Source organism: Xanthomonas prunicola, from assembly GCF_002846205.1.
GTDB classification, from domain to species: Bacteria; Pseudomonadota; Gammaproteobacteria; order Xanthomonadales; family Xanthomonadaceae; genus Xanthomonas; species Xanthomonas prunicola.
Map to the genome: position 1 here is coordinate 110,700 of NZ_PHKV01000008.1, position 46,094 is coordinate 156,793.

General features: G+C 62.8%; 44 protein-coding genes, 3 other RNA genes and 1 pseudogene (1 of these 48 only partly in view). 16 read left to right on the forward strand and 32 right to left on the reverse strand.

The features are described from left to right. The 9 genes from gvpU to XpruCFBP8353_RS18925 form a co-directional block, all read right to left on the reverse strand. Nucleotides 1-396: the 5' portion of a gas vesicle accessory protein GvpU gene (gene gvpU, locus XpruCFBP8353_RS18885; protein WP_101364590.1), read on the reverse strand. It extends 63 nt beyond the left edge of the window; 396 of the gene's 459 nt are visible here — the first part of the coding sequence; the start codon lies at nt 394-396; its stop codon lies beyond the left edge, outside the window. A gap of 228 nt (nt 397-624) precedes the next feature. Then, nucleotides 625-2,205: a gamma-glutamyltransferase family protein gene (locus XpruCFBP8353_RS18890; protein ID WP_101364591.1), complete on the reverse strand. Its 1,581-nt coding sequence runs from the start codon at nt 2,203-2,205 to the stop codon at nt 625-627. Then, nucleotides 2,205-3,665, reverse strand: coding sequence for an AtzE family amidohydrolase (locus XpruCFBP8353_RS18895; RefSeq protein ID WP_101364592.1), 1,461 nt, complete (start codon nt 3,663-3,665; stop codon nt 2,205-2,207). The genes XpruCFBP8353_RS18890 and XpruCFBP8353_RS18895 overlap by 1 nt, the downstream gene beginning before the upstream one ends. A gap of 208 nt (nt 3,666-3,873) precedes the next feature. After that, nucleotides 3,874-3,949: non-coding RNA, sX9 sRNA (locus XpruCFBP8353_RS18900), on the reverse strand. Nucleotides 3,950-4,220: 271 nt separating this feature from the next. After that, the gene (locus XpruCFBP8353_RS18905) at nt 4,221-5,384 is read right to left on the reverse strand and encodes a nucleoside hydrolase (protein WP_101364593.1); all 1,164 of its coding nucleotides are present in this window, start codon (nt 5,382-5,384) and stop codon (nt 4,221-4,223) included. A 148-nt stretch (nt 5,385-5,532) separates the two neighbouring features. Next, a complete protein-coding gene (locus XpruCFBP8353_RS18910) occupies nt 5,533-7,077 on the reverse strand; it encodes an adenosine deaminase family protein (RefSeq protein ID WP_101364594.1) in 1,545 nt (514 codons plus the stop codon). A gap of 125 nt (nt 7,078-7,202) precedes the next feature. After that, entirely contained in the window at nt 7,203-8,516 is a 1,314-nt protein-coding gene (locus XpruCFBP8353_RS18915) for an NCS2 family permease (RefSeq protein ID WP_101364595.1), read from the reverse strand. 369 nt (nt 8,517-8,885) lie between these two features. Then, nucleotides 8,886-9,845, reverse strand: a complete 960-nt coding sequence (locus XpruCFBP8353_RS18920; RefSeq protein WP_162301116.1) for a PDR/VanB family oxidoreductase — start codon at nt 9,843-9,845, stop codon at nt 8,886-8,888. 17 nt (nt 9,846-9,862) lie between these two features. Then, nucleotides 9,863-10,915 (reverse strand): aromatic ring-hydroxylating oxygenase subunit alpha, encoded by a 1,053-nt coding sequence (locus XpruCFBP8353_RS18925; RefSeq protein ID WP_101364597.1) that lies wholly within the window; start codon nt 10,913-10,915, stop codon nt 9,863-9,865. 126 nt (nt 10,916-11,041) lie between these two features. On the opposite strand from XpruCFBP8353_RS18925, the gene XpruCFBP8353_RS18930 reads away from it, so the two are divergent. Together XpruCFBP8353_RS18930 and XpruCFBP8353_RS18935 are read left to right on the forward strand one after the other, a co-directional pair. After that, nucleotides 11,042-11,959: a LysR family transcriptional regulator gene (locus XpruCFBP8353_RS18930; protein ID WP_101364598.1), complete on the forward strand. Its 918-nt coding sequence runs from the start codon at nt 11,042-11,044 to the stop codon at nt 11,957-11,959. Nucleotides 11,960-12,331: 372 nt separating this feature from the next. Beyond that, on the forward strand, nt 12,332-13,144 hold the full coding sequence (locus XpruCFBP8353_RS18935; RefSeq protein WP_101364599.1) for a TatD family hydrolase: 813 nt from the start codon (nt 12,332-12,334) through the stop codon (nt 13,142-13,144). On the opposite strand, the gene XpruCFBP8353_RS18940 is transcribed toward XpruCFBP8353_RS18935, so the two are convergent. Further along, nucleotides 13,139-13,214, reverse strand: a non-coding RNA gene (locus XpruCFBP8353_RS18940) — sX9 sRNA. The genes XpruCFBP8353_RS18935 and XpruCFBP8353_RS18940 overlap by 6 nt on opposite strands. Nucleotides 13,215-13,264: 50 nt before the next feature. Beyond that, nucleotides 13,265-14,152, reverse strand: coding sequence for a LysR family transcriptional regulator (locus XpruCFBP8353_RS18945; RefSeq protein WP_101364600.1), 888 nt, complete (start codon nt 14,150-14,152; stop codon nt 13,265-13,267). A 96-nt stretch (nt 14,153-14,248) separates the two neighbouring features. Between XpruCFBP8353_RS18945 and XpruCFBP8353_RS18950 the strand changes: the two genes are divergently transcribed. Further along, on the forward strand, nt 14,249-15,529 hold the full coding sequence (locus XpruCFBP8353_RS18950; protein ID WP_162301117.1) for an MFS transporter: 1,281 nt from the start codon (nt 14,249-14,251) through the stop codon (nt 15,527-15,529). A gap of 20 nt (nt 15,530-15,549) precedes the next feature. Beyond that, nucleotides 15,550-15,680, forward strand: a pseudogene (locus tag XpruCFBP8353_RS18955) (VOC family protein); the annotation flags it as partial. 94 nt (nt 15,681-15,774) lie between these two features. Here XpruCFBP8353_RS18955 and XpruCFBP8353_RS18960 read toward each other — a convergent pair. After that, on the reverse strand, nt 15,775-16,203 hold the full coding sequence (locus XpruCFBP8353_RS18960; protein WP_101364602.1) for a MerR family transcriptional regulator: 429 nt from the start codon (nt 16,201-16,203) through the stop codon (nt 15,775-15,777). 89 nt (nt 16,204-16,292) lie between these two features. On the opposite strand from XpruCFBP8353_RS18960, the gene XpruCFBP8353_RS18965 reads away from it, so the two are divergent. From XpruCFBP8353_RS18965 to XpruCFBP8353_RS18985, 4 genes are all read left to right on the forward strand, one after another. After that, the gene (locus tag XpruCFBP8353_RS18965) at nt 16,293-17,216 is read left to right on the forward strand and encodes an alpha/beta fold hydrolase (RefSeq protein WP_101364603.1); all 924 of its coding nucleotides are present in this window, start codon (nt 16,293-16,295) and stop codon (nt 17,214-17,216) included. 265 nt (nt 17,217-17,481) lie between these two features. Next, nucleotides 17,482-18,363 (forward strand): NAD-dependent protein deacetylase, encoded by an 882-nt coding sequence (locus XpruCFBP8353_RS18975; RefSeq protein ID WP_101364605.1) that lies wholly within the window; start codon nt 17,482-17,484, stop codon nt 18,361-18,363. Between the two features lie 60 nt (nt 18,364-18,423). Further along, complete coding sequence (locus tag XpruCFBP8353_RS18980; RefSeq protein ID WP_162301118.1) at nt 18,424-19,542, forward strand: NADH:flavin oxidoreductase/NADH oxidase; 1,119 nt, start codon at nt 18,424-18,426, stop codon at nt 19,540-19,542. 37 nt (nt 19,543-19,579) lie between these two features. Continuing rightward, a complete protein-coding gene (locus tag XpruCFBP8353_RS18985) occupies nt 19,580-20,458 on the forward strand; it encodes an NAD(P)-dependent oxidoreductase (protein ID WP_101364606.1) in 879 nt (292 codons plus the stop codon). Nucleotides 20,459-20,486: 28 nt separating this feature from the next. Here XpruCFBP8353_RS18985 and XpruCFBP8353_RS18990 read toward each other — a convergent pair. Further along, nucleotides 20,487-20,563, reverse strand: a non-coding RNA gene (locus tag XpruCFBP8353_RS18990) — sX9 sRNA. Between the two features lie 253 nt (nt 20,564-20,816). Here XpruCFBP8353_RS18990 and XpruCFBP8353_RS18995 point away from each other — a divergent pair. The 3 genes from XpruCFBP8353_RS18995 (at nt 20,817) to XpruCFBP8353_RS23510 (ending at nt 23,646) form a co-directional block, all read left to right on the forward strand. Beyond that, complete coding sequence (locus XpruCFBP8353_RS18995) at nt 20,817-21,209, forward strand: XVIPCD domain-containing protein (RefSeq protein WP_101364607.1); 393 nt, start codon at nt 20,817-20,819, stop codon at nt 21,207-21,209. A gap of 220 nt (nt 21,210-21,429) precedes the next feature. Beyond that, nucleotides 21,430-22,281, forward strand: a complete 852-nt coding sequence (gene purU, locus XpruCFBP8353_RS19000) for a formyltetrahydrofolate deformylase (RefSeq protein WP_101364608.1) — start codon at nt 21,430-21,432, stop codon at nt 22,279-22,281. Nucleotides 22,282-23,283: 1,002 nt separating this feature from the next. Next, nucleotides 23,284-23,646 (forward strand): hypothetical protein, encoded by a 363-nt coding sequence (locus tag XpruCFBP8353_RS23510; RefSeq protein ID WP_133125672.1) that lies wholly within the window; start codon nt 23,284-23,286, stop codon nt 23,644-23,646. A 161-nt stretch (nt 23,647-23,807) separates the two neighbouring features. On the opposite strand, the gene XpruCFBP8353_RS19010 is transcribed toward XpruCFBP8353_RS23510, so the two are convergent. From XpruCFBP8353_RS19010 to XpruCFBP8353_RS19025, 4 genes are all read right to left on the reverse strand, one after another. Further along, nucleotides 23,808-25,769, reverse strand: a complete 1,962-nt coding sequence (locus XpruCFBP8353_RS19010; protein ID WP_101364610.1) for a choice-of-anchor X domain-containing protein — start codon at nt 25,767-25,769, stop codon at nt 23,808-23,810. Nucleotides 25,770-26,183: 414 nt separating this feature from the next. Further along, the gene (locus tag XpruCFBP8353_RS19015) at nt 26,184-27,095 is read right to left on the reverse strand and encodes a methylenetetrahydrofolate reductase (RefSeq protein ID WP_101364611.1); all 912 of its coding nucleotides are present in this window, start codon (nt 27,093-27,095) and stop codon (nt 26,184-26,186) included. A gap of 113 nt (nt 27,096-27,208) precedes the next feature. After that, nucleotides 27,209-27,874, reverse strand: coding sequence for an epoxyqueuosine reductase QueH (locus XpruCFBP8353_RS19020; RefSeq protein WP_101364612.1), 666 nt, complete (start codon nt 27,872-27,874; stop codon nt 27,209-27,211). Beyond that, a complete protein-coding gene (locus XpruCFBP8353_RS19025; RefSeq protein ID WP_101364613.1) occupies nt 27,874-28,788 on the reverse strand; it encodes a LysR family transcriptional regulator in 915 nt (304 codons plus the stop codon). The genes XpruCFBP8353_RS19020 and XpruCFBP8353_RS19025 overlap by 1 nt, the downstream gene beginning before the upstream one ends. 187 nt (nt 28,789-28,975) lie before the next feature. On the opposite strand from XpruCFBP8353_RS19025, the gene msuE reads away from it, so the two are divergent. The 3 genes from msuE (at nt 28,976) to XpruCFBP8353_RS19040 (ending at nt 31,752) form a co-directional block, all read left to right on the forward strand. Next, nucleotides 28,976-29,569 (forward strand): FMN reductase, encoded by a 594-nt coding sequence (msuE, locus tag XpruCFBP8353_RS19030; RefSeq protein WP_101364614.1) that lies wholly within the window; start codon nt 28,976-28,978, stop codon nt 29,567-29,569. Between the two features lie 142 nt (nt 29,570-29,711). Next, nucleotides 29,712-30,695 (forward strand): DUF1852 domain-containing protein, encoded by a 984-nt coding sequence (locus XpruCFBP8353_RS19035; RefSeq protein ID WP_101364615.1) that lies wholly within the window; start codon nt 29,712-29,714, stop codon nt 30,693-30,695. A 28-nt stretch (nt 30,696-30,723) separates the two neighbouring features. Continuing rightward, nucleotides 30,724-31,752, forward strand: a complete 1,029-nt coding sequence (locus tag XpruCFBP8353_RS19040; RefSeq protein ID WP_101364616.1) for a methionine synthase — start codon at nt 30,724-30,726, stop codon at nt 31,750-31,752. A 218-nt stretch (nt 31,753-31,970) separates the two neighbouring features. Here the strand turns inward: XpruCFBP8353_RS19040 and kdgT are convergent, their stop codons facing one another. The 3 genes from kdgT to XpruCFBP8353_RS19060 all read right to left on the reverse strand — a co-directional run bounded on the left by kdgT (nt 31,971) and on the right by XpruCFBP8353_RS19060 (nt 36,264). Beyond that, entirely contained in the window at nt 31,971-32,927 is a 957-nt protein-coding gene (kdgT, locus tag XpruCFBP8353_RS19045; protein ID WP_101364645.1) for a 2-keto-3-deoxygluconate transporter, read from the reverse strand. Between the two features lie 151 nt (nt 32,928-33,078). After that, the gene (locus XpruCFBP8353_RS19050; RefSeq protein WP_101364617.1) at nt 33,079-34,536 is read right to left on the reverse strand and encodes an OprO/OprP family phosphate-selective porin; all 1,458 of its coding nucleotides are present in this window, start codon (nt 34,534-34,536) and stop codon (nt 33,079-33,081) included. An 849-nt stretch (nt 34,537-35,385) separates the two neighbouring features. Continuing rightward, nucleotides 35,386-36,264, reverse strand: coding sequence for an SDR family oxidoreductase (locus tag XpruCFBP8353_RS19060; protein ID WP_101364619.1), 879 nt, complete (start codon nt 36,262-36,264; stop codon nt 35,386-35,388). A gap of 135 nt (nt 36,265-36,399) precedes the next feature. On the opposite strand from XpruCFBP8353_RS19060, the gene XpruCFBP8353_RS19065 reads away from it, so the two are divergent. Continuing rightward, the gene (locus tag XpruCFBP8353_RS19065) at nt 36,400-36,831 is read left to right on the forward strand and encodes a winged helix-turn-helix transcriptional regulator (protein ID WP_033003188.1); all 432 of its coding nucleotides are present in this window, start codon (nt 36,400-36,402) and stop codon (nt 36,829-36,831) included. A gap of 763 nt (nt 36,832-37,594) precedes the next feature. On the opposite strand, the gene XpruCFBP8353_RS24120 is transcribed toward XpruCFBP8353_RS19065, so the two are convergent. The 12 genes from XpruCFBP8353_RS24120 to XpruCFBP8353_RS24125 all read right to left on the reverse strand — a co-directional run bounded on the left by XpruCFBP8353_RS24120 (nt 37,595) and on the right by XpruCFBP8353_RS24125 (nt 45,174). Next, nucleotides 37,595-37,939 (reverse strand): hypothetical protein, encoded by a 345-nt coding sequence (locus tag XpruCFBP8353_RS24120; protein ID WP_207759687.1) that lies wholly within the window; start codon nt 37,937-37,939, stop codon nt 37,595-37,597. Nucleotides 37,940-38,488: 549 nt separating this feature from the next. Continuing rightward, nucleotides 38,489-38,737 (reverse strand): hypothetical protein, encoded by a 249-nt coding sequence (locus tag XpruCFBP8353_RS19085; protein WP_101364622.1) that lies wholly within the window; start codon nt 38,735-38,737, stop codon nt 38,489-38,491. Nucleotides 38,738-39,171: 434 nt separating this feature from the next. Continuing rightward, entirely contained in the window at nt 39,172-39,522 is a 351-nt protein-coding gene (locus tag XpruCFBP8353_RS19095) for a hypothetical protein (protein WP_133126083.1), read from the reverse strand. A 142-nt stretch (nt 39,523-39,664) separates the two neighbouring features. Next, nucleotides 39,665-39,910 carry a hypothetical protein gene (locus XpruCFBP8353_RS19100; protein ID WP_101364624.1) on the reverse strand — a complete coding sequence of 82 codons (246 nt, stop codon included), beginning with the start codon at nt 39,908-39,910 and terminating at the stop codon, nt 39,665-39,667. 82 nt (nt 39,911-39,992) lie between these two features. Continuing rightward, nucleotides 39,993-40,391: a hypothetical protein gene (locus XpruCFBP8353_RS23515; protein WP_133125675.1), complete on the reverse strand. Its 399-nt coding sequence runs from the start codon at nt 40,389-40,391 to the stop codon at nt 39,993-39,995. Between the two features lie 67 nt (nt 40,392-40,458). Next, complete coding sequence (locus tag XpruCFBP8353_RS19105) at nt 40,459-40,668, reverse strand: hypothetical protein (protein ID WP_133125676.1); 210 nt, start codon at nt 40,666-40,668, stop codon at nt 40,459-40,461. Between the two features lie 436 nt (nt 40,669-41,104). Continuing rightward, nucleotides 41,105-42,025 carry a CPBP family intramembrane glutamic endopeptidase gene (locus tag XpruCFBP8353_RS19115; RefSeq protein WP_101364626.1) on the reverse strand — a complete coding sequence of 307 codons (921 nt, stop codon included), beginning with the start codon at nt 42,023-42,025 and terminating at the stop codon, nt 41,105-41,107. Between the two features lie 126 nt (nt 42,026-42,151). After that, nucleotides 42,152-42,517: a bleomycin resistance protein gene (locus XpruCFBP8353_RS19120; protein ID WP_407071318.1), complete on the reverse strand. Its 366-nt coding sequence runs from the start codon at nt 42,515-42,517 to the stop codon at nt 42,152-42,154. A 532-nt stretch (nt 42,518-43,049) separates the two neighbouring features. Beyond that, on the reverse strand, nt 43,050-43,454 hold the full coding sequence (locus XpruCFBP8353_RS19130; protein WP_101364629.1) for a DUF6896 domain-containing protein: 405 nt from the start codon (nt 43,452-43,454) through the stop codon (nt 43,050-43,052). Between the two features lie 78 nt (nt 43,455-43,532). Beyond that, on the reverse strand, nt 43,533-43,979 hold the full coding sequence (locus XpruCFBP8353_RS19135) for a hypothetical protein (RefSeq protein WP_129588813.1): 447 nt from the start codon (nt 43,977-43,979) through the stop codon (nt 43,533-43,535). Beyond that, entirely contained in the window at nt 43,955-44,680 is a 726-nt protein-coding gene (locus XpruCFBP8353_RS19140; protein WP_101364630.1) for a hypothetical protein, read from the reverse strand. Before XpruCFBP8353_RS19140 ends, XpruCFBP8353_RS19135 begins: the two co-directional genes overlap by 25 nt. A 29-nt stretch (nt 44,681-44,709) precedes the next feature. After that, nucleotides 44,710-45,174, reverse strand: a complete 465-nt coding sequence (locus XpruCFBP8353_RS24125) for a hypothetical protein (RefSeq protein WP_207206369.1) — start codon at nt 45,172-45,174, stop codon at nt 44,710-44,712. A 369-nt stretch (nt 45,175-45,543) separates the two neighbouring features. Between XpruCFBP8353_RS24125 and XpruCFBP8353_RS19150 the strand changes: the two genes are divergently transcribed. After that, a complete protein-coding gene (locus tag XpruCFBP8353_RS19150) occupies nt 45,544-45,765 on the forward strand; it encodes a SymE family type I addiction module toxin (protein WP_101364631.1) in 222 nt (73 codons plus the stop codon). The last annotated feature ends 329 nt before the right edge of the window (nt 45,766-46,094 follow it).

The window sequence follows — 46,094 nt, forward strand, 5'->3', positions numbered from 1 at the left end:
CACGCCACGGTTGCTGGGCAGTGGCTGGCCGCCGGGTGAGAAGCAACGCGATTCGATCAGGTGGATGAACTGTGGCGGCGTGCTGCTCTGCTGCGCATCGTCTTCGGAGTCGTAGATGCTGGCGTGGCTGGCGAACGCGCGACGGATCTCCTCTTTTTCATCGGCACCGCCGGGGTAGGCAGCAGAGAATTCCTCCGCAAACGCCTCGAAATACCGCTTGCCGCTGACCATCTGGCCGGAAATCACGATGCCTTCGACAAACAGCGTGACGCCGAACTGCACGCCCGAGGTGTTGGCAATGCCGACCAGCTTTTGCAGATACCAATCCACGCTCTGGCCATCGAACGCCAGCTTGACGTCTTCCAGCGACGGCTGATTTTGATCTTGGTCTGTCATGTAGCTCTCCTTGAGTGGATTCAACGACGCGTTAGAAGTAACGCAAATGTGGATGGCTCGCCATTGGCGTGCTTAAGCATGGCACACGGATCGCCGAAGATGCCGCGGTTGGGTTCGCTACGGACTCTCCGGCACGGCCGTCTTGCGACACATCGACGATTTCCTCCCAATGCGCGCGCCATGGTGCGAGTGGCAGGAGCCGCCGCAGTCGCGAAACGACCGCCGTGGTCACCACGCCGCCACCGCCCCATCCGAGCGCGGGTCACTCGCGCCGCTGATCACGCCATCGGCCTCGCGCACCAACGCGCCGGCATGCCCCATCACCGAGGCATAGGCGGGCAATAGTTCCACTGCATGTCCGGCATCGCGCAGTGCCTGCACCACGGCCGGGTCGAAGCGGTCTTCCAGCTTCAACGAGGTGCTGTCTTCGCCCCAGGTACGGCCGAGCAGCCAACGTGGTGCGGTGATCGCTTGTTGCAGCGGCATGCCGAAGCGAGCGTAGCGGGAGAACACGGCGGCTTGAGTTTGCGGTTGGCCTTCGCCGCCCATGGTGCCGTAGGCCATGACGCGGCCGTCGTCGAAGGTGGCCAATGCCGGGTTGAGGGTGTGGAAGGGTTTGCGCCCGGGGGCGAGCGCGTTCCAGCCGTCGGTCGCGAGACGGAAGCTGCAACCGCGGTTTTGCCAGGTGATGCCGGTGCGCGGCAGGACCAGACCGGAGCCGAATTCGAAATAGGTGGACTGGATGCAGCTGACCGCGCGGCCGTGCGCATCGATGGCGCCGAACCAGACGGTGTCGCCGGCCTGCGAAGGCTGTGGCCACGGCAAGGCAATCGTCATGTCGATGCGTGCGGCGAGCGCGTCGAGTGCGGCGCTGTCGTCGAGCAAGGCCTGCGCGTCGAGCGTCATCCATGCAGGGTCGCCGATGTGGGCGTCGCGGATCAGAAACGCTTGCTTGGTGGCTTCGACCAGCCCGTGCAGATGCGCGTAGCTGTCTGCTTCTTCCACCCTCAACCGATCGAACAGCGCAAGGATCAACAGCGATGCCAGCCCCTGGGTGGGCGGTGCGTGGTTGTAGAGACGCGCGCCATGGATGGCGACCGATAACGGCACGCTGGCTTCGGCGTGATGGGCTGCGAGGTCGTCAGCGCTGAGCGGGCTGCCGAGTGCTTGCAGATCTGCTGCGATGTCGTGGGCCAGCGCGCCGCGATAGAAACTCTCTAGCCCTTCATCGGCGAGCCGCTGCAAGGTGTGCGCGAGCTGTGGTTGCTGCAGCAGCGCGCCCTCGCGCAGCGGGGTGCCGTGCGGCTCGAAAATCTCGGCATAGGCGCCTGGTTGTGGGCACAGTTCTGCGCGCTTGCTGGCGGCAATCTGCGCGCCACCCAGCGTGACCGGCGTGCCCGCGTCGGCGTGATGGATCGCATCGCTCAACACGCGTTGCAGCGGCAACGTGCCATTTGCGTGTTGCAGCGCCAGCGCCCAGCCAGAGACGGTGCCGGCCACGGTATTGGCAGCGCCGGGGCCGCGCCACGGGATGCTGGTGTGGCCGCGATAGAAGTCCAGTGTTGCGGCGCGTGCGGCGCGGCCACAGGCATCGATGGCGTGCACACGGCCATCGGGTTCGTGCATGAGCCAGAAGCCATCGCCGCCGATGCCGGTCATGTGGGGGTAGACCACGGCCAGACAGGCGGCGGTGGCGACGGCCGCTTCGATGGCATTGCCACCATCGCGCAGTACATCGCGCCCGGCCTGTGCAGCGAGATGGTGTGGAGCGACCACCATGCCGCGTCGCGCGCGCAGCGTCTGCAGCATCAGCGTGGCTCCGGCGGTGGGCTGAAGGCGAGCAGGCCATCGCGCTCGAGTTGCGCGGCGAGCGCAAACAGGCGGTCTTCGCGGCCGGGCGCTGCAATCAGTTGCACGCCCAGCGGCAGGCGTCCGGGACGCGGCAACGGTGCGGCAAGCACCGGGCAGGCGGCCAGTCCCAACGGTTGGGTAAAAATGCCGAGATTGGCGCGCGCCGACACCGGCAGGCCGCCGATCTGGATGGTGTCCTGGTCCAGGCGTGGTGCGACGCATGGGGTAGCCGGTGCAATGAGCACATCGACCTCGTCCCACAGCGCGTGCATGGCGTCGGCAAACCAATGCGCGAAGCGGTGCGCATCAGCCACCGCGCTGGCGGGCAGCTGCAAGCCGGCGAGCAGGCGGTCGCGGGTGGCCGGGTCGAATTGCGCGCCGTGCGTGCCGAGTGCGCTGCGGTGCCGATGTCCGCCCTCGGCAGCGGTGAGGACGAAGGCAGCTGCGCGCGCGCGCTCCGCTTCCGGCAGGTCGATCGTGGTCGTGCTGTTGCAGGCCGTGAGCAGTGCCTCCAGCCCGGCCTCGAGATCCGGATCGAGATTGCGTTGAAACCAGCCGCCCAGCCTTGCAATGCGCAGGTTGCCCGTCGTGCGCGAAAGCAGCACATGCCCGCACATCACCTCATAGACGCGGCGCAAATCGGCCACCGACGTGGCAAAGGGGCCCACCACATCCAGCGCATCGACAAACGGAAAGACGCCATCCAACGGCACTGCGCCATGCGTCGGGCGCAGGCCGTAGACACCGCACAGCGCAGCCGGCACGCGAATGGAGCCGTTGGTGTCCGAGCCGAGCGCGAACGGCACCCATCCGGCCGCTACCGCTGCCGCCGAGCCGCCCGATGAGCCACCGGCCAGGTGCTGATGGTCGTGCGGATTGACGGTTGCGCCGTAATGCGCGTTGACAGTGGCAAAGCCGTACGCGAATTCGTCCATGTTGGCGGTGCCGACCAATACCGCGCCTGCATCGCTGAGCCGCTGTACGACTGCCGCATCGCGGGTGGCAGGCGGGTCGTGCGCGCGCACCGCAGCACCGGCGGTGGTGACCTGCCCGGCGACATCGAACAGATCCTTGACCACGAATGGCACGCCGGCCAACGCGCCACCATCGCTGCCACCGGCAAGCGCGGCCTGCACGCGTGCGGCATCGGCTGCGGCACGCGCAGGCAGCAGGCGGGTGATGGCGCACAGGCGGTCGTTGGCCTGGTTGATGCGCGTCAGCGCTTGCGTGGCCAGCCGTGCGGCCAACGTGGGCTGGCTGCGCGTGGTGCTGACGATGGATGCGATCTGACCGCGTGCGCCGCCGCCATCACGTGCTGCTGCGGGTGGTGCCCTGAAGGCAGCCAGCAGCTGCGTGTGTCCGCGCAGCACCTCGGTATTGCGATCGACGCCGGCCTGCCACTGCGCTGGGAGTTGCATGGGTCACCTCTTGGAGAGCGGGGAGTCGGGATTCGATAGTGGTGATTCGTGGCTGCTCGGCATACAGGTTCTGCAAAGAACTGGCGGCTGATACGTTGGGAGCTGACGCAACGCTGATGGGATGCACGCGTGACACGTTGAAACATGCGCTTGCATTGCAAAGACAGCGCGTGCGCAGCTTCTATCATTCGATCTAAACACCAAGAGCGGCTACCAGATGTAGCGAGCAGTCGCCAGGTGGGCGTGGAAGGCACGCTCAGAACCGCAGTGTACGAGTGGTACATGCCGATTCCGAGCACCGGCCGCGCCTGCCTGGCGGTGAGCGTAGTCGTTTTTTTAGCTGCTCTTAGCAGTGGCATGAAGCGTCGTTCGGTCTCACGCTCCGATCGAGCCCCCTCCCGCCGGGGCGGGAAGGCCCGGCTTGCGCGCCACCGACGCGCGTGCCTTGGAGCGCACGCGCTGCTAGCACGGGCTGGGGTTAGCAACGCGGGGGTTGGGAGAGGGTGCCACGGGAGGTGGAGATGTGTCAGCTGTTCGCTCCGGCGTAGGTTGCACCTACTCAACAGGCGCAGCGGGGCCACCGGCTATCGCACCCTCATCCGCCCTTCGGGCCCCTTCTCCCGGCGGGAGAAGGGGCAATGGCAATCCCACCGCCGACGGCTGAGGCGCAGTGAGGCGATCGATCAACAGCTGCTCGAATGCCTGTACATCCACCGCATGCACCACTGTCTGCACCTGCTCGCCCAGCCCGGGCTGATACCCCGGCGCCCACGACAAAATATCGCCATACCCGGCATCGAAGGCGGTGTTGGTATCGACATACAGCGTTTCGGTTTGCGTCGCCACGTCCGGGCGCAGCCAGACGGCGGTGGCCAGTTCGTCCCACATCGGAAAGCCTGGCTCGCGGCGGCGCAGCGCGTGGCCAATCGTGGTGTCCGCAGCACTCATGCGCGCCAGCAAGCCGGGAGTGAGTTCGGTGGCGGTTGATGGGTCGACCGGCACCATGGTGATCTGGCGCCACGGAGCGCGCATGACGATGCTGGCCGCTTCCGGGTCCCAGCGGATATTGAATTCGCGGCGCGGCGAGTTGACGAATTCGCGCGCGAATTGCTGCGCGCTGATGCTGTTGCGCTGCTGCCGCGGATTGAGGCTACCGCCCATATAGACCAGTTCACGTGCCAACGTGGCGAAGGCTGGGTCCAGCGATTGCGCCAGTGCCAGATTGGTCAACGGGCCGGTGGCAATGATGCTCACCTCGCCCGGGTATTGGCGCACCATGCGCAGCATGAATAACGCGGCCGGCTCGTCGCAGGCGCGCACCACACTGGGATTGCCCAAGGCCAGCTCGGGCACTACATCGTGGGCGTGATAGCGCGGCGCGCTTTGCACGGTGTCGCCGTCCACCCAGTGCTTGGTCCATGCGCCTTTCCAGACCAGTTTGCCGTACAGCGCTTCCCAGCGTTCGGTGGCCAGCTCGCTGTTGAGCAGTGGATGCACCGGGCCGGGCAGGACCGGAATCTGTGGATGGCCAGCCAGTTCCAGCAGGCGGCAGGTGTGCGCCAGCACTTCATCGCGCCAGATGTTGCCGCTGACGGCACTGATACCCAGCACGTCGACGTCAGGCGATTGCAACAGCAGCAGCTGCGCGGGCGTGAAGCCGTCGATGTCGTCTTCGAGGATGACGCGGCGTTTGGGATGCGGGGAGGAAGAATCGGTCATGGCTGTCTGGTGATCGGGAGGATGCAGCGTGGCGATGGTGAAACCTGGTGCGGTTGTGAATTATGTCGAAGCGCTTCGGCGTGCGGGCTGGCGTTGGCGGTTGCGTAGCATCAGGCGCCAGCGCGCTCCTGCGGGGTGTGCATTTGCCTTAGCGGCGCTGCGCAAGCAATGTACGCTCGTACTGCGCCAGGTCCGCTTCCAGCTGCCATTGCAGGCGTGCCTTTTCGCTGGTCTTGCGAAAGTCGCGGCAGCTTGCGTCATCAGTCTCGCGCTGCATTGCCGTGGCGCAGGCCGGTGCAGGGTTGCCTTCGTCAGTCCATAGGCTGGTACCCGGCAGGAAGCTATAGCTCAGACCATTGCGGGCAAGTCGTTTGAGTGTGATGTAGTCGATGCCGTGTTCCTGCATCGCGCGCTGGTACTCTTGGGTCATGTCCGCGCGCGAGACGCCGGCATCGTCGGTGGACACCACCACCGGCACGCCGGCATGCAGATACATCGCCAGCGGATGCGCGGCGCCTTTGACGCCCAGGATCACATCGTTGCTGGTGAGATTGATCTCCACCGCAATCTGCTCGCGCCGCATGCGCTGCAGCAAAGCCTCTGCGTCATCTTCGTAAGGCAGATCCACGCCATGGCCGATGCGGCGCGCACCCGCATCCACCGCCTGCCGAATATGCGAACGCAGCTGCGCTGGCGGCACCAGCCCCAACGCCAACTCGCCGGCATGCAGCGATAGCGGCACACCGGGGTAGCGCGTTGCGAAGAAGCGGAACATGGCCATATGCCGCGCGTAATCGGCAAGTGCTACCGGGTTATCTTCCGGCGCGACGATATTCAGCGCGACCGCGCGGCTGCCGCCGGCAGCGATCAACGCATGCGCCAGCGCCATCTGCCCGAACACCATCGGCTGCGGCAGCACACGCAACACGTACGGAACATAGCGGTAGTCGACCTTGCAGCCGGGCCGTGCATCGGTCTGGTCGCAACGCAGCACACGGCGTACCTGAGCATCGACGTCGGCGAGGTCGCGTTGCGCGGCCTGCACCAGTGGCGGCAAGTCTGCCTGCAGTGCACGCAGATTGGCTGCATCGTCCTCGCCCTTCCACGGCAAGGCTTGCATGCGCTTGGCGGCCTGATCCATCTGCGGTGGGTTGGCAATGATTTCTACGTACGGCACGCGGTCGCGTGCAGCCTGCTCCAGCACGGCGGCGACGGTGTCGGCAACGCGGGTGCGGACAACCGCATCGAACTTGCCGAAGGTGCTGAAGAACTGATCGTGACCGGTGGGTTGCGCAGGGCTCGGCAGGAATTTGCGCATCGACAGCGAATCCACCACCCGTCCATACAGCGCGGCGTTGCGTGCTGCCAGTCCGCTGGCCGGTTCCTGGCCGGTACCACACGGTGGCGCGCGTAGGCTCAGATCGTTCAGTTGCACGCAGGCGCCATCGTCGCTGGCCCACTGCAAATACTCCTCGGCATACACCGAGCCGGAGAGGTGATTATGCAGATCGCCACCTTTCGGCATCGCCTGTAGCCAGGTGCGCAATTGCGCCGGTTGCTCGGCAGCGTCAAGGAACAATTGCGCGACCTGGTGTTCGCGTTGTTGCGCAGGCGCTAGTGCTGGCCGTGCACACGCGACGATGGGCAAGAACGTGCACACGCTCAGGAGCAGGTAGCGATGAAGAATGGGCATGCAGGACACTCGGTAATAGATGCGGTGGCGTGCGAGCGCCAGTGAAGGTGTAGCTTGCCTGGCAGCGTGACGCGCGGCCACCCACGTGTGCGCATGCATGCAAGCAGGCGCGGCGCATGCGCCAGTCATTCCAGCGCATAGCGCAGCACGAACAACCCCGCGATCGCCCAGGTGGCCGGATGCACGCCGCGCCAGCGCCCACTGCCGAGTTTGAGCGCGGCATAGGTAACGAAGCCGAACGCCAGCCCCGTGGCAATGGAATAGGTGAGCGGCATGGCGAGCATGCAGATGGCGGCCGGCAACGCGTCGCCCACATCGTCCCATTGGATCTGCGTGCATTCGCGCAGCATTACCGAGGCCAGGTAGATCAGAGCCGGCGCGGTGGCATAGGCAGGCACCATCGCGGCCAGCGGCGAGAACAGCAGGGCAAGCAAAAACAGGCCGGCAACCACCAATGCGGTGAGGCCGGTGCGCCCGCCCACCTGCACGCCGGCGGCACTTTCCACATAGGCGGTGGTGCTGGAAGTGCCAAGCAGCGCGCCGGCCAGGATGGCGGTGCTGTCGGCAAGCAGGGCACGGTCGAACTGGCGGCGTTGCGCAGGTGTGTGCAGCAGGCCGGCGCGTTGTGCCACACCCATCAGCGTGCCGGTGGCGTCGAACATTTCCACCAGCACAAACACCAGCACCACGTGTAGCACCGCAGCGAGCGTGCCGCTGCCGCCATGGCCGTGCAAGGCGCCGACGATGTCCAGTTGCAACAAGGTGGGCGCCAAGCTCGGCGGCAGCGACAGTACGCGCGTGTACTGAACCAACCCCAGCGCCAGTGCCGCCACGGTCACCGCTAGAATGCCGAGCAGCATGGCGCCACGCACACGGCGCAGTTCCAGTACGCCGATCAGCAGCAATCCGGCCAGCGCAAGCAGCGGTTCGGGCCGATGCAGATCGCCCAGCGTGAGCAACGTCTGCGGGTGCGCCACCACCAGCCCGGCTTTCTGCAGCCCGATCAGGGCCAGAAACAGGCCGATGCCCACCGCAATGGCGCTGCGCAAGGTGGGCGGGATGCCATCCACCAACCAACGCCGTGCGCCGGTGACGGTGAGCAGCAAAAAGACGCAGCCGGAAACGAACACCAGCCCCAGCGTCTGCTGCCAGCTATAGCCCAATGTGCCGACCACGCTGAAGGCGAAGAACGCGTTCAGGCCCATGCCCGGCGCCATGCCGATGGGGTAGTTGGCCAGCATGCCCATCAACAGCGAGCCGAGTGCGGCGGCAAGGCAGGTGGCCACGAACACCGCGCCGCGATCCATGCCCGTGGTGGCCAGGATGTCCGGATTGACGAAGACGATGTACGCCATCGTCAGGAAGGTGGTGGCACCTGCCAGCACTTCGGTGCGCACAGAGCTGCCGTTGGCGATGAGCGCAAAATCGGGCCAGCGCATCAGCGTGTGCTCGGGGCGGGGAGCCGGTTGACGACAGCACAAACGAACATCGGCAGACATCTCATCGATATGGAGCGGCGCGCGTTGGCAGCACTCACACGGGGGACCCATCTTGCCCTGTCGCGCTGCGCTTGCCACGGACATCGGCCACGGATTGCGGTGCAAGTGCAGCTCGTGGAACGTAGCGTGGACGTGACAAGCGGCGATAGCGGGCATTGTCGCGCTGTACGTGCCTTTGCTGACGTGCGTATTGCAGTGCGGATGCAGTGACGGACGGTGCGGCACGTTGCACGTCATGGTTATACGCAAGCGCAGCATTGGGCAGCGCGACATGACTGAACGGGTGCAGTCGCACCGCGCAGACAGCGATCAAAGATCCAGCACCAACCGTGGCGAGCGGCTGCGTGAACAGCACACGGTGATCTGCCGGTTGGTGGCACGTTCGGCGTCGCTAAGCACGCTGTCGCGATGATCTGGCATCCCAGCCAGCACGCCGGTCAGACAGGCGCCGCACATGCCTTGTTCGCATGACAGCGGCACCTCGATACCAGCATCGAGCAGGGCGCTGGCGATGCTGCAATCGGCCGGCACCTGCACCACACGGCCGCTGGCGGCCAGTTCCACTTCGAACGCGCTGTCGGCATCGTGGGCCAGGCTAGGCGCGGCGGCAGCGAAGTGTTCGCGATGCAGTTGCGCTGCCGTCCAGCCATGCGCCTTCGCCAGCACGGTGAAATGGTCCATGAAGGCGGTTGGCCCGCACAGATACAGCTGATCGCGCGCACGCGCCTGACCCAGTTCCTCCGGGACATGCACACGCGGGCTCTGCCCTCCGTCGCTCAGATGCATATGCACCTGCCCTTGTGTGAAGCCTTGTTGCAAGCGCTGCGAAAACGCCACATCGGCATGGCGGCGTGCGTAGTAATGCAGCACGAAGGGCTCGCCGCGCGCTTCCAGTGCTTCGGCCATCGACAGCAGCGGGGTGATGCCGATGCCGGCAGCCAGCAGCACGTGGCGCTCGCCCGGATGCAGCGGGAACAGATTGCGTGGTGTTGAAATACGCAGTCGATCGCCTGGTGCGAGCTGTTCGCACAGATGCCGCGAGCCGCCGCGCGAGGCGTCGGCGAGCTTGACGCACAGCAAATAGTGGTCGCGCACATGCGGCGCGCTGGCGATCGAATACTGGCGAATCAATCCATCGGGCAGGTGCAGATCCACATGCGCGCCGGCCTCGAACGCGGGCAACTCGCTGTCGATCGGCTCCAGCCGGATCGCACGCTGACGGTGGCCTTGCTCGGCCACGGCGGCAACACGTACTTCATGCAGGCTCATGGCGCGCTCCTTGGCGGTCAGCGCAGGAAGAAATCGCTATAGCCCTGGCTGCGCAGGCCACGGCGGTAAGCGATCGAACTGCGGTCGGCCGGGATATGTACTTCCAGCAGCGGGTCCAGCGGCAGATATTCCGGCCGTTGCGCCTCCACCATGGCGCGGTCCTCTTCGAACACGCGCAGGTTGAAGGCATGCACGTCCTCTACCGGCAGATGGGTGTCGAAATTGCGCGCGATCGGCACCAGCAGGCGCGTCTTGTGTTTGGAGACCGGGCTGGCCGCGTTCATGATCACCAGCCGCTTGCGCGGCACCGGGAAGTGGATGGTGAGGGTGGCGGTGAACGGCAGATGCACCTCGAAATGGCGCAGCCACTGGAAATCCGGATCCACGTCCGGCAACGGCATGTCCACCGAATAATTGGCCACCGTGCTCAGGTAATCGGCGTTGAAGCCGGTCGGCGTTTCGGTGGTGGTATAGGCCGGCACTTCGCGCTTGTCCGGCTGGGCGAAGGTGGCGGTATGCACGAAGGCGAAATGCGCCACGTCGATGAACCCCTCCAGCTGGCGCGCGGCGCTGCCGCCGATGTCGAACGCCGGGCAGACGATCTGCTGGAAGCCGTCCTCGTCCCAGCCCGGCATCGGTGGGATCTGCACTTCGGCCTCGCTCACGTTCGCCGGCTTGGCCAGGCAGACCCAGATCAAGCCGTAGCGCTCGGCCACCGCATAGGTGTGCAGGCGCATCTTGGCCGGGATGTTCTGATTTGGACTGGCCGGGATGTGATTGCAGCGCCCGCCCGCGCCGAAGCGCAGCCCGTGGTAGGCGCAGACCACGCCGCCACCATCGGCCGTGCCCATGCTCAGCGGCACGCCGCGGTGCGGGCAGACATCGCGCGCGGCCACCAATTCGTCGCCCAGCCGGTACAGCACCAGCGGCTCGTCCAGCAGGGTGGCCTTGAACGGCGCTTGCCCGACCTCGCTGCTCAGCGCCACCGCGTGCCAGTGCTGGGCCAGGCGCTGCCAGTCGGCGGCGTCGAAGGTGCAGTGCAGCGGCAGGGCGGGGACGGCGACATCCATGGGGCGGTCTCTGGCGTGAGGCGGGAGCGGTGCCGGATTGACTCTAGGAAGCCGGGGGTGTGTGATCAAACATCGTTTTTCCGCCAAGCCATTGCAAAAAATGCAACGCCAACCGAGTCCCGTCCCATGCTGACCTTCTCCCGCTTCACCCGTTACTTCATCGAAGTGGCCCGCTGCGGCAGCATCCGCAAGGCCTCCGACGTGTTGCACGTGTCGGCTTCGGCGATCGACCGGCAGATCCTCAAGGCCGAGGAAGAGCTGGGCGCGCAGCTGTTCGAGCGCCTGCCCGGCCGGCTGCGGCTCACCGCGGCCGGCGAGCTGCTGCTGGTGGATGTGCGCGGCTGGGAGAAGGCCTACGCCCGCACGCTGGAGCGCTTCGACGAGCTCAAGGGGCTGCGTCGCGGGCACGTGGAGATCGCCATGATCGACGCGCTCAGCGAGGGCGTGGTGCCGGAGGCGGTGGCCGCATTGGTGCAGGAGTACCCCGGCATCACCTTCAACCTGTCCACCGCGCGCAATCAGCGGGTGATGGAAATGGTGACCTCGGCCGATGTGGATATCGGCCTGCTGCTGGACCCGGTGAGCAGCGTGGACCTGGAGGTGCGCGCGTTTGCGGATATCCCGCTGGGGATTGCCATGCCGGTGGGCCACCCGTTGAGCACGCGCACCGAACTGCAGCTGAGCGAGACCTTGGAGCACCGATTGCTTCTGCCGGCCGCGCCGTTGATCGTGGGCGAGCACGCCAAGGTGTTGTACCAGCGCCAGCATATCGACGTGAAGCGGCTCACCCATTGCAACGATGTACGCACCTTGCGCGGACTGGTGCGCGCCGGCGCCGGCGTGGGGCTGATGTCGTGGCTGGACGCCGCGCCCGACGTGGCCGACGGGCGACTGGCGTTCGTGCCGTTCCGCCAGCACCTGACCAAACCGATGACGCTGGCCTTGTGCGTGGCCCCGCAGCGTCAGCTCTCGCGTTCGGCGCAACTGGCGATCCAGGCGCTGGCAGCGAAGATCGATGCGATGGCGATACCGGTGGTGGGTTGAGCGTGCTGCGCAAGCGGCCCTCACCCCCGCCCCTCTCCCGCAGGCGGGAGAGGGGGAAGCCAGTGCGTTCGTGCAGGCCGATAGCATGCAGGTGCCGCTGATCGCATCCAGATCCCGCCGCGGAGATCCCTTCTCCCGCCTGCGGGAGGAGGTGCTCGCGGGGCGGGGAAACGGCAGTGCGTTCGTGCAGGCCGATAGCATGCAGGTGCTGCCGACTGCATGCAGATCCCGTCCTGCAGATCCCGGCGTGGATATCCAGATCCAGTGGTGCATATCCCTTCTCCCGCTTGCGGGAGAAGGTGCCCGCAGGGCGGATGAGGGAAACGCCCACCCAGTACAATCGCATCTGCTCTTTCAGGCGACACCCGCACCATGCAGTTGATCGATATCGGCGCCAACCTCACCCATGATTCCTTCGATCGTGACCGCGAGGCCGTGCTGCAACGCGCACGCGAGGCGGGTGTGGCACAGCTGGTGATCACCGGTGCCAGCCGTGAACATTCGCCACTGGCCTTGCAGTTAGCGCAGCAACACCCCGGATTCCTGTACGCCACCGCCGGCGTGCATCCGCACCACGCCGTGGAATTCACCGCCGAATGCGAAGCCGAAATGCGCACGCTGCAGGCACATCCGCAGGTGGTGGCGGTGGGCGAATGCGGGCTGGATTACTTCCGCGATTTCGCGCCACGCCCGGCACAGCACAAGGCCTTCGAACGCCAGCTGCAGTTGGCTGCCGACAACGGCAAACCGCTGTTCCTGCACCAGCGCGACGCGCATGAAGATTTCCTCGCCATCATGCGCAGCTTCGAAGGTCGCCTGGGTGCGGCGGTGGTGCACTGCTTCACTGGGACACGCGAAGAACTGTTCGCCTACCTGGACCGCGATTACTACATCGGCATCACCGGCTGGCTGTGCGACGAACGCCGCGGCGCGCATCTGCGCGAGCTGGTGCGCAATATCCCCGCCAACCGCTTGATGATCGAAACCGACGCACCCTACCTGTTGCCGCGCACACTCAAGCCGATGCCCAAGGACCGCCGCAACGAGCCGATGTTCCTGTCGCATATCGTCGAAGAACTGGCGCGCGATCGTGGCGAAGACGTCGCCGTGACCGCTGCCAACAGCACGGCAGCGGCGCGTGCCTTCTTCCGCTTGCCGGAGCCTGCCAGCGCTGAGCGCAGCTAACACCGCCCAGTGAGCCGGCAGCAGGTGGGTGCCGGTGGCGCGCAGGAACCGCGGTGAACGAGCGGCACCTGCCGAGCCGAGCATCGGCCACCAGCGTTTGTCATCTGCGGCCAGCCACGCTCAGATCAGCGTTGCCAACGCCCATAAATGCCGCACCAACGGTGTGGTCTCCAAGGCACCCGGCGCGACGGCCAGGGCCAGGCGCGCCAGCGGCATATGGCCTTCGATATCCAGATAGCGCACGCCGGGCCGCTGCAGTTGTGCGGTGGAGGCGGGCACCACCGAGACGCCCAGTTCGGCCGCCACGAGATTGATGATCGACGACATCTGCGGCGCTTCCTGGGTGATGCGCAGGGTCACGCCGGATTGCCGGCAGGCGGCCAGGATTTCGTCGTACAGGCTTGAGCCGAAGCTGCGCGGAAACAGGATGAAAGGCTCGCCGGCTAGCGCCGCCAATGGTGCGCTGTTGCGCGTGGCCAGGGGGTGCGCGGCAGGGACGGCGATCTTCATCGGCTCGTCGGCAAAGCGCAGCAGCTGCAAATCCGGTGGCGTGCTCAGCCCGTAGCGCACGAACGCCGCATCCAGCCGGCCTTCGGCTAACCCCACCAGCAGGCTGGCGGTATTGGTCTCGTCCAGCAGCAGCTCTACTTGCGGCCACTTGCGGCGGAAATCGCGAATCAACCGCGGCACCACCGGGCTGAAGGCGGCCGAGGCGGTGAAGCCCAGGCGCAACCGCCCGGACTCGCCACGCGCCACCCGGCGTGCGGTTTCGGCGGCGCGCTCCACATCGGCGAGCACGCGGCGCACTTCGCCCAGAAACGCCTCGCCGGCCGGAGTCAGTTCGGCACCGCTATGGGTGCGCCGAAACAACGGCGTGCCCAGCTCCCGTTCCAGTGTCTGGATCTGCTGGCTCAGCGGCGGCTGGCCGATGCCCACCCGCGCGGCGGCACGGGTGAAGTTGCCTTCTTCGGCAACCGCCAGGAAGTAGCGCAAGTGACGCAGCTCCATCCATCTTTTCCAGATATGGCAACTGCCACCATCATATATTGGACAGGGGGTGGTGGCGGGCGAATACTCGCCTTCCCACGTCTCAAGTGCGCTGCTGTGTCTTCCTCTGATCGCCGCCCGAGTCCGCTGCCCGACCCATCCGTGACCTTCGACGCTAGCGCCGCCGCACCGGCAGCGTTGCGCATTCGCCTGGCGCTGTTTCTGGCCGGCTTTGCCACCTTCTCGCTGCTGTACAGCGTGCAGCCGGTGCTGCCGGAATTCGCGCGTGCCTTCCAAGTGGACGCAGCGACCGCCTCGCTGCCGTTGTCGCTGGCCACTGGCGCACTGGCCCTGGCCATCTTCTGTGCCGGCGCAGTGTCGGAAAACCTCGGCCGGCGCGGGCTGATGTTCGTGTCGATCGCCATCGCGGCGGTGCTCAACCTGATCGCTGCGTTCCTGCCGCACTGGGGTGCGCTGGTGCTGGTGCGCACCTTGTCCGGCATCGCGCTGGGCGGAGTACCGGCGGTGGCGATGGTGTACCTGGGCGAAGAATTGCCGGCCAACAAGATGGGCGCGGCCACCGGCTTGTACGTGGCCGGTAATGCCTTTGGCGGCATGAGCGGACGCATCGTGATGAGCGTGCTGACCGACCACACCGATTGGCGCACCGCATTGGCGGTGTTGAGCGTGTTCGATCTGCTGTGCGCACTGGCGTTCTTCTGGTTGCTGCCGCCGTCGCGCAACTTCGTGCGTCGGCACGGCATCAATCTGCGTTTTCATCTGCGCGCCTGGGCCGGGCATCTGCGCGATCGCAATCTGCCGTTTCTGTTCGCGCTGCCGTTCCTGTTGATGGGCGTGTTCGTGTGCCTGTACAACTACGCCGGCTTTCGCCTGGGTGGGCCGGAATTCGGTTTGAGCCAGAGCCAGATCGGCATGATCTTCAGCGCCTATGTGTTTGGCATCGTCAGTTCGTCGGTGGCCGGTGCCGCCTCTGACCGGTTCGGGCGCGGGCCGGTGGTCACGACCGGCATCGTGCTATGCGTGCTCGGCGTGGCGCTGACCTTGGCGCACGTGCTGGCGTTGGTGGTGACCGGCATCGTGCTGCTGACGATCGGGTTTTTCATCGCGCATTCGGCCGCCAGTGCGTGGGTGAGCCGGCTCGGTGGCGCGCATCGCAGTCACGCCGCATCGCTGTATCTGCTGGCGTATTACGCCGGCTCCAGCGTGATCGGCGCGCTCGGCGGCTGGTTCTGGCAGCACGGTGGCTGGGGTGCGCTGGTCGGTATGTGCCTGACCTTGCTGGCGCTCGCTTTCGCGGCCGCCTACGTGTTGCGCCAGCGCGCCGACGACACGCGGCCTTACGGCCGGTTTGCGCCGCATCCTGCGCGTGGCGAATGACATGACTGCAGCAGGCGCAGGACCACATCGTCGCTGCCGGTGTCACCATCGAGCAGGGTCCGATCCAGCGTACCGGCGCAACCGGCGCGTTGTTGTCGGTCTCCTCCGCGATCCGGACGGCAACCTGATCGAGGTCAGCAACTTGCTGTAGTGGCCGATTGCTGTGCCATGGGTGCGCTGTGCGACGTGGTAGGTGGCGCGATGCAAGGCACCTTGAAGCGATGGCTGTCGCTCACCCTTCCGATCTAGCGTGCCCGCTTGCTGCGTGCCGTCTGCGCTGCAGAAGGTGGCGCGGCGATCGCATCGGCCGCACCCTGTGCCAGGGTCTCCAGCAGGCGCCCACGCCGCCGTTCCAGATCGGCCAGCTGGCGTTCGATCTGCTGCAGACGCGCGCGATGCACGTATGCGGTTTCCGGGCACATCTGCGCGCCTTCCACCAACCGCATGCAATCGGGGAAGCCGAGGATGTCGTCCAGACTGAAGCCGGTGGCGATCAGGCGCTGAATCTGCCGCACCTGTGCAACGCACGCTGCAGGGAAGACCCGATAGCCGTTGGCGCTGCTTGAGGACGTCAGCAATCCATGGGCATCGTAGTGACGAATCGAGCGCACGCTGGCGCCAGTCTGCAGTGCCAGTGCGCCAATGCTCAGCGAGGGTTCGGGAGGCGTTGCCATGCGCCAAGCATACGTTGCACGCACTGCTTGACCCTCACATTGGTGTCAGGCTGGAGGATGGCCGCTCCGATTGTCTGGAGTTCACTCCGATGCCTGTTCGCTTCCCGGTCATTGGCATGCGGCCGATGCGCTACGTTCTGGCTTGCCTGTTGCTGCTTTCTTCAACGTTGGCCGCGGCCGTCACCCCTGCTTCGCGCAGTTATACGGTGACTGCGCCCGATGGCGTCACCCTGGCAGTGCAAGAGCACGGCGCCGCCGAGGGCCCGCCGATCGTGTTCGTGCATGGCCTGCTCGGCAGCCGCATCAATTGGGATGCGCAGCTGGCCGATGCGCGTTTGCAGCGCTATCGGCTGATTACCTACGATTTGCGGGGGCATGGCTTGTCCGGAAAGCCGGTCGCGGCATCTACGTATCAGGAGGGCATGCGTTGGGCCGACGACCTTGCTGCCGTGTTGAAGGGGGCAAGCGCGCGCGACGCGGTCGTGGTGGGGTGGTCCCTGGGCGGCGCAGTGATCAGCAACTACCTGAGCCACTACGGCGATACCGGGCTTGCCGGAGTGGTGTACGTCGACGGTGTGATCGAACTGCGCGCGGAACAGTTGGGTGCGCATCCAGCGATCTATCGTGATCTGGTCTCGCCGGATCTGCGCACGCATCTGCAGGCGGTGCAGGAGTTCCTGCGGCTGTGCTTCGCCACTCAACCGCCCGCACCGGTATTCGAGACGTTGCTGGCCAACGCATCGCTGGCCTCGTGGGACATGCAGCGTGCCATGCAAGGCATGTCGATCGACCTTGTCGGCCTGCAACACACGCGCCTGCCGGTGTTGCTGATGTACGGCGCGCGCGATGCGCTGGTGGCGACCGAGCCGACGTTGATGCGTGCCAGACAGGTGCAACCACGGGCGCAGACCGTGCTGTATCCGGACGCCGGGCACGCTCCGTTCCTGGAAGACAGCGTGCGTTTCAATCAGGATCTGCTGCGCTTTGTCGAACAGATACGCGCGGCGCATTGAGCGCCGGTGCCCACAGCGTGGCGGACCGCGCGAACGCATCGGAACCGGCTGCGCGGCCATGGCGCGATGCTGTACCGTCTCCGGGCCTGCATCCAGGGCGGCGCGTTGCGCGTCTTCGGTGTGCATCTTCACTGATCGACGACGGCGTGATATGCACAGCTATGCGCGCGAGCAAGCGCGCCGGTCTGGCTGCCGACACTGCGCCACAGCGGGGCAGGCACGTGGCGCTGGTGCAACGTGCTTCTATGGCTTCCGGAATTACCACATGACTGCTGTCCTTGCCCACGACGACCACACGCTGCAGGACTTCATCGAGCGCCATCAGCGCCTGTTCGTGCTGACCGGTGCCGGCTGCAGCACCGATTCGGGCATCCCCGATTACCGGGATCTGCAAGGCGGCTGGAAGCGTCCACAGCCGGTGACGTTCCAGGCGTTCATGGGCGAGCTGTCCACGCGGCAGCGCTATTGGGCGCGCAGCCTGGTCGGTTGGCCGCGCTTCGGCTTGGCGCAACCCAATGCCACCCATCACGCGCTCGCTGCGCTGGAGGGGCGTGGCCAGTTAGAAGTGCTGCTCACCCAGAACGTGGACCGCCTGCATCAGGCCGCCGGTAGCCAGGCGGTGATCGATCTGCATGGTCGGCTCGATGTGGTGCGCTGCATGGGCTGCGAGCGCCGCATGCCACGTACCGACTTTCAGCTGCTGCTTGAACAGGCCAATCCCGGTTGGGCAGAGCTGGAGGCCGCGCAGGCGCCCGATGGCGATGCCGATCTGGACGATGTGGCCTTCGAGCATTTCGTGGTGCCGCCATGCCCGGCGTGTGGTGGCGTGCTCAAGCCGGATGTGGTGTTCTTCGGCGAGAACGTGCCGCGCGAGCGGGTGGAGCGTGCATTCGCGCACCTGCAGGCGGCCGACGCGGTGCTGGTGGTGGGTTCGTCGCTGATGGTGTATTCGGGCTTTCGATTCGTGCAGGCCGCTGCACGCGATGGTTTGCCGATTGCCGCACTTAACTTTGGACGCACGCGCGCCGACGAACTGCTGACGTTGAAGGTGGAGCAGTCCTGCGCGCAGGCGCTGGCGTTCCTGCACGGGCCGCCGGACCTGCCGCGTGCACGCAGCGTCAATGACGCCAGTGCGCGTTCTGCATGACGCAGTGATCCATCGCAGCGGTTGTGCCGGCGCGCGCGGCGCAGTGCAATAAGCCTCCCCGTGTCAGTTGTGGATGCCGCCTTGAGCCAGTTGTTCTCCCCCATCGCCTTCGGCCCGCTTGCGCTCGCCAACCGGATTGTCATTGCGCCCATGTGCCAGTACTCGGCGCAGGACGGACGCGCCAGCGATTGGCACCGCATCCACCTGGGCACGTTGTCGCAATCCGGTGCCGGCCTGCTGATTCTCGAAGCGGCCGCAGTGGTGCCGGAAGGGCGCATCAGCTACGCCGATCTGGGCCTGTATGACGACGCCACCGAGCAGGCCCTGGGTGAGGTGTTGCAATCGGTACGGGCCTGGTCGCCGATGCCGATCGGCATCCAGCTGGCACATGCCGGCCGCAAGGCCTCGACCGATCTGCCGTGGAAAGGTGGCGAGGCCATCGCACCCGATCACGCGCACGGCTGGCAGACCGTGTCTGCATCGGCGGTGCCATTCCGCGCAGAGCAGCCGGTGCCGCAAGCACTGGATCACGCCGGGATCGATGCCGTGGTTGACGCCTTCGTCGCATCGGCAAAACGCGCCGAGCGACTGGGCCTGGAGTTGATCGAACTGCATGCCGCGCATGGCTATCTGATGCATCAGTTCCTGTCGCCACTGAGCAACCAGCGCAGCGATGCGTATGGCGGGTCGCTGGAAAATCGCATGCGGCTGACGCTGCGCATCTTCGACGCGGTGCGTGCGGCCGTGTCGGAAAAAATCGCCCTTGGCGTGCGCATCTCGGCCACCGACTGGGTCGAAGGCGGTTGGGATGTGCAGCAGAGCATCGCCTTGTCGAAGGCGCTAGATGCACGCGGTGCGCAGTACATCCACGTTTCCAGCGGAGGGCTCGATCCGCGGCAGCAGATTCCGCTGCAGGCGGGCTATCAAATTCCGTTCGCGCAGGAGATTCGCGCGCAGGTGAGCACGCCGGTGATTGGCGTGGGCTTGATCACCGAGCCGGCGCAGGCCGAAGCGATTCTGCAAGAAGGCCAGGCCGATGCGATCGCGCTGGCGCGTGGCATCCTGTACGACCCGCGCTGGCCGTGGCATGCCGCCGCAGCACTGGGCGCGTCGGTGACTCCGGCCCCACAATATCTGCGCTGCGAACCGCGCGATGCGCGTGGCGTGTTCGCCAATTGATCCACACCCCTGACGTCATACCGAACAAGGACAACGCATGCCGATAGGATTTCTGGGCTTGGGCACGATGGGCCTGCCGATGGCGCACAACCTGCTGCGTGGCGGATTCGAACTGAGCGTATGGAACCGTTCGCCCGAACGCGCCCAGCCGCTACGCGACGCTGGCGCCACGGTGGTGGAGCAACCGCTCGACGCTGCGCACGGCCCGTTGCTGTTTTCGATGCTGGCCGACGACAGTGCAGTGCGCCAGACCTTGCTGGAGCGCGGCGTGCTGGACGCGCTGCCGGCGGGCAGCGTGCACGTCAACATGGCCACCATTTCGGTCGCGCTGGCGCATGAATTGACCGCGCTGCATGCCGAGCGCGGTGTGGCCTATGTGGCCGCGCCGGTGCTTGGGCGCGTGGATGTGGCCGAAGCCGGCAAGCTCAATATTCTGGCGGGCGGCGATGAAGCCGCAGTGGCGCGGGTGCAGCCGATGTTCGATGTGCTGGGGCAAACGACCTGGCACATCGGTCGCGCACCGGAGCAGGCCAATGCAGTGAAGCTGGCCGCCAACTTCTGCCTGGCCAGCGCCATCGGGGCGATGGCAGAAGCCAGCGCGCTGGCACGCGGCCATGGCGTGGATGCCACGCAGTTTCTGGGCATGCTCACCAGCACCTTGTTCGCCGCGCCCGCCTACCAGGGCTATGGCCGCCTGATCATGCAGCGCGCGTACCTGCCCGCCGGCTTCACTGCCACGCTGGGTCGCAAGGATGTGGACCTGGCCATCCAGGCTGGTGCCGACAAGCAGGTGCCGATGCCGTTGGGCGAAGTGCTGCGCGCCGGCCTGGACGAGGCCATCGCGCATGGCGACGGCAACGCAGACTGGGCGGTACTGGCAGAAGTCTCGGCACGGCGGGCGGGGCAGGTTGCCTGATCGCCCTGCCGCAACGCGGATGTAGAGCGGCTATCAGAACGTAGCGCGCAGTCGTCAAGTGGGCGTGGACGGCGCGCTCAGAGCCGCAGGGTACGAGGAGTACATGCCGATTCCGAGCACAGGCCACGCCGCCTGGCGGTTGCGCCGTCGTTTTGTTGGCTGCTCTTCGCCCTGCGCAAGGCACTTCGCTTCAACGCACGACAGGCCATGGCTTGCTCACCTAAACATGCAGCAGACCTTCTAAAATGGCGGCCCGTGACAGCCGCCGCTCCAGGGAGGATGCGATGCGACACCTGCATATCACGCTCGGTTCGACCGAGCGCATACCGCGCGCACTGGCGTGCGCCGGTGACACACGATGACCGACGCTCCGGCCATCGCCCAAGGCCCGGTAGGCCCGGACCATCCCGAGCACCCGGACCACTCTCTGTTCGCACAGATCCGCGAAGCGGTGAGCGTGCTCGATGCCGAGTTGGGCAAGCCTGTCGATGACGCGAGCGAGCGCATGGTGGCGCGTCTGCTGCCGCTGGCCAAGCAGCATGGCTTCGATCAGGTGGACTACGTGGTGCTCAGTCGCCACCTGGGCGAAGTCGGCGAGAATGTGTTCCTGGTGCGTGGCGAGCTGTCCGATCCGGCGCATCTGCGTGCGCACATCACCACGCAGGAAGCCATGGAGACATCGGTGGACGCGTCGCTTGCGCAGCTGGAGGAGATCAACCGGCGGCTGATGCTGCGTTTGCCGCCGCGCTGAGGGGCGTGCACCGGGTCGTGCATGCGCTCGCGCTGCGCGATCGATCACAGCATCACGCATCAGCACAGTGCAGGTCGTGCAGCAAGCAAGTAACGCAATAACGACACCCCGGCCAAAACCTGCCGCGCCGCACACAGGAGTTTCGCGCCTGTTCGCACTGCAAAGGTTACCGACGCAAGCACTGCGTCGGTGATGTCACGTATTGGCTATCATTGCGTCAATGCGCTCCGACTACATTCTCACGCTGTCCTGCCCCGACCGCACCGGTATCGTCTATCGCGTGACCGGGCTGCTGTTCGATCTGGCCTGCAACATCCTCGACGCGCAGCAATTCGGCGACGAGGAAAGCGGGCGGTTCTTTTTGCGCGTGCATTTCGAAAAAACGCCGTCAACCGATATCGCCAGCCTGGAACAGCAGTTTTCGGTGTTGGCGGGCGCGTTCCAGATGCAATGGCAGTTGCACGACGCGCGTCGCCGCGCGCGGTTGCTGGTGCTGGTGAGCAAGCAGGGCCACTGTCTCAACGACCTGCTGTTCCGCACCCATAGCCGGCAACTGCCTGTGGAGATCGTCGCAGTGGTCTCCAACCACGCCGATTTCGCACCGCTGGCCGCGTCCTACGGCGTCGACTTCCATCATCTGCCGGTGAGCGCAGACACGCGCGCCGAACAGGAAGCGCAGCTGCTCGCCCTGGTCGACGACCTGCACATCGATCTGGTGGTGCTGGCGCGCTACATGCAGATTCTCTCGCCAGGCCTGTGTCGCGCGCTGGCTGGGCGCGCGATCAATATCCATCACAGCTTCCTGCCCAGCTTCAAGGGTGCGCAGCCTTACCACCAGGCGCACGCGCGTGGGGTCAAGATCATCGGCGCCACCGCGCACTATGTCACCGAAGATCTGGACGAAGGTCCGATCATCGAACAGGACGTCGCCCGCGTGGATCACGCCATGACTCCGCGCGACCTGGTGCGCCTGGGCAGCGACACCGAATCGTTGGTGCTCGCACGCGCGGTGCGTCGCCATGTCGAACATCGCATCCTGCTCAATGGGCACCGCACTGTGGTGTTTCGCTGAGGCGTGGATGCTGTGCGGATGACGCTGGCTGCGCATCCGCCTGGATCCGGTTAGATCTCTGCGCATTTGCACGCCGGGAAGCGTCCGTAGCGTCGCTGCGTGCTATGGTCCGCCGGTCCTTTCGAACTCATCGATGAGTGCGATGTGGTATGACAACGCTAAAGCGCAACCTGCTAAGAGCAGCCTCATGCCTGCACGTTGTTGTGGCAGGTTGGTGTTTTCTTGCGGCATGGTATGCACCGGACGGCTGCCTGGATCAGGGTGGCAGCTTCGACGATGTGGCATGGAAATGCAGCGCTACAGATGACCATCCTTATATGGACATCCACGCCGATCAGTTTGTGTCTTTCTGGCAATTGCTAGCCAGCGTTGTGGCGGCGCTTCTATTGCTCGTCCGTCCAGCTTCGGTGCTGCAACGATGCCGTCCAGCGTCGTCTGGATGCGTCACAAGCTCTGCATGCCTGATCGATACACCTTGAGGGTCGCATGACACGGATTTTCAACTGGATACTGATTGTCACCCTAGTCGGAACCGGTACAGCGGTGTTTGCACAAGCGCCTCCTTTCGAGCATGCCGTCAACGCGTTTGGCGGTTTGCTGACCGGTACTGATCACGGGAATGGATAGGCCGTCTCCAATTCACCGAAGCTACTGGAGAAACTCGGTCGCTTCTTGAAGAAAACGTGCTTGGTATTATCGAGAACGCGCACGGCATCTTCGTGTTCAGCGGCTTGCTCCACTTGGGTCTGAATGAGGGGGCGCTCTATGCGGTCGGGCGGAATGAGCGCGGTGTTGTCACCGCACGGCAGGTCAGTCGCCTTCCCGGAGCGCCTAGTCAAATACACCTGCGATCGGATGACAGGACAAGTTTCCTAGTATTTACCGGAAAATTTGATGCGCAGCAGCAGGAGATTTACGAGTGCTATTTCCTTGCCGGCGATGCGGTCAGTCGTGGATCTGGATGCTGACGGTTTCAAGCTAGTACGCATAAGGTGTCACCTTATGTACGCACGAAAGACATTGCGGCGTCTGGCCGTCTGCCTGGCGTTGGCAGGCAGCGCATATTCAGCGGTGGCGGCAGTCAAGCCCATGGTTCCCCAGACTGAAAGCGAATGCACTGCCAAAGGTGGGGCATGGACAACTCTTGGCTTGCCGGCTCCCGACAAGCCGAAGGTCTGCGATCTGAAGGCGGCCGATTCAGGCCGCAGATGTACCGACTCCATCCAGTGCGAGGGTGAATGCCTCGCTCCACCATCCGCACGGGTCGGCGCGCGTGCGCACGGGCGGTGCTCGACGTATCTGTCCAACTTTGGCAATGTGCGCCGCGTCAGCGACGGCATCGTCGAGACCCTGCATGTCGAATGAGCTTGCAGCGACCTGCTCAGGCCCACTGCGCTGGGTAGGAGCCTGTACAGCAAGGCAATCGTCTTGCCGCAGAGAGCGTCGATCGGCCTGAAAGACAGTCCCGCTTAGTGCAGGGATGGATTCAATCAGCTAGCGTCAGCCCAGATCGCATCGGCTGCACCTTACCTCGCCGCGTTGGCATTCATCACCGCATTGCGGTTGGCGTCCAGATACTGCGCGGGGTCGCGCATGCCGGTGGTGTGGCATTGGCCGGTGGTATGGCCGAGATTGACGCCGCCCGGCAGCTGCGCGTTGACCTGCTCCACAACGCCGTCTTCGGGGTCGTTCAAGACAAGGTCCGAGGCAGCGTTGCAGTAGTCGTTGGTGTACCACTTCTTGCTCTTGGCGAACGAGGTGGTGTAGTAGTTGACCTTGGCGCGTGCGTCGGCCGGAATGCCGGCCAGCCAGGCCTTGGCGCCGTCGTAGGTCATGTCGGTGTTGGTACCGCAGCCCACACCGAACCATGAACCTGCCGTGGCCAGGACGCCGGCCATATTGGTGCCCTGATACGGCGTGCCCACCGATTGCATGACCCGCCCGCCGGTCGCGTTATCCAGCCCGCTCCAGTAGTAGGTGTACAGGTGCAGCGCAACCATACCGCCCTGGCTATGCGCCACCGTGGAGAACGACGACCACTGGCTGGCGAACTGCGCCAGTCGCTGCGCGAACTGGTCGTTGCTGCGATTTTGTTTGGGATCCAAAAATGTCGATGCATTAGTGAATTGCGCCTGTGGCCATACACCGGTGGAGCAATAGCCGTGCACCAGCACCAACTGCGAGCCGGCGGCCTGTGGCTGCGCCGTCGCCATCGTGGAGGCCAACGCCGTCGGGCGCGGGCCCTTGCGCATGCTTTCGTCGATCGCAGTGCTGGCACGCGCGAGACTGGCGCGTCGCAACGCAGGCACCTGCAACGGCAGCGTGGCGGCCTGCACCAGCGGAATGTAATGGTCCGGGTCTTCGATGCGCAGGCTACGCAGCGTAAACGGCGCACGCGCACCGGCGCGCGCAATCCAGCGTTCGTCCAGGCTCAATGGCAGCTGGCCTTGTTGGGGTGTCAGCATGCCGCCGATCCACGCCACCGGTATGTCCTTGCCCTTGGCATCGGTGCCCCACACCTGGGCGAACACCCGATAGTGCGACGGTGCGTTGCCGCGTGCGGCCACCGGCAGTGCAATCCTCAGCCGTGTGCCTTCGGCAGCGCGTGCGTCAAGCGCATTGCCGAGTAAACGCAAGGAGGTATCCAGCACCGGCACCACATGCTCGCTGGTACGCACGAAAGGTTGCCCAGCCTGGTCATGCCCACGTACGATCACCTGCGCAATCCAGGTGCCTTCGCTGGTCGGCTGGAACGTGCCGCCGTACACACCATCGCCAGCGGCGCCGTCGTCATGCTTGCCGTCATCGGCCATCGGCAGGTTGCGGATGCTGCCTTGTGGATCAATCACGCGCAGGCTTGCTTCGTCGATCTTCCCGGCCTGCGCAGCCAACAGCGTGGCGCCGCGTGCGTCGTTGCCACTCAACAGCGCATTGAGCGTGAGCGACTGGCCAACCTGTCGCTGGCGATTGCGCAGGTACGAAGCGAGCTGCGTACGCCCATCGCCTTCCATCAGCACATAGCCGCGCTGCGCGACCGACGAGGCCGACTGCAGCGTCAGCGACCAGTTGCCATTTTGTGCGGACTCCACGGCGTAGCGCATGCCCTTGGTGCCGCTCTCGGCGATGCCCAGCAGCGTGCGTTGCGCTTGGAGCGGCGTTGCCACGGCGGCGGTGCGTGCGCCAGCAACTGCAGGTGCAGTTACTGTCGCATCCCAAGCCTGATCGCCAGACAACACCATAAAGCGCAGGTGGCCATTTTCCACCGGCAAACTGCCCTGCCAACGCGCGGATTGACCGGCAGGCGCAAGTTCAACTGGCAGTAGCGCACTCTTGGAAAAGATCGCCGACTCGGCTGGATCTGGCGCACGCATCTGCTCGAACTCTTCCGGTGGGCCAGCCAATTGCTTGGGCTGCAACTCGGCCGCAGCGAGTGGCGCAGACAGCAGCGAGAGGGAGCACAACAGCGACAATAGCGACGGCTTCGGCATGGCGAGATCTCTCGGTGAGCGTTGCAGAAACAATGCCCTCGCGCAGGGCTACGACATCGGATGCAGCGCTCCCTTGCCGTGATTGCCAACCATCATGCCGCGCTCCTGTGACAAGTCTGCTGGGCGCTGCACTCCCTCACGTGCGGTAAGCGCTCGGTAGAAACACACAGCCTATGAGCAGGATCGCGCACGAGACGTGCTTCCAGAGAAGACAGGGGCGGCGAACGATGCCGCCCTCACGTTTCCACTCTCTTTGCGAATGCCGCCGCAGTGGACAGCATGCCTTGGCCAACGCTGCATGCAGCGCACTCAGCGTCTCTCATCCTTGCAGGCCTTGCCATTGCCTGATAACCCGAGCATTCGCGGTGTGACAGTCTCAAGCCACTGTTGATTGGCAGACGGCACGACTGTGCCTCAGGCCCGATCCGCTCGGACGGCGCTGGTGCGATCTTGCGGCGCGTTGCGTGAACGATAGTGCGCGACCCACTCCACAGACTGGGCGATGCCGCCGAACGGAAACAGGTGCAGGTGGATATCTCCATGCGCTTGCGTCAGGCGGCTGGCGAGGCGATCGACAAAGCGATCCGGCCCTGCGTTGCCGAATAACTTACCAATCGAGATGCCATAGTTTGATAGCACCGACGCGCAGGCGCCGACACCGCAGCGTGCCGCATAGCGTGCGAGTACGGCGACACTGGCAGGGCCAGGCACGCCCACACGCACCGGATGTGTCATGCCACGCGCGCGCAGCGCTTCCACCCACGTCACCACGCTGTCGGCGTCGAACCCGAACTGCGTCACGATCAGGGGCGCCATGCCGCGCTGCTGGATGCTGCGACACTTACGTTCCAGGACGTCCCATTGTTCTGCCGTGCGCATGTTCGGATGCCCCTGCGGGTGACCTGCTACGCCGATGGTGCGGATGCCCGAACGTTCAAACACGCCGGTATCGATCAGCGACAAGCTGTCGGGAAAAGGTCCCTTCTGGATGGATGGATCACCGGCGATCACGAGGCAGCATCTCACCCCGGCTTCATCGACTGCGCGCGCGACCAATGCCTGCAATTGCGCAAGCGACGTCATGCGGCGCGCGGAAAGATGCGGTATGGGTTCGAAGCCGAGGCCGCGCACCATCCGTGCGGCAGCCAGTCGCTCAGCGTCGTGTTGGCCTGGCAGGTAGGGAATGAAAATGGCCGAGCCAGGCAGGATGCGCGGCGCCGCCTTGGTCAGCGCGCCGATGTCGTTGACGCTGACCTCCAGCGAATAGGCATCGGCGACTGTGTCGGCAATTGTAGTGGCCAGGCTTGGTGTGTCTGTGGAAATCACGGGTCTTGCGGTCGTGTCATGATGATTGGGTGGATTCGGCGTGGCGCGGTGTTCTGATCGCGCGGGAAGGGATCCTGAAATCCAGCTGTGGTCTCAGCTCACCGGCAACAGACTCAGTCTTCCTGCGCGTCATCGCCATAGAACTTCACGCCGAGTTGAATGCGCTTGCGACCGCTGTCCACACGATGGCGATTGGTGTCGCGCAGGGAGTAGACGCAGCCGCAGTATTCCTGCTGATAAAAATGTTCGCGCTTGCTGATCTCGATCATGCGCGAGGCGCCACCACCCTTGCGCCAGTTGTACTCCCAATACATCAGGCCGGGGTACTTGGCTGCAGCGCGAATGCCGCAGTCGTTGATCTGCTGCATGTTTTTCCAGCGTGAGATACCCAGCGAACTGGTGATCACCGGAAAGCCATGTTCGTGGGCATACAGCGCGGTACGTTCAAAGCGCATGTCGAAGCACATGGTGCAACGCACGCCGCGCTCTGGCTCGTTTTCCATGCCGCGTGCCCGCTCGAACCAGGTGTCCCGATCGTAATCGGCATCGATGAAGGGCACGCCAAACTGTTCGGCAAAGCGGATGTTCTCATCCTTGCGCAACTCGTATTCTTTACGCGGATGAATGTTGGGGTTGTAGAAAAAGATGGTGTAGTCGATGCCCGAAGCCAGCATCGCCTCCATGACTTCGCCAGAGCACGGCGCGCAGCAGGAATGCAGCAACACCTTGGTGTGGCCGGCAGGCAGTGGAAGTGGCGTGCGCTCGGTCGTGGCGTCCATCAGTTGTGTCCTCGCGTGTAGGCAGTGGCATTGGCCGGCGCGCGCGCCAGTTCGATAAAGGCGCGCAGGTAGTCGATCGCGATATCCGCCTCGCGTGCGCCTAGATAGATCTGTTTGGGAATGCCGCGCGCGCCCAGGCGGACCGGTACCACGTCCATCCTGGCCGCATATTCCTCGACCAACCAGCGCGGCATCGCCGCCACGCCGCGGCCACTGGCCACCATCTGCATCATGATGTCGGTGGTTTCGATCGCCTTGTGGCGCCGGGGCGTGACACCGGCCGGCAACAGGAACTGGCTGTAGATATCCAGGCGCTCAAGATCCACCGGATAGCTGATCAGCACCTCGCGTGTCAGCTGCTGCGGCTTGACGTAAGCCGCCGACGCCAGCGCATGGCCCTTGGCCACGACCAGCACCTGCTCGTAGTCGAACACCGGCTCGAATGTGAGCCCTGGCTTGAACAGCGGGTCGGGCGTGACCAGCAGATCGATTTCGTAGCCGAACAGCGCGCCAATGCCACCGAACTGGAATTTCTGCTTCACGTCCACATCCACGTCCGGCCACGTGGCCAGATACGGCGCCACCAGCTTGAGCAGCCACTGATAGCAGGGATGGCATTCCATGCCGATACGCAACGCGCCGCGTTCGCCCTGCGCAAACTGGCCCAGACGCTCTTCCGCCAGATCCAATTGCGGCAGCACCCGGTTCGCCACCGCCAGCAGGTATTGCCCCGCCTGGGTCAGGCGCAGGCTGCGTCCCTCGCGCAGCCAGATGTCCGTGCCCAACTGCTGCTCCAGCTTTTTCATGCTGTGGCTCAGCGCCGACTGGGTCAGATTCAGCACGCCGGCGGCAGCGGTCAGCGAGCCTTGCTGCTCGACCTGTTGGACGATGGTGAGGTGGATGCGCTCAAGCATTCAGATGATCCGGATTCATGGATTGTTGAAATAACACCATTTTACTTCATCGGATGCGAGCCCTAGCATCAAGGCTCGTTGCTCAGTGGCTGCCGTGACGACGAACTCGTACCCAGAGACGACCGATCGATCGAGTTTAGACGTACTGGCGCACTGCACGACTTCCCCACTGCACAGGTTGACCCCCATGACTGTCAAAGCGCCACACCCACTCCGCGTTGTTGCGGTCTCCGGCGGGATGCAGCGGCCTTCCAAGGCTGTCGCCTTGGCAGAGCACCTGCTGGAGTTGATCGCCGCGCAGCTGCCGTGCGAGCGCCATCTGGTCGAAATTGGGGCGTTGGCACCGCAGTTCGCTGGCGCGCCCTGGCGCTCCCACCTGCCCGACACAGTGGAGCAGGCGCTTGCACTGGTGGAGCAGGCTGACGTGCTGGTGGTCGCAACACCGGTCTACCGCGGTTCCTTCACCGGGCTGTTCAAGCATTTCTTCGATTTCATCGATCAGGATGCCTTGATCGACACGCCCGTGCTGCTCGCCGCAACCGGTGGCAGCGACCGCCATGCGTTGATGATCGATCACCAGCTCCGGCCGCTTTTCAGCTTTTTCCAGGCACGTACCTTGCCGCTGGGCGTCTACGCCACCGACCGGGACTTCTTGGACTACCGGGTGCACAACGAAGCGCTGGTCGAGCGGGCCAGGCTGGCAGTCCAGCGGGCATTGCCGCTGATCGAACTGACGCGGCATGCACGTTCCATCACCGCACAGGACGTGGCTGCGGCCTGAGGGCCCAGTTCGCGGTAGCCACGCCGCCGGATCAGTCGGCAAGCGCGCACTGATCCAAATCCCGGCTTGCACGCCGCCGGCACTACCCGCTGCGCAGCGATATGCGCGCGTTCCCATCTTAGACACCAGGCATCAGCTCGCCATGACTCACGACTTGAACTTCACCATCAAGAGCCTGCGCTTCGATGAGGACTACCGTCCCTCGGCCACGACGCGCAACACGACAAATTTCGCCAACCTGGCCAGAGGCCAGCGGCGTCAGGAAAACTTGCGTAATACGTTGGCGATGATCAATAACCGCTTCAACGATCTGGCGCATTGGGATAACGCCAAGCGCGACCGTTATGCGGTGGAGTTGGACATCATCTCGGTTGAAATGAATATCGGCGCGCGCGCGCCAGACGATGCCTTTCCGTTGATCGAGATATTGAAGCCCACCATCGTCGATCAACACACAGGTGCGCGTCTGGAGGGCATTGCAGGCAATAATTTTTCTTCTTACGTGCGCGATTACGATTTTAGCGTGCTGCTGCCAGCGCACAACCAAGACGCGTCCGGCTTCAATATCCCGGAAGATTTTGGCGACCTGCATGGCAAGCTGTTCAAGCACTTCGTGCACTCGGCCGCCTACACCGCGCGCTTCCAGAAATTGCCGGTCATCTGCATCAGCGTCTCCACCAGCAGAACGTATCACCGCACCGGCAACCGGCATCCCATTCTGGGCATCGAATACCAGCAGGACGCGTTTTCGCTGACCGATCAGTATTTCGAAAAGATGGGCCTGCAAGTGCGTTATTTCATGCCCCCCAACAGCGTTGCGCCCTTGGCATTTTATTTTTTCGGCGATCTGCTCGGCGACTACACCAACCTGGAGCTGATCGGCACCATCGCCACGATGGAGACGTTCCAGAAGATTTACCGGCCAGAAATCTACAACGCCAACGCTGCAGCAGGGGCGATCTATCAGCCGAGCCTGAAGCATCAGGATTATTCGTCCACCCAGATCGTCTACGACCGCGAAGAGCGCAGCCAGCTCGCCGTGACGCAGGGCAAATTCACCGAAGAGCATTTCATCCGGCCTTACGGCAACCTTCTTGAGCAGTGGGCGTCCAGCCACGCTTCCTAATCAACCAGAACGCAAGACATCCCTCATCATGACAAAGCTGCTCCCCACCTCAACTGCCGGTAGCCTGCCCAAGCCGTCCTGGCTTGCGCAGCCCGAGACGCTGTGGTCGCCCTGGAAATTGCAGGACCAGGAACTGATCGAAGGCAAGCAGGACGCGCTGCGTTTGTCGCTGCAGGAACAGCAGCACGCCGGCATCGATATCGTCAGCGATGGCGAACAGACCCGCCAACATTTCGTCACCACCTTCATCGAACACCTCAGTGGCGTGGATTTCGAAAAGCGCGAGACGGTCAGGATTCGTGACCGTTACGACGCCAGCGTACCGACTGTCGTTGGTGCGGTGAGCCGCCCGAGATCCGTCTTCGTGGACGATGCCAAATTTCTGCGTCAGCAAACCTGCCAGCCGATCAAGTGGGCGCTGCCGGGTCCCATGACAATGATCGACACGCTCTACGATGCGCACTACAAAAGCCGCGAAAAGCTGGCATGGGAATTCGCCAAGATCCTGAATCAGGAAGCCAGGGAGCTCGAAGCCGCTGGCGTTGACATCATCCAGTTCGACGAACCCGCCTTCAATGTTTTCTTCGATGAGGTCAACGACTGGGGTGTGGCGACCCTTGAGCGCGCGGTGGAAGGGCTCACGTGCGAGACCGCCGTCCACATTTGCTATGGCTACGGTATCAAGGCCAATACCGATTGGAAGCAGACGCTGGGATCGGAGTGGCGCCAATACGAAGAGTCGTTTCCCAAGCTGCAGACGTCCTCGCTCGACATCATCTCGCTGGAATGCCACAACTCGCACGTGCCGATCGATTTGATCGAGCTCGTACGTGGCAAGAAGGTGATGGTCGGCGCCATCGACGTGGCAAGCGCCACGATCGAAACGCCGCAGGAAGTGGCCGAGACACTGCGCAAAGCGCTACGCTTCGTCGATGCCGACAAGCTTTACCCGTCAACCAACTGCGGCATGGCGCCGCTCGCCCGACACGTCGCACGCGGCAAGCTGAGTGCACTCAGTGCAGGTGCGCAGATCGTGCGTGGAGAGCTGTCGGCCTAGAGCCGCTGATACAGCCACTGCGCGAAGCGTCGGGCGGGGCGGGTGCGTCGAATCGGTGGTGCCGTTCGTGCACTTGGTCAGATGATCGTCAGTGGCTGTGGGCAGGCGCCGCGCGGAGCGTTTTCGCGCGGTCGCCATACAGGACGGACCACTGATACAGGACGGACCACTGAAGGCCAGCGCATTCCGCCGCACCGTGCATGACACGCGCAAAGACCTTAGCCGATGTGTTGCCGGCTCCGGCGTGCGTGCAACGCGGTCAGTAACGGCACCAGCAGCGAGGTGACGATCACTGCGCTTGCCACCAGCGCAGTCGCAGCCGGCGCGGCTGGTGCAAACTGCGGCGCCATGCCAGCGATCAACGCCGGTGTGGCCACGGCGGCACCGGCCGTGCTGGAAGCGGCCACCCCGGCCGTACCATCGCCGCCGCCGAGCCAGCGGTCGGCCAGCAGCAAGGGCAGCCCGGTGATCACGATGACCGCCACGCCCAGCAGTACCCCGCTCGCGCCCGTGTGGACGATGGTCGACAGATCCAGCGTGTTACCGAGTGCGAAGCCGAAGAAAGGCACCAGCGTCTGGGTCGCCTGCGCGAAGAACTGCCGCAATTCCGCATCGAGATTGCCGAGTGCAAAGCCGAGCAACAGCGGCAGCACCGCACCGACGAACAGCTGTGGTTCGAACGTGGCCAAGCCACTGGCGCCCAGGATCAGCATGGAGATCAGCGGGCCCGATTCCAGGGACATCAGCACCACTGCACCGGCATCTTCGCTGCTGCCGTACTGCTGCATCAACGCTGCGTAGAGCCCGCCGTTGGTCATGTCCATCGCCGCGACCAGTGCCAGGACCGACAGCCCGGTCAATGGGCCGCTCGGCACACCGGCGATAGGTAATAGCGGTGCGCACAGCATCGCGGCGAGCCAGGCCACCGCGATCTTGGTCAGCACCAGGCTGCCAGAACGGCGCAGCACGCGACCGGAGGCGCGCAGCTGGATGGTTGCCCCCATGCAGAAGAACCACACCGCCAGGATCGGGACGGTGCCGCTGATCAAGCCGTTGCTGAAAGAACCCAATGTGCTGCCGGCCTGTGGCCAGAGCGTGTGGCAAAGCGCCCCGAGTAACAGGGGGACCAGCATCATCCCACCAGGAAGCCGCTCCACCGTGGCCTTGATACGCATGCGCGATCCAGTGAGCGCGTAACGCCGCGCGGGGCTGGCAGCATGGCGCAGGCACGAGCGCGGATACAGATCCCCGCGCGAACGCATGCGGCCGCATGCGAAAACGCCGGTGATGGCCGCCGCCGCCATCACCGGCACGTCCCGGCGTTGCTCAGTAATTGACCTGCAACTGCAACCGCAGCAAATCGCCTTCCACCACCGGATACGGCGCCGTGCCAACGTCGGTGCGCTTCATCTTCGAATAGGCGAACACCAGTTCCAGCGCGTCCATCGGCTGCCATTCGACACCGGCTTCCACTTCGTCCAGACGCATGCGCGGGGCATTGGTGTCGAACTTGGAACCGCCACGGTAGGTCTGCCATTTCAGGTACGGCAACAAGGTGCCGTAGGTGAAGTCGTGCTTGAACATGGCCTGCACATAGCCACCGCTCAGCGAACGCGTGCGAATGCGGCGCTGGGCCACATCCAGCTCCGGGCCACGGCCCACCGTCCACTCGGCCTGCAGACCGAACGGCTGCGGGTAGTAGATGATGTGCGCGGCGACGCGCTGGTCGGTATAGCCATTAGGCTCGGTAATGGCCGGTGTGAAGCTGCGGCCATCGATATTCACTGCTGCGGCAGTCGGCACGAAGCGGCCGGCGTAGGCGTCCGCACCCACTTCCAGATACTGGCCGTTGGCGAACTTGAACGGGTAGGTGACGTGCACCACCGCGTGCATGCTGTCGTTACGCTCGGCACGGTTGGCACCCTGGCCGTTGTACACACCGGCACCGATCACGCCGTAGTCGCCAGACCCCTTCAAGCCCGACTTGACCAGATCCTGGAAACGGCCCTTGGCCACGGTGGGGCTGTAATAGAACACCGCACCGATATCGCGTTCGTCGCGCAGGCCGGAGTTGAGTGCATCGGCGCGATCCAGCGAGAGGCGGTTCTGGCTGGACTGCAGGTTCTCCCAGCCGTACGGCATTTTCGACTGACCCACACGCACGCGGTATTGGCGCTTCTTGTCGAAGTAGATGTCGGCGTAGGCATCGCGCAGCTGCGCGAAGTTGGAAGTGGTCGAACCGGTCGGCGTGCTCGCGAAGTCCGGCTGGAAATACAGCGACACGTGTTCGTTGAGATCGCCGCTCAGCACCAGGCGTGCACGCCGGATGCCCAGGCTCTGGTCGTTGCCGATAAAGCGGTCGCCCGGCGCACGCAGGTCTTGCGCATCACCGCCAATGCCCTGGTTGTAGCGGATCTGGGTGTAGCCGCGCAGGCTGAGTTTGTCGTACCACTTCTTGCCAGCGTCGCCGGACTTGGCCGGCGTTGGGGCTGCGACCGGGGCCGCAGTCGGCGCGGCCTGGGCGACGGCGGTATTGACGGGTGCCGTGGCGCCCGACGCGGGCGGTAGCGGCTGTGCAGGCGCGGCCGGCATTGCCGACGCCGGCAGCTTGCCGTTTTCGTCCACCTGCACGAAAGTGCCCAGCTTATCGCGACCCGGGGCCGGCTCGGCGAAGATCTGCTTGGTCTTGCGGTCGACGTACAGCTCCAGCTCGGCGGCCAGCGTGCTGCCGCTGGCGGTCGCGCTGAGGGCGCACAGGACGGTGGCGAGATTGCGTTTTTTCATTGGTCCGGCTCGTGCAAGGAAAACGGGTCGGCGGCTACGTCGATCCGGCGCTGCACGGGGCGGCTGCACGGCGTGGGAGCGCCTGCCAGGGCGCCGGTCGTCCTGACGTAGCGGCAATGGAGCATTTATATTTAGATTTGATGTCAGTTTGGTGACATCGTGAGGCGTCGCTGCTGCCGCCCTTGTGTCACCGTCGTGTCGGGGCGATGGCAGTTATACGACCAACGTGAGGCGAGCCCGGCAGCACGCCGCGTGGCTTAGGTGGCCGCGTAGAACTGCATGTGGGAATGCGTGGTCGTGGCGTAACGCACATCGCGCACAGGCCATCCATCCCTTCGACGTCGCGCATCGCCGATGGCTGCGCGGTATTACCTGCTGGACGCGCCAGCGTGCATGGGCGTGGTGGTGTGCGCCTGCGCCGCCAGCGTGCATCGGCAAGCACGTGCAATTGGCAGCGACATCGGCACGGTCACATCACATTGCCATGGGCAGCGCCGGGAGTGCGCCGCGCAGTGTCCAGGCCGTCCAAGCATCCAGCGCTATCAGCAACGCAGTGCTGCGCCGGCGCGATCGCAGCATCAATTGCCGATCAAGCGTGATACATGCGGTTGTTGATCGGCTGCTGGCGCAATGCCACTGCCGATCGCCTTGAGTAACGTCGCTGGTCCAGCGCGCTGATGATGATCCCGACACATGCAGACGCCCCGGCCGACCGGCCATCGCCGTCGGTCGCATGGGGTGAAGCACCACGAAGGTCGCCGTGACCGCAAACGGTCACGGCGAACCTCCTCAACGACGAGCGAAGCACTGCGCCGAATAGCTCGGCAGCGCAGTGAGCGCCGCCGCGACTCAGCGCGCCGCGAGCGCTGCAGCCACTGCATCACGCAGTGGTGTAGTGGCACGACCAATCAGCCGGCTCAGCGTCTGGCTGTCATCGAACAGGTCGCCGCCGCGCGAGGCCGCCGAGCACTGCGCCAGCACCTGGGCGAAGCCAGCGGGCAGGCCGATCTGCACCAGCGCCGCCGCGTAATCGGCTTCCGGCAGATCGTGATAGGCCACGGGCTTGCCCGACTGCTGCGCCACCTCGGCGGCGTACTCGGCCATGGTGAACGGGGTATCACCAGCCAGCTCGTACACCTGCCCGGCCTGTGGGGCATCGGAGGCCAGCACTGCCGCAGCGGCTGCGGCATAGTCGGCGCGCGTGGCGGCACTGATCTTGCCCTCGCCCGCACTGCCGATCACTGCGCCGTGGGTGACCTCTGCGGCAATCGAGCCGGTGTAATTCTCGGTGTACCAGCCGTTGCGTAGCAGCACGTGCGGCACGCCGCTCTCGCGCAGCAGTGCCTCGGTGGCCACATGCTCGGCGGCCAGCGACAGCATGCTGGTGTCGGCATGCAGGATGCTCGTGTACGCCAGCAGTTCCACCCCGGCGCGCTTGGCCGCTTCGATCACGTTGCGGTGCTGCGGCACACGCTGGCCCACCGCATTGGACGACACCAGCAACACCCGGCCCACGCCGGCGAAGGCCGTTTCCAGGCTCTGCGGGTCCGCGTAGTCGGCCTGACGCACGGCGATGTCGCGTTTTGCGAACTCACCAAGTGACGCGGTGTCCCGAGCCGTTGCTACGATGCGGCTGGCAGGCACATGTCCGAGCAGCGCCTCGACAACCAGCGCACCCAACTGCCCGCTGGCGCCGGTGACAAGGATCAAAGGGGATGCAGATGTCATGGTGCGCTCCGTCGGGTTCGTTTAAGAGATTTGGTCTACTATCTAGACCTATTTGTCCGTCAGCATAGTGTCAGCGCCGCTCGGGCCTCCGCAAGGAGGCAGTTTTGTTCCCCCTGGTTACCGTGAGATACCCCTGTGAATGCGATTGCCCTGTTCCCGCCGCCGCCGTCCCTGGAAGGCCCCTTCGATGCCACCAAGTGCCCCGTGCGCGATGTGCTCGACCAAATCGGCGACAAGTGGACCCTATTGATCCTGCTGACGCTGATCCCCGGACCGTCCCGTTTCAGCGCCATCCAGCGTGCCGTGCCGGACATCTCCAAGCGCATGCTCACCCAGACCCTGCGCAACCTCGAGCGCAACGGCATGATCACCCGCAAGGTCTACGCCACCAAACCGCCGAGCGTGGAATACGCGCTGTCCAAGCTGGGCATCGCACTGCTCGGCCCGGTCTCGCAGCTGCTCAACTGGGCGGGCGAACACCACGCCGACATCCGCGCCGCCCGCGAGCGCTTCGATCGCGCGCAGCAGACGGTGGTCGCGCTGGATCGTGACGAAGCGATGGCGTAGGCGTAGCAGGCGCCCATGCGATGTAAGTGGATGCGTTGCCGTGATCGAGCGCGCTTGGGGGGCGCATCGGCTGACGGCACTGACTGCAGAAATGCGCTTACGGCATCTTTGCTTGCGTGTCTCTCTTGTGCGGTCTAACGCCTGAAGTAAGCCGAGCCGCGAGGCGGCTTCGGCTTGAATGAATTGTTAGACATCACGGCGCAAGGCTAGTCTGTCGGAATGGCGTACTGGGCTTGCCTGACACAAGACTCCGCTTCGCTCCTGCTCTTGAACTGATCCACGGTGAGTACGCCCCAGCCGTGGCCCGTCATTCCCACCCAGATGATTGGGACTTCATCAGCGCGGGTGTCCAGATTTAGCACGCCACTTTTCCCGCCAGGGTTGTGCTCGATGTAGACGCTATGAGGGCCAGGTTCTACAACGACATGTGCGAAGTTGTTTGGCTTCAAGGTTCCGATCGGCTTATTGTCAACGATTGCAGTTGTGCGGTTGCCTGCTCCGACAAAGGCGGCTTTCTCGCGACATACGTACAGGCTAACTCTCCCGGGAACAGGCTGCAGTTCACGCAACGTAGCTTCGGCGCTCTTGTCTCCGTATGTCACCGTCGCGCATCCGGACATGGTGGTGACGACTAGCCCAGCTGCTACAGCATGTCGGATCTTCATCTTAAATCCCCCTGAGGCTTGACGAGGCCTAACGTCTGAATTCAGCCGCCGCCGAAGGCGGTCAGCTGGAATGATAGGTTAGGTGGAATTGACAACGCTCACTTGAATTGACGGTCGTAGGCGGCCACATGCTCGGGGAACAACTGACCGTACAGAGGGTACGGAATGCCCAGCACATTGACCTCAGCATACGGCTCCTCAACTTCGCCAGAGTAGTCGAGGATGCCCACACCCTGGCAAGGTATTGAAACCCCAATCTCAGTTCGGACTGAGAGGTGCAAGTTGGACTGATCGGCATGATTGGATGCGCACTTCGGTTGAATGGAGGCGTAGGCCTCCAACGGCTCGAAGACTCCGAATGCGACACCCATTGGCGCGTCGCCCAACTCCAGTGCCGAATGGCCAACCAGAACGGATCCCGCGAAGACAGCGAATCTGGCCATGTGCCACCTAACGTCTGAATTAAGCCGAGCCGCGAAGTGGTTTCGGCTTGAATGAATTGTTAGGGGCAGCACGGCTACGCTCGGACCACTCCCTCCAGTAAGCCTCTGATGCCGCGTCAAGCTCTGACAGCGCGACCGGAGGGCCGTTGTCCAAGGATAGGGCACAACTTTTGTAACGGACCGACAGCGTGCCCATGACACAGCAAATCTCAAGCGGATCACCTGCCTTAGCGCTGAGAATCTCTGGCTCTAACGCCGCAATTGCCGCCAAGTCCGAAAGCACGGGCTCATCGTATGGGTGGAACGTGAAGTGCGTGCAGCCCGAAAGGAGCACGACGAAACCGGTGCCCTCGCCGGGAAAACGGTTGCGAAGGTAGCCGATAGACACGAGCAAAGAGACGTCACCAGGCACGGAGCCATCTACGCGCTCAATGCTTCCGTCGTGGAGAAGGTTCCATAGCGACGAATCCACAACTGCCCGCTAACGCTGGAATTAAGCCAAGTTGCGAAGCAACTTCGGCTTGAATGAATTGTTAGGAGGCTGATCCATTAATGGACGCCGCTGGGCGGTCCAATGAGGGAGTCAATTCCCTCATCCCGAATAGTGCGCAACGCCTCGTCGAGTGCGGCCTGGTCCGTTGCGAATAGGTCATCCCAGACGGTGGAGTTGTTGAACTCATGAACAGCCTCAAGGGTCCAGCCGGTGTCGGGCCCGCGATAGATCTCTAGGCGAACAGTGCGGCCATCGGTCGTGACGGAGCGGCATAGGGGCGATGTAACAAGCTGATAGTTGTCCATGAAGAGTCTCAGTTGCGATTGTCTCTGCTCATCCGCCTGGCGCTTGAATGAAGCCGAGTTGCGAAGCAACTTCGGCTTGAATGAGTTGTTAGGCAGTGAGTGGCCGCGAAGGTTGGATGGTGCAACCATGCTCCCCAGCACTGCCGCCTGGACCGAGTGTGCCACAGCTTGCGGGATGGAGCTTGCCCCAGCGATGCAATGGTGCGGGATGCCACTGAAACTCAATGCAATGAGCGCAGCGTGGCAATGATCGACAAGAGAGAAGCACCGAACTCACCGCAATCAGCAATGGTGATGACCACTGCCCGGAGCCAACCGTCTGCATGCCAGCCAACCGCCCGAGGCCGGACCCATCGATTGATTTGCTCCACCACTGCCTAACACCTGAGTTAAGCAGCGCCGCGCCGCGAAGCGGCGTCGGCTTGGACGAATTGTTAGGCCGCGACACCGATGACTCCGAGCCCAGACAGCGTGACCATGCCGCCGAGCAATAAGGCCAACGCTGCATAGAAAAAAGCCATGCCGCGCCCTTTGGGACTAGACCAGTGCTCGCAAACCCAGATTAGACCGCGAAAAAAGAACGTCTTGTCGCTGTAGAAGTAGCTGGCGAGGAACATTGTGCCCCAAGCCATAAGATAAAGCCCAAGAAAGACGGCACTAGGGCCGGGCCGGATGGGGCCAGTTTGGAATCCGGACATCAGGGTAGCTAAAAGAAGAGCGGCCAAAATCAGGATCAGGCCGAGACCGAGCGCTACGCCAGGTTCATTCTCACTATCTGTCGGCATCACTATCGCCCCCATACCGGTCTAACGCCTGAATTAAGCCGGCCCGCAGCAGGGCGGCGACTGAGTGAAAATATAGCCGAAGGCGCGTACTTAGGCGCCGCCCTGATGTGGGCTCGGCTTGAATGAATTGTTAGGCGGCCACCTATTTACCCCAACGCCAACTTGGCGGCTCACCTTTAATCCAGCACACAACTACAAGGAGCAAGACGATGCTCCACGTATATATCTGGAAAACTGCCGGATGAGCAACTGGCGGGAAGATAAAAACACCGGCCACTAACAAGGCAGCCGCAATGCCATAAACGAGCCAGCCCTGCCAGACGGTCGGCAAGCCCCAACCCCATCCGTAGGTCTTGGCAGGAAACCAGTAGTCCTTTTTGTCCACCATGAAAATTTCCTGTGCCGCCTAACGCCTGAATTAAGCCGCGCCGCGAAGCGGTTTCGGCTTGAATGAATTGTTAGGCCCCAGCTTAGCCGCCTGCACTGAGGTTGACGGTGTAGAACTCGTAGAACGGGGATTCGGGTGGGGCTGGATATTTGCGCCCCATCATCTGTTTGGAGAAGCAGTCCAAGGCCGGGGACTGCGGATTAGGAAGGTAGTCCGTTACAACGCCATTGCTGCTGATAGCAGCTACAGCTTGGAAGCTGGTAATACCAGCGGCCTTAGCCTGCGGACTACAAGCTGCAACAACGTCTGGCCAGAAGCTATTGTGGGCAGGAAGCATCCGTTGCTCCCACGCTACGCCACGAAAAGTCGACGTCAGCCGATGCGCATCGGCGGCAAACTGTTGCCAACGATCCTGCGTCAGTGCTTGCCGGCTAGAGCAAGCAGCAATGAAGAGTGTTGCGATCGCTACAAGCTTGCGCATAGTTTCCTCTCGGGCCTAACGCCGGAATTAAGCCGCGCCGCGAAGCGGCGTCGGCTTGAATGAATTGTTAGGCCGATGGCCTGTGAGAAACAAACTGCAAAGGCTCTCTCTGCAAGGACCATTCTGGCAGATAGACACGTCCGAATGGCGGGGACAGCAGCATGACGCCAGACTCCTCAACGCCGATTGCCTGCATTTCCGATGGCGTAACGACGATCAGGTCAATGGTGCCGGGTGTCTGGCCGTTCTCCAACAGCACGGAGTCTCCGATCTTCATGGCCGTTCCGTCTGAGTAGGTAAACATGTGTCTTACCGCCGCGGCCTAACGCTTGAATTAAGCCGAGTTGCGAAGCACCTTCGGCTTGAATGAGTTGTTAGGCAGTGAGTGGCCGCGAAGGTTGGATGGTGCAACCATGCTCCCAGCACTGCCGCCTGGACCGAGTGTGCCACAACTTAGGGGATGGAGCTTGCCCAGCGATGCAGCGGCGCATGATGCCACCGAAGTCAAATGCAACGAGCGCAGCGCGGCAACAACGTACGAGGGCGAAGCACTGAACTTGCCGCAACCAGTAGCAGTGATGACTGCTGTCCGGAGCCAACCGCATGCACCCCTGCGAACTCACCGAAGCGGCAACCACCAACGCATTTGCTCCACAACGGTCTAACGCCAGAGTTAAGGCGCGTGCGGTACGCACGTCGCCTTGAACCAATTGTTAGGCCGCCGGCCTGAGGAAGGCGCCACGCCGTCGTGCCGCGCGCAGCAACAGCACAACCACGACTGTGGCTGACACGATCACCAGCAGCGAACTTTCCGGACCGAACATTCCGCCGGTCAGCCAGTCGGGCCCGGCATAGCGGCTTTCGAGCGGCGCTACGGCACGCCAGTCCTCGATGCCGGAAAGCGGCACGCCACTGAGAAAGATGGTGAAGTTCCATGCTGCGTGATTGGCGGCCACCACCCACAGGTTGCGCGTCAGGACGAACACCCCGCCCCATAGCAGGCCCAGCACTGTCACCGAAATCAGCATGGCTACGATATCGCCGGGTCCACCTTGCGCCACGTTCTCCAAGTGCGGCAGGGCGAACAGCACCGCTTGCACCGCCAATGCCGCCACTGGTCCCCAAGCCCGCTCCAGCAGACGAAACAGCAGGCACCGGTGGACCAGCTCTTCTAGGGTGGCCGCAATTACAATGAAGGCCGCCACGCCCAGCAGAGCCGGCGAGGCGCCGCGAAACAGCACCAATTCGTAGGCGCCGAACGCGAACAGCATGGCGATCGGCAACGCTACCAAAGCGGCGCCGCCTACACCGCCAAGTATCAGGGGAACCGGCTGCAGCTGCAGCTCGGTCGCTTTGCGCCTTTCATGCCAGTGCACATAGGCCCAGTAGCCCACGATGGCCACAAGGATGATGCCGGCACGTCTGAACACGCTGAGCCATGCGGGTCCAGGCTGGAACACCGTATCGATCAGTGGTAGCAGGCCTTGCCGAAAGACCAGTACCGAACCCATGATCGCCACTCCGCCCAGCAGGAGCGAGCCAAGCATCCGGAAGGTGACGCGTATGCGCTGGCGCGCGATGCCTTCCGATTCTGCAGGAAGGGTGCGGCTTGGGTCGAAACGATCAGAAGACATGGCACCTTTGCTGGATAGAGATGAGTCAGGGGGGGCAGAGAATCTGCAGCCGGGTCGTGATCTTTCATGTCGGCCTAACGCTTGAATTAAGCCGAGCCGCGAGGCGGCTTCGGCTTGAATGAATTGTTAGGCAGCGAGCTCAGTGAAGAATGTGAGCCTGTTGCCGTCTGGATCTGTTACTAGGATCTCGCGGGTTTTCCATGCGGTGTTATGCGGCGCGCCAGATTGCAAAAGTCCTGCCGCTTGGAACGCCTGATGGCAGTCGTCTACATCGGGAACAGCAAAGTAGACGGCACCACCTACCTGACAGTCATCCGCGTGCTCTGTCAGAAAGATCGTTTGGTCTCCGCGAGTAAGCTGCGCAAAGACCGGAAAATCCGGCTCGTGCCGATACTCCCAATCGACCGTGAATCCAAGCCCCTGAACGTAGAACGGAAAACTGGCGGAAGCACTGGTTACCCGAAGGACGGGGGTCACTGTCTGAGTCACGATGATCTCTCCTTGCTGCCTAACACCTGAATTAAGACGCGCCGCGAAGCGGCGTCGGCTTGAATGAGTTGTTAGGTACAACACTAATCCTGCCAACGCTCGGAAAAACTTCCATTCCAGGGAAGGAACAGGTATCCGCCCGAGACATCCTGTAGAGCACCCTGTATCTCCATGAGTGTATTAACTTCATCGAGTGCCTCGTCTAGGTCGTTAATCGCAACCTCGAAACACTCATTACAATCGCGCATTGCTTCTTCATACGGTGTGCCTGCTGCGATATCTCGGGCTTTAGATGAAACATGAGACCCTTGTGCTATACGCACCCGGTACGTTGGACTCCCGAGTCGGCTAACTTCAAGGTAGTCATCTTTCCTTACAACAGTCAGTCCATATCCAGCGAGAGAATCAGTTGCGCCCTCAAGGCTGGCGCTACCGGCGCGAAAGAAAATGAGGAAAGTGCTTGGCATAGTATGCTTTCCTGGCCTAACGCCTGACTTAAGCCGGCCCGCGAAGCGGGTTCGGCTTGAATGAATTGTTAGGCGGCATGCGCGATGTAGTGAAGGATGTATCCCGAATACACCAGCGAACCAGCCGCCACCTCTACTTTGAAACAATCATTTAGCGTAGCCTCACTGACGAAACCGTACTCCGGCAGCCTTTGGCCGGCAAAGCTTGCCAGCCGCCAAGCGTCAAAGCCGTCTGTCTCTCCGTGCTCACCGAAGTCGAAGTCTACCGCCCCACTAGGCAGTTTGACCGAGCAGCCGTACCCATGTTTGAAGTACTGAACCTCACCTTTGAGCGTGCCGCGTTGAGGAATGCCGTTGGCTGTCCAGTCTATATTAGAGGCAGGCAGCTCTATGCCAGAGTCACGCATGAGGTCAACGGCCTCGCGGACGGCACTTTGATAGTCGGAAATTAGACGAGCGAGATTGCGGTTCATGCAGCCTAACGCCTGAATTAAGCCGACCCGCGAAGCGGGTTCGGCTTGAATGAATTGTTAGGCGAATGACCAGGGACTTCAAAGCTCATCATCTGGATATCTCTGCTCAGGCATCTCGAATCGGTCGAATGTAAAGGTGTTTCCGGTTCTTGACCCGTACAAGTTGCGCTGATCCTCATCTGCAAAATTGGCGTCGTCGCAGCCATAGTACGCTGAATAATGAACGGTGAAGTCAATGCTGATTGAATCACTTGTCAGATCGACCTTGTCTATATCAATCTCGTCTATCTGTACGCGATTGTCACTTGTTTGTCCGACATCCAAATCAAGTGCATTGTGATACTCGTCGATGTTGCCAAGAAAGTGGCTTCTAATCCCTTCGTCGCCGAGGTCATCTGGGAGCTTTATCACTATGGGCTGCATGGGCGGTTCCTCATTCGCCGTAACGTGAGAAATAAGCAGTGCCGCGAAGCGGCATAGGCTTGATGAATTGTTAGTTTTTAAGTTATGCGCAAAGGCACGCATGTGAATCGCGAGAAGTCAACCTCAAGTTCACTTGTAAATGGCTCTTCGTATGCCTTTGCGTCGAAACCTTGAAACTCGACGCCAGCAGCCTTCAAGGCACCGAAAACTCGACACGTCGCTGAGATGAAGACAGGAATAACATTCACGTAAATCTGTTTAATTGGGTATCGCTCCGACTCTGCGTAAGCCCTTATGTCCGAAAAGTATAAATCAACATTAATTTGATTAAGCAACCTCTTTCGTTTGGCTTGACCCATCTTTTTTTCGAGATAGGGTGATGCCATGGCATCATCTATCCGATGGTAAAAATCCTCGAGCTTATAAAAGTAGCGCATCTTAGACGGAGACCCTAAGGTTGGATAGTCAACCAGAAGGAACTCTGCCCCAAGATAGTTCTTGAACCTTTCATCCAAGGCCATCTCTTGATTCCAGCCCTTGAACAGCAAGTGGTCGCGATGATGAATCGCATTGCGAACAAGAATAAGGACTGCCGTGTCTGCGTGCGAAAAATAATCGAGATATTCTTTAGATACGTCATACAGGCTATGAAATGCTTCAAATTTAGATTCGAGTGCGCGATCTAGGTTGTCAACTGCTTCTTCTTTGTCGACTCGCACAAGTCTCTGAAATTCACGATGAGTCTCGGTATAGATCCGCATCGAATTCGCGAGTTTTCTGATCGCCTGCTGCAGGATCTCCACAAATTTTCCCTTAAATGCTAACGCCTAAATTAAGCCGAGCCGCGATGCGGGCTCGGGTTGAATGAATTGTTAGATGCCAGCCACTGATAGATGGCCAGTGCAGTCTCATAGTTAATGGTATGAGCCCCATGAGGAACGGCGGTTACAAAGCTGCCGATCTCCGTTGGGCTGAATGAAAAATTAGCTGGCAGTTTGTGTCTACGTTTTGCGGCACCGTCTGCAGAATTACATTGATCGCAGATCACAGTGCGATCGAATCGTGCGTATGAGCCTGGTTGGTGAATGCCGTGATCGTGATGCGTGTGCAAAGCGGCTACCCACCCCATGAACGGACTCGGTTTTTTTGGGAAGCGCTTTGTCCAACGCATGATCTGATACTTGCTGCGCCTACAACTAGGGCAATGCCAGCTATCGCCGACTTGCTTCCACAGGATGTGGTAGTGCAACCCATCATGGTTTTGAAAATCCTCAAGGCTTGGGATGAGAATCGTCATGGCACCTAACGCCTGAGTTAAGCCTCCCCGCAGCGGGGCGGCGACTGCATGCTAGCGTAGCGTATAGCACCCTGGCACCGCCACGATGCGGGGTCGGCTTGAACGAATTGTTAGGCCTGTGCCTGCGAGTTGACCGCCAGCTCGCATCCGGCTAAGTTATCAGCTGGTGCTGAACACACCTTCTCGAAGCGGCAACCGCGCCCGAAAGCCATGCGGTTTTTTTGTGTCCATTGTTTTTATGGCCGGGCGGCGCGCAGCTATACAACACCCGAAAGGGGAAATCTGCGGGCCGTCTTCGAGCGGTGTTCAAGCGCCCGGCCGCCTCTCTGAACAGGAGGCGAAAATTGGACAATCTCGAAGGATGCCATCATGGCTAAGCAACACCGCACAGCGCCGAAGCCGCGCTTTTTGACAATTGGCTATCAGTATTACGAAAGTCAGCACAAAGACATAGAGCGTCGCACCCAGCCACGACAAGTTCCGTTTTTACGGTTGAGCGGCGATTGGTTGCAAGCGGCAGGTTTTAGGGTAGGCCAGAAAGCACGAGTTCAAGTGACTAAACATGGCATCACGATCGTTGCCGAAGAGTAATGCGAACGATGCTGTGAGTGGACAAACATCCGCTCACGGCATTCTGCTTTTTACGGGCCTAACGCTTGAATTAAGCCGCGCCGCGGAGCGGCGTCGGCTTGAATGAGTTGTTAGCCCTCAGTGCCGCAGATTGAGTTGGCCCTGCTGAGCTCATCGGGCGCGAGATGGGTCTTGAATTCTGAAACTGCGTCTCTGAGCTTGCGAAAAGACGATTGACTTGCGTCCAGACGTGTCTCGAACTCAGCCAGTGTGGCCTCATCAGCGTCTCGTAGCTTATGAAGGGTGCTCACAAGTTTATCCTGATACGCCCAGGGTTTCCTAGACATCTC

Excerpts from the sequence above, each read along its gene's own strand:
- XpruCFBP8353_RS18890 (WP_101364591.1), bottom strand. The coding sequence starts at position 2,205 with ATGCTGCAGACGCTGCGCGCGCGACGCGGCATGGTGGTCGCTCCACAC.
- XpruCFBP8353_RS18895 (WP_101364592.1), bottom strand. The coding sequence starts at position 3,665 with ATGCAACTCCCAGCGCAGTGGCAGGCCGGCGTCGATCGCAATACCGAG.
- XpruCFBP8353_RS18905 (WP_101364593.1), bottom strand. The coding sequence starts at position 5,384 with ATGACCGATTCTTCCTCCCCGCATCCCAAACGCCGCGTCATCCTCGAA.
- XpruCFBP8353_RS18910 (WP_101364594.1), bottom strand. The coding sequence starts at position 7,077 with ATGCCCATTCTTCATCGCTACCTGCTCCTGAGCGTGTGCACGTTCTTG.
- XpruCFBP8353_RS18915 (WP_101364595.1), bottom strand. The coding sequence starts at position 8,516 with ATGCGCTGGCCCGATTTTGCGCTCATCGCCAACGGCAGCTCTGTGCGC.
- XpruCFBP8353_RS18920 (WP_162301116.1), bottom strand. The coding sequence starts at position 9,845 with ATGAGCCTGCATGAAGTACGTGTTGCCGCCGTGGCCGAGCAAGGCCAC.
- XpruCFBP8353_RS18925 (WP_101364597.1), bottom strand. The coding sequence starts at position 10,915 with ATGGATGTCGCCGTCCCCGCCCTGCCGCTGCACTGCACCTTCGACGCC.
- XpruCFBP8353_RS18930 (WP_101364598.1), top strand. The coding sequence starts at position 11,042 with ATGCTGACCTTCTCCCGCTTCACCCGTTACTTCATCGAAGTGGCCCGC.
- XpruCFBP8353_RS18935 (WP_101364599.1), top strand. The coding sequence starts at position 12,332 with ATGCAGTTGATCGATATCGGCGCCAACCTCACCCATGATTCCTTCGAT.
- XpruCFBP8353_RS18945 (WP_101364600.1), bottom strand. The coding sequence starts at position 14,152 with ATGGAGCTGCGTCACTTGCGCTACTTCCTGGCGGTTGCCGAAGAAGGC.
- XpruCFBP8353_RS18960 (WP_101364602.1), bottom strand. The coding sequence starts at position 16,203 with ATGGCAACGCCTCCCGAACCCTCGCTGAGCATTGGCGCACTGGCACTG.
- XpruCFBP8353_RS18965 (WP_101364603.1), top strand. The coding sequence starts at position 16,293 with ATGCCTGTTCGCTTCCCGGTCATTGGCATGCGGCCGATGCGCTACGTT.
- XpruCFBP8353_RS18975 (WP_101364605.1), top strand. The coding sequence starts at position 17,482 with ATGACTGCTGTCCTTGCCCACGACGACCACACGCTGCAGGACTTCATC.
- XpruCFBP8353_RS18985 (WP_101364606.1), top strand. The coding sequence starts at position 19,580 with ATGCCGATAGGATTTCTGGGCTTGGGCACGATGGGCCTGCCGATGGCG.
- XpruCFBP8353_RS18995 (WP_101364607.1), top strand. The coding sequence starts at position 20,817 with ATGACCGACGCTCCGGCCATCGCCCAAGGCCCGGTAGGCCCGGACCAT.
- purU (WP_101364608.1), top strand. The coding sequence starts at position 21,430 with ATGCGCTCCGACTACATTCTCACGCTGTCCTGCCCCGACCGCACCGGT.
- XpruCFBP8353_RS23510 (WP_133125672.1), top strand. The coding sequence starts at position 23,284 with ATGTACGCACGAAAGACATTGCGGCGTCTGGCCGTCTGCCTGGCGTTG.
- XpruCFBP8353_RS19010 (WP_101364610.1), bottom strand. The coding sequence starts at position 25,769 with ATGCCGAAGCCGTCGCTATTGTCGCTGTTGTGCTCCCTCTCGCTGCTG.
- XpruCFBP8353_RS19020 (WP_101364612.1), bottom strand. The coding sequence starts at position 27,874 with ATGGACGCCACGACCGAGCGCACGCCACTTCCACTGCCTGCCGGCCAC.
- XpruCFBP8353_RS19025 (WP_101364613.1), bottom strand. The coding sequence starts at position 28,788 with ATGCTTGAGCGCATCCACCTCACCATCGTCCAACAGGTCGAGCAGCAA.
- msuE (WP_101364614.1), top strand. The coding sequence starts at position 28,976 with ATGACTGTCAAAGCGCCACACCCACTCCGCGTTGTTGCGGTCTCCGGC.
- XpruCFBP8353_RS19035 (WP_101364615.1), top strand. The coding sequence starts at position 29,712 with ATGACTCACGACTTGAACTTCACCATCAAGAGCCTGCGCTTCGATGAG.
- XpruCFBP8353_RS19040 (WP_101364616.1), top strand. The coding sequence starts at position 30,724 with ATGACAAAGCTGCTCCCCACCTCAACTGCCGGTAGCCTGCCCAAGCCG.
- kdgT (WP_101364645.1), bottom strand. The coding sequence starts at position 32,927 with ATGCGTATCAAGGCCACGGTGGAGCGGCTTCCTGGTGGGATGATGCTG.
- XpruCFBP8353_RS19050 (WP_101364617.1), bottom strand. The coding sequence starts at position 34,536 with ATGAAAAAACGCAATCTCGCCACCGTCCTGTGCGCCCTCAGCGCGACC.
- XpruCFBP8353_RS19060 (WP_101364619.1), bottom strand. The coding sequence starts at position 36,264 with ATGACATCTGCATCCCCTTTGATCCTTGTCACCGGCGCCAGCGGGCAG.
- XpruCFBP8353_RS24120 (WP_207759687.1), bottom strand. The coding sequence starts at position 37,939 with ATGGCCAGATTCGCTGTCTTCGCGGGATCCGTTCTGGTTGGCCATTCG.
- XpruCFBP8353_RS19085 (WP_101364622.1), bottom strand. The coding sequence starts at position 38,737 with ATGGACAACTATCAGCTTGTTACATCGCCCCTATGCCGCTCCGTCACG.
- XpruCFBP8353_RS19095 (WP_133126083.1), bottom strand. The coding sequence starts at position 39,522 with ATGCCGACAGATAGTGAGAATGAACCTGGCGTAGCGCTCGGTCTCGGC.
- XpruCFBP8353_RS19100 (WP_101364624.1), bottom strand. The coding sequence starts at position 39,910 with ATGGTGGACAAAAAGGACTACTGGTTTCCTGCCAAGACCTACGGATGG.
- XpruCFBP8353_RS23515 (WP_133125675.1), bottom strand. The coding sequence starts at position 40,391 with ATGCGCAAGCTTGTAGCGATCGCAACACTCTTCATTGCTGCTTGCTCT.
- XpruCFBP8353_RS19105 (WP_133125676.1), bottom strand. The coding sequence starts at position 40,668 with ATGAAGATCGGAGACTCCGTGCTGTTGGAGAACGGCCAGACACCCGGC.
- XpruCFBP8353_RS19115 (WP_101364626.1), bottom strand. The coding sequence starts at position 42,025 with ATGTCTTCTGATCGTTTCGACCCAAGCCGCACCCTTCCTGCAGAATCG.
- XpruCFBP8353_RS19130 (WP_101364629.1), bottom strand. The coding sequence starts at position 43,454 with ATGAACCGCAATCTCGCTCGTCTAATTTCCGACTATCAAAGTGCCGTC.
- XpruCFBP8353_RS19135 (WP_129588813.1), bottom strand. The coding sequence starts at position 43,979 with ATGCGTGCCTTTGCGCATAACTTAAAAACTAACAATTCATCAAGCCTA.
- XpruCFBP8353_RS24125 (WP_207206369.1), bottom strand. The coding sequence starts at position 45,174 with ATGACGATTCTCATCCCAAGCCTTGAGGATTTTCAAAACCATGATGGG.
- XpruCFBP8353_RS19150 (WP_101364631.1), top strand. The coding sequence starts at position 45,544 with ATGGCTAAGCAACACCGCACAGCGCCGAAGCCGCGCTTTTTGACAATT.